Below are 54655 nucleotides of genomic sequence, written 5' to 3'. Positions count from 1 at the left end.
CTGACGACGAGGACGCCCTGGATGACCTGGAAGTCATGCTGTTCGATGGCCGACAGCAGCAGGCTGCCGAGTCCCGGAAGCGTGAAGACGCTCTCGACGACCACCGCGCCGAGAAGCGTCGTCGACAGTTCGATGCCGAGCACCGCGACGACGGGCACCGCGCCGTTGCGCACCCCATGCCGGAGCAGAGCCTCACCCATGCCGGAACCACCGGCGCGGGCGGTGCGCAGATAGTCGCTGCCGAGCACGTCGAGCGTCGCCGAGCGCACGTATCGGCTCAGGGAGGCGCTCATGACGATCACGATGGTGAGGATGGGCAGCGCGAGCGAGCGCAGTGCATCCGTCGGATCTTCCCAGTCCTTGCGGGGGAATCCGCCGGACGGCAGAGCACCGAGGCCGAGCGCGAACACCCAGACGAGCACCACGCCGACCCAGAACACGGGGACCGCGACACCGAGCTGTGCGAAGCCCGAGAGGGCGATGCCGTACCAGCGGTCGGATTTCACGGCGGCGGTGATGCCGATGACGAGGGAGACGAGCAGCGCGATCGTGAAGGCGATGAGGGTGAGCGGAAGCGTCACGGCGAGACGGTCGGCGATGTCGGGCCCGACGGGGCGCGAGCTCAGGAACGATTCACCCAGATCGAAGCGGAGCACCTGGCCCGCCCACGTCGTGAACTGCTGCAGCAGCGGCTGGTCGGAGCCGACCTGAGCGCGCGCGGCATCGATCTGCTCCGGGGTGGCGTTCACCGAGAGCAGGGCGTTGGCCGGGTCGCCGGGAAGCAGGCGCAGCAGAACGAAGATCGCGACCATCGCGACGACGAGCGATACCGCGAGGAACGCGAGGCGGCGCAAGAGGTAGGCGAGCATGGCTTCTCAGGATGACGTGGGGGATGCCGACGCGCGGCATCCCCCACGCACGTCAGGACTTGACGATGTCGTAGGCGAAGAACTGCGAGTTCAGGCCGTTGACCGGGTACCCGCTGAGATCGCTGGAGGCGACCACGATCTGCGGGTACAGGTACAACCATACGCTCGCGGCATCCGCGGCGATCTTCTCGTTGACCTGCTTCAGCAGGGCCGTCTGCTCGTCGGTCGTTGCGGCCTGCTCGGCCTGGGCGACCCACTGCTGCACGTCGGTGTCGTTGTAGCCCCAGTAGAAGTCGGGGTTGCCGTACCAGACCACGTCGCGGTCGTTCACGTGCTCCTGCAGAGTGGCCTCGAAGTCCTGCTCCTTGAACACCTTCGTGTACCACTCGTCGGCGCTGATCGTGTTGATCTCGACAGTGATGCCCACCTCGGCGAGCTGCGACTGCAGGAACTCCGCCACGGCGGGGTGCGGGTCGTAGCTCGGGGTGTCGAGCGTGAACGTGAAGCCGTCGGCGTAGCCGGCCTGCGCGAGCAGATCCTTCGACAGCTCGACGTCGTAGGGGTTCACGGAGGTGAGGTCCTCGTACCAGGGGTCGGTCGGCGGCACCATCGACCCGATCAGCGTGCCGTAGTCGCCCCAGATCGACTCGAGGAGCTTCTTCGTGTCGATCGCGGAGTAGACCGCCTTGCGCACGAGCGTGTTGTCGAAGGGGGCGACGCGGTCGTTGAAGGCGAGCAGCTCCTTCGTGGTCGAGGTGCCCTCGCTCACGACGTAGTCGTCGGAGTCGAACTGCGTGAGCGAGTCGGGGTTCTGCACACTGGTGATGACGTCGATCTCACCCGTGAGGAGTGCGTTGTTCTCCGCCGTCGCGTCGGTGAAGTACGTGTAGACGACCTCGCCGTTCTTGGCAGGCTCGCCCCAGTAGTCGTCCCAGCGCTGGAGGGTGAGGGTCGAGCCCTTCTTCCACTCGTCCAGCGTGTACGGGCCGGTGCCGTCTTCGGACGACGTGATGTCGCCGGCCTCGTCGTTCACGATCCAGACGTAGCTGAGGTTGTACAGGAACGAGATCGAGCGCTCCGACAGCGTGAACACGACCGTCTTGTCATCGGGGGTGGCGATGTCGGCGATGGTCGTGAAGCTCGACTTGCGGGCGGACACGGAGTCTTCGGCGGTGACGGCCTCGATGCTCGACTTCACGTCGGCGGAGGTGAGCGGGTCGCCCGAGTGGAAGGTCACGTCGTCGCGCAGCGTGATCGTGTAGGTCAGGCCGTCGTCGGACACCTGGGCGTCTTCGGCGAGGAGCGGTTCGACCTCGCCGTCGTCCGTGAGCCGGTACAGGCCCTCGTAGACGTTGCCGGTCAGCGCCTCGGTCACACCCTGGCCGCCGCCCTGCGTGTTGCTGAGGTTGGTGGGCTCGTACAGCGACCCGATGAGCATCGTGGCGTCTTCGCTCGCGGTGGCGTCGTTGCTCGTGCCCGACGCGCAGCCGGCCACGAGGGCGAGCGTGGCGACGGCGCCGAGCGCGCCGAGGATGCGGGTTCTTCTCATGAGTACTCCAGGGTGAGCGAGTGCGGCGTCACGCCGCGTAGATGTCGAAGCCGTCGCGGAACACGACGTTCTTCTCGCCTGCTCGGATAGGCAGGGGGAAGCGGTTGGATGCCGGCGGCAGCGGGCAGTTGTACTGGGCGCTGAATCCGCACGGCGGCACGAAGGCGCGGTTGAAGTCGAGGACGACGGAGCCCTCGTCGTCGCGCAGCTGCACGAACAGGAAGCGACCGGATCCGTAGGTCTCCGAGCCGTTCGTCTCGTCGCCGAACACGAGCAACAGCGTGCCGCCGTCGTCGAACGCGGCGAGGGTGTACTCCTGGCCGTCGAGCTCGAGGCGGATGTCGCCAGGGACGACCAGATCACGGGTGCCGCCGTTGTCGCGGATGTGCTCGAACGACACGCGTCGATCACCGGAGACCGGGGTGAAGTGTCCCTCGAGCACCCACGCCGGGTCGTAATCGTAGGTGTCGATGCGGTCGAAGGCGCGGATGGCGGGGGCGTCCGCATCCCAGACGCGCAGCCCGTGCTCCGCCTGACCCGTTTCGATGTTCGTGCGCTCGATCGGCGTCACGGTCACTGTGTCGGCCGCGGCGCGCTGTTCGGCATCGACATCGGGGCGCTCACCGGTCCAGCGGGTCTCGATCAGGGCGAGGTTGCCGGTCGGCGACGTGACGGCGGCGCGGCGCTCGGTCTGCCAGTGAATGTGTTCTTCTCGTTCAGACATCGCTCTCAATTCTCTTGCATGCAGAAGGGGGCGGGGTCGGGTTCGTCACCCGGGGTCACACAGGGCGGTGCTCAGTCGCTCGCGCCGTCGAGCATCGCCCTCGACGCGCGTGTCTGCGCGCGCAGAGCTGCGGCCAGAGCGGAGACGGCGGGCAGGCGCAGCGACTCGGGACGAGCGACCAGGTAGTAGGGGAGCTTCTCGGCGAACACCGAGGGCAGCAGTCGCACGAGGTCGTGGTGGCGGTCTGCCGCGAAACAGGGGAGGAGGCCGATGCCGGCGCCTGCTCGCGTGGCCTCGACATGCACGAAGACGTTGGTGGAGGTCAGGCCGTCCTGCATGCGCGGCACGAGTCGGCGAGGCAGGTCGAGGGCATCGACCTGCAGCATCGAATCGACGAAGTACACCAGCTGGTGCTGCTCCAACTCGGCAGCGGTGCTCGGCGTTCCGACCCGATCGAGGTAGTCGCGGGACGCGTACATTCCCAGCGTGTAGGTGCCGAGCTTCACGGCGTGCGCACGACGCGTCTGCGGCACCCCCACCACGACCTCGAGATCGAGACCGGCGCGATGCTCGGCGGCGCGCCGGGTCGCCGCGACGATCTCGACCGTGAGTCGCGGATGGTCCCTGCGCAGCGCGGCGACCGCGGGGGCCGCGATGTAGGCGCTGAATCCGTCTGTCGCCGACATGCGGACGACGCCGGAGATCGGATCCGGCGGTTCGGTGCCGCCGTCGAGCTGCGACAGCGCCGCTTCGATCCGGCCTCCCGTCTCTGCGGCGGACCGGCCGAGGTCGGTCAACTCCCACCCCGTCGCCGACTGTGCGACCACGCGTCCGCCGAGCACGTCCTCGAGGGCGGCGATACGGCGGGCGACGGTCGTGTGATCGAGTCCCAGATGCGCGGCGGCACTCGTGTAGCGTCCGGTGCGCGCGACCGCGAGGAGCACGAGAAGGTCGTCGGCGCGAGGCCGCTTGACAGCATCCATTCTGCAATTATGCACAGTCGATGTGCAGCACTGGGCGTTGTTGCAGAGACCGCCGTGCTCGACACTGGGACGCGGGTGTCACCGGCGACACCCGAAGGAGACAGACATGACATCCTCAGTGAGCGCGGCCCCCACCGCCCCCTCCGCCCCGAACTCGAAGCTGAAGCGGGTCGTCGCGGCCTCCATGGCCGGCACGGTCGTGGAGTGGTACGAGTTCTTCCTCTACGCCACCGCGGCCAGCCTGGTGTTCGGCACCTACTTCTTCCCCGCAACCGGTTCTCCCCTCGACGGGATCATCGCGGCCTTCGTCACCTACGCGATCGGATTCATCGCGCGTCCGCTCGGCGGCATCGTCTTCGGGCAGATCGGCGACCGGTTCGGCCGCAAGCCCACCCTGCAGGCGACGATCATCATCGTCGGCGCAGCGACGTTCCTGATGGGGTGCCTCCCCGGGTTCCAGAGCATCGGCTACTGGGCGCCCGCCCTGCTGGTGGCGCTGCGCTTCCTCCAGGGCTTCGCCGTGGGCGGGGAGTGGGGCGGCGCCGTGCTGCTGGTCGCCGAGCAGAGCCCCGACCGCTCGCGTTCATTCTGGTCGAGCTGGCCGCAGGCCGCCGTGCCCGTGGGCAACCTGCTCGCCACCCTCGTGCTGCTCGTGAGCTCATGGGTGATGAGCTCGGCCGCCTTCCTCGAATGGGGCTGGCGCATCGCCTTCTGGCTGTCGGCGGTGATCGTGCTGGTCGGCTTCTACATCCGTCGTCACGTCGAAGAGGCGCCGATCTTCCTCGAGGCCAAGGCGCAGGTCGAGGCGGAGAAGGCCACGTCGTACGGTGTCGTCGAGGTGCTGCGCCGCTATCCGAAGGGCATCCTGCAGGCGATGGGCATCCGCTTCGCCGAGAACATCGTCTACTACATCGTCGTCAGCTTCACGATCGTCTACCTGAAGACGGTGCACGAATACGACACGAGTCAGTTGCTGCTCGCGTTGCTCATCGCGCACGTCGTGCACTTCGCGATCATCCCGCAGCTGGGGCGTCTCGCCGACCGGTGGGGGCGTAAGCCCGTCTACCTCACCGGCGCGATCCTCAGCGCGACCTGGGCGTTCTTCGCCTTCCCGATGTTCGACACCCTCAACCCGGTCCTCATCGTGCTGGCCGTGACCATCGGGCTCTGCTTCCACGCCTTCATGTACGCCCCGCAGCCGGCGGTGATGGCGGAACTGTTCCCCACGCGGATGCGGTACTCGGGCGTCTCCCTCGGCTCCCAGGTCACCGCGATCCTCGCCGGCTCGCTCGCCCCAATCCTCGCGATCCAGTGGCTGCGCGACTTCGGATCCTGGTTGCCGATCGCGATCTACATCGTCATCGCCTGCGTCGTGACCGCCATCGCCGTGGTGTCGTTGCGCGAGACGAAGGGCATCTCGCTGCAGGCCATCGATGACGCCGATGCCGCCCGTGCGGCCGCGGCCTGACATGCGAAGGAGTACGACATGACCGATCTGCACGGACGCAGGGCGCTCGTCACGGGCGGGGCGAGCGGGATCGGGGCGGCCTGCGCCCGTGAGCTCGCTTCGGCGGGCGCCCGGGTCACGGTCGCCGATGTCGACCGTGCGTCCGCGGAGGCGCTCGCGGCGGAGATCGGCGGAGAGGCGTGGCACGTTGACCTCTCCGACCTCGGGGCGCTGGCCGATGCCCGCATCGACGTCGACATCCTCGTCAACAATGCGGGAGTGCAGCACGTGAGTCCGATCGAGGACTTCGCGCCGGAGCGGTTCTCCTTCATCCTGCGGCTCATGCTCGAGGCGCCGTTCCTGCTCATCCGGGCCGCCCTCCCCGGAATGTACGACCGGGGCTTCGGACGGGTGATCAACGTGTCGAGCGTGCACGGCTTGCGCGCCTCCGCCTACAAAGCGGCGTACGTCGCAGCGAAGCACGGCTTGGAGGGGCTGTCGAAGGTGACGGCACTGGAGGGCGGGCCCCGAGGTGTGACGAGCAACTGCATCGACCCGGGCTACGTGCGCACGCCCCTCGTCGAGAAGCAGATCGCCGATCAGGCCCGCGTGCACGGGATCCCCGAGGAAGAGGTCCTCGCGACCGTGATGCTCACCGAGTCCGCCATCAAGAGGCTCGTCGAGCCGAGCGAGGTCGCCTCGCTCGCGCTGTGGCTCGCCGGTGACTCCGCGGGGATGGTCACCGGGGCCAGCTACACGATCGACGGCGGCTGGTCGGCCCGCTGAGGGCGTGCTTCAGCCGTTGAGGCGCTCGGTGAGATGCACGGTCACCTCGTCGCCGTCGCCCTTTCCGATGCGGGTGCGGATGGGGGCGGCGACCGGGAGCTTGTGGGTGCCGTCGCCGAGCGCCATGAAGGCGCCGCGGAAGGGCTCGCCGTCGATGGTGCCCGCGACCTTGACGAGTCCTCGTGTGCCGAAGATGGTCGCGGAGTCGTCCAGCTGCACGCAGGTCCAGGTGTCGCCTTCGCGAACCTTTCCGAGGGTGGCCGTGAATGTGATGTCGAGGGGGCTGCTCATGTGCCTCTCCTTTCGGTCAGACGAACGATCCGACGATCGCTCCGATGATGACGAGCTTGAGGATCCAGTCGAGCAGGTGCACGCCCGCTGCCGGCAGCGCGGTGTTCTCGTGCACGACGCCGCCCATGAGCAGGACGAGAGGGAGTGTGCACAGCGCCAGTCCGAGGAGCGACCCGTAACCGGCGCCGTGCCAGCCGGCTGCGATCATCAGCCCGGCCACGAGGCAGGAGACGATGAGGCTGCGCAGGACCACCGATGCCATCTGTGCGGCGGCGGGGAGGCCGGGTCGAGGAGTGCTCGTCCGAGAGATGAGCGCCGAGACCGGGGGCACGGCGTAGAGCAGAGCGCTCGCGATGAACGATGCCACCGTGGCGAGGACGATTGCCGGAACGATCATGTCGGCCTCCTTTAGTACTTGTTGGTACTCAAAGTATGCCCGACAGGGGAAACTGTCAAGTACTAAACTGAACGACATGACCGCGATGACTCGAACGCCTGGACGTCCGGCCGGTCGCACGGGCGAAGCGCTGCTCGATACCGCCCGTGATGTCTTCCTCGAGTTCGGATACGCGGGGGCATCGATGGACGAGGTCGCCAAGCGCGCCCGCATCTCGAAGGCGTCCCTCTATCGGGAGCATGCGTCGAAGTCGGCGCTGTATGCCGCCGTCGTCCGGCATTGGGCGCTCGCCGGCCGTGATGCCATGAGACCGGCTCTCGAAGCGGTGAGGGCGCATCCCGACCTGAGGGAGGGGCTCGTCGCACTCGGCGAGACGATGCGGGCCGGGATGCTGAGCGCGCCGGTGGTGGCGATGCGTCGACTGGTCATCGCCGAAGCGGCCGCGCATCCGGAGGTCGCGAGGGACTACCTGGCGCAGAGCTGGGACGCGAATATCCGCAATCTCGCAGACGCGATGATCGATCTCTCCGACGCGCACGGCCTGACCGTCGATGACGCCGACGCACTCGCGAGCGAGTTCACTTGGCTGGTCGTGGGCGCACCTTTGAACGCCGGCCTCTTGGGTGTGGAGACAGGTGAGCCACCGGTGGCCAGAGCCGTCGATCTGTTCTTGGCGGGCTACCTCCCTCGCGAGGACCGCGGGTAAGCGCATTCGCCCGAATGGATGCAACGGGTTGCAACCTCGCCCGGTATACCATTTGGCCATACGCCCAGCAGCGTCAGTCCCCAGCTGACCGTGGGCGGGGCGGCTCAGCCGTCATGCGGAGGGAGAGTGGATCTCTTTTCGATCCCGAGGGGGGATGGGGTGGGAGCTCGGTCCCCAGCCGGCACCCACCCCCACACTCGGCCCTCCGCCTCTCTCAGCCCGTCGGCGCAGCCCCGCTCGTTCCGTCGGCTCTGTTCCGTCGGCTCTGTTACGTCGGCCTCGATTCCGTCGGCTCCGTGGAATGGGTTCAGTACAGTCGGCTGACGATCCAGAAGCCGATGACCGCGATCACGATGACGACCGGCACCCAGGTGCCGCCGCGCTTGAGGCGTCGGCCCTGCGGCGCGACGCCGGGAGGCGGGGTGAGCAGCCCGGCCGGGGGAGCGAACGGCAATGAGGGAGTCGGCGCCGGAGCCGAGGCGAGCGATCCGGTCTCGGCCACGAGCCGCTCATCGCGCCACCGCGTCCATTGATCGAACTTCGTCAGCAGGGCTCCGACGGTGCCGAAGAGCCAGGCCCAGGTGGCGGGATCGAGGGTCGAGACCTTCCGTTGCGTGTAGAGGAACAGCCAGTCGTCGACGATCTCCACGTCGAGCTCGGCGGCGTTGTCGATGAACCTCGCCATGATGTCTGGCGTGAAGAGATAGAGGGCATCGCGTTCGTACCCCTCAGGGCAGTAGAGCGTGAAGTGCCGATCGAAGTCGCCCTCGAGGGACAGGCGCTGGCTTCGCTGGAACGATGCCGGCAGGTTCGAGCCGAAGCCGTTGTTGCCCGTGGCGTCGAGCACGATGTTCGGCAGCGGCACGTCGAGCTTCACGGCCACGTATCCCCACCGGTAGGTCGTGGAGTTCTTTCCCGACTGCACCGTGTACTGGTAGTTGCCGAACTCGACGAAGCGCGGGCGGGTGCCGCGGATCAGATCGGTGGACTGCCGTGCGCGGCCGAGATGGAAGATCATGCCGGGCAGGGGTGGGTCGGCGACCTTCGGCTCGTAGGTCATTCCGTTCGCCTGGGCGAAGCTGTGCAGTCGATATCGCCGGGCCTGCGCGTTGCGCACGCCCAACCAGATCATCACTCCCACCGCTGCGAGGAGGAGCACGATCAGCACGAGGGGGATCGCCGCGGCGGCGGGCGAGTCGCCGAAGGACGCCAGACTCAGGGTGACGCCGACGAGGAGCGGGAGCATCACGACCGCGAAGATCGCTGCCGCGACGATGCCGATGACCGTGGACGCGGTCACGCCGCCCGTCGGTCGCGAACGGAGTTCGGCGGCGAAGGCGCGCACCGCAGCGGGATCCACCGCATCGGTGAGCGGGCGCGCGTCGAAGGGCGGCTGCGGGGAGGTCACCGGTTCACCGCATCGGCGTCCCACGTGAGGGCGGCCCCCTCGGGAAGAGGGAGCGCCTCCAGCTGCTCGTCCGCGCAGAGCGCCTCGATCAGGGCAGACGAGCCGGCCACGATCGTCGAGTCGTAGTCGACCTCGCTCGCCATCACCCAGGCACGATCCTCGGGCCAGAGGATGCTCGGGCTCTGGGCCGATGGCGGGAATCCGTGCTCCTCGGCGGGGACATCGCGCCACGGCACGTGCAGCACCCACTCCGGGTCGGCGAATGCGCGCGGCGGAGCGGAGAACAGCACGTGGTCGCGCCCCGGCAGATCGAGCCGAGGCCCCTCCGAGATCTCCCGCGAGAGGATGCCCTCTTGCCAGGTGGGCCGACGGAAGACGTTGTTGAACGGGTCGTGCGCGCTGCGCTCGAGCATCGCCTGATGGTTCGGATCGTCGGTGAAGGTCAGGAAGGAGCGGGAGGGTGTGACACCGAAGAAGCCCAGCAGCCCCCCTCGCCCCTCCCAGAGCGCGGCGAAGCCCGCATCCGGGGTCTGAGTGTGGTCCACGAGGTGAGCGGCGATGGTCGCCAGAAGGGTCGGATCGAGCTCACCCTCCATCGGGGCGGTGAACTCGCGACCGTCCGGGGCGATCCGCGTGCGCCAGTCGCCGTCGGGCGGGGTGCGCACGATCCGCTGCCATTGCGCGAGCGGATGCAGGACCGTGCCGAACGCCGCGGCGGTCTGCGCCCAGGAGACGGGCTCGTCGACGAACTCGGCCATGAGCGCGCGCTGCTCGGGCTCTGGCATGCGCACCAGCTCGTCAGCCGTCGGGATCGTCCGGCCGGGCAGCGACCGGGCGATCGCCGGATGGAAGATGCGTGCGTACGCAGGGAAACCACGGGGCACCACCCCGTGCATGGTCTCGTAGTCTGCGTCGAGCCGCTCGCGCAGCCACGCTCCCGCCGAGGGATCGGACATCCACTCCATGCCCCCACGCTACCCGGCACATCGCGGCGCGCAGGGTCGGCGGACACCGGGCGTGCAGAGAGCGGCTCTAGGCTGACGGCGTGGAGACCGGGAGAAGGACCGTCGCGCCGCGATCCTCCGTCGCGCTGCGGCCCGCTCCCGCGTGGGAGCTCTCCCGCATTCTGATCGGCATCGCGGTCGTCGGGATCCTCGTATACGCCTATGTCCTGCGCATCGCCGTCGGAGACGTGAATCCGTTCGACTACTTCGGGTACTTCACGAATCAGACCAGTCTGATCGCGGCAAGCGTCCTGATCGGCACCGGATTCCTCGGTGTGAGCGGCCGACGGGCTCCGTCCTGGCTCACCCTGCTGCGCGGCCTCGTGACCGCGTACCTGATCGTCGTCGGCGTGATCTACAACGTGCTCGTCCCGGGCACCGGCTCGGCGCCGCCCTGGGTGAGCGTCGTCCTGCACGTCGTCTTCCCCGTGGTCGTCGTGCTCGACTGGCTGCTGGTCGGCGATCGCCCGCGCCTGCCGTGGCGCCTGCTGTGGTTGCTGTTGCCGTACCCCGTGATGTGGCTGATCGTGGTGCTCCTGCGTGGCGTGACGGACGGGTGGGTTCCGTACGGTTTCCTGCTCCCGGAGCGGGGCCCGCTGTCGCTGCTGCTCCACATCGTCGTCCTGCTCGCCGCCGTTCTGCTCGCCGGAGTCCTGGTCTGGTCCGCCAGCCGATTCCGCGGCGTGTGGAGCGCCGGTCGTCGCATCGACCGCACCTGATCCGACCCGGTGCTGTGCTGTCCCGGGCCGGGCACTACGGTAGGAACCGCGTCACGCGAGCCGATGGTGGTTGGGGGAGAGTCCGAATGCTGAATCAGGCCGAAGCGGTGTCCGGCGAGAGGGTCTTCCGCAGGCACCCGCTCCGCTCGGCCGTCGGGGCGATCATGCTCTCGGTGGTGCTCTCTGCGGCGACGCTCTTCCTTCTCCCGAGGTTCCTGCCCGCCACCATGAAGATCTCGACCCGCGGCGTCGTGGTTCTCGTGGTCGCGATCGCGCTGACCATCGCCGTGTTCGCCGGCTTCTTCTGGTTCCGCAACATCCGGATCGTGGTGCGCCCCCATGAGGTCGAGATCGGCAAGGCGGGCAGTCGTGAGACGTTCGCGCGGGCGACGACCGCCTTCCGCGCGAAGATCACCGAGCACCGCACGAACGGACTCCCCAGCGGCACCACGCGTGCGTTGATCGTTCACAGCGGCGACCGGGAGATCACGATCGAGCTCCCCGGCTATTCGAGGCCGATGTTCAACGAGCTGATGGCGACGCTCAATCCGATCGCGCAGCCGGTGTTCGACGATCCCGTCGCCGCCGCGCGCGCCGGGGCCCAGCTGCCGACGCAGTTCGCGATCGACGGCGGGGGCGAGCGGCGCCTGGCGACGCGGATCACCATCGCCGCTGTCGTGTTCCTCGTCGTCGCGATCGCTGTCGGGCTGCTCGTGGCGGTGCCCGGTTTCGTCGAGAGCGAGCTCTCGGCCCTCATCCTGCTCGCCCCGTTCGCGGCACTCGCCGCCATCGGGTTCGGGATCGGGGCGGTGCAGCGACGACGCCTGGTGCGGTCGATTCCCGCCCACGTCTCCGTCGATGGTCAGGGCATCCGCATCGACGGCGTCGACACCCCCTACTCGCAGCTCACCCGCATCTGGCTGACTCCGCCCGCGTACCCGGTCAAGCGCCTCCGCCTCGAGCGTGCCGGCGGCAAGGCCACGACGCACCTGCTCGCTTCCTCGCGCGTGGGCATCACGCCCGACTACGGCGATCTCCTCCTGGCGGTACGTGCCAGGACGGCGCATCTGCCCGGCCTGCTCTCCCTGGATCTCGAGTGACGGCGCCGGAGCAGGGGCCGGTGCCGGTGCCGGCGAGATTCGCCCCCGAGTATCCGATCCGCACGGAGCGTCTGCTCCTGCGCCCGATCGCCCCCGCCGATGCCGTCGCGATGCACGTGTACAAGTCGGATCCGGATGCCGTGCGATACGTGCCGTATCCACCGCTGGAGCTGGCCGACGTCGAACAGCGCATCGCCACCACCTGGTCGAACACGCGGTTCACGAAGGAGGGCGACGCTGTCTCCCTCGCCGTCGAGGAGCGTGCGTCCGGAGCCCTGGTCGGCGACGTGGTGCTGTTCTGGCGCAGCGAGAACGACCGATCCGGCGAGGTCGGATACATCTTCGACCCGCGGGCCACAGGCCGGGGCTACGCGACCGAGGCGGTCGATGCGCTCCTCGCCCTCGGTTTCGACGGCCTGGGCCTGCATCGCATCGTCGCGCGGCTCGATGAGCGCAACACGTCATCCGCACGCGTCGCCGAAAGGCTCGGCTTCCGACGCGAAGCGCGGTTCGTGGAGAGCGAGTGGTTCAAGGACGAGTGGACGACCCTGCTCGTCTACGCCCTCCTCGGCGACGAATGGCGCGAACGCCGTGGGCGGAGGTAGCGGGCGGAGATGACCGGGACGGCGTGCGATCACTGATCGCACGCCGTCCCGAAGCCCTCCCGCTACTGCTTGAGCATCGCGACGGCGAGCTTGTGCGAGTCGTCGATCAGATGGGAGTGGTCGTCGTCTCCGAGATCGATGCGCACCCACTCGAGCGTGCCGGTGAAGCCGTTGCCTGCTGCCGGGTAGTCGGGGGACACGGGGGAGGCCAGGTCGCAGCCGACGTCGACGGTCTCGTCGAAGGTGAACTGGAACGGGATCGTCTTGTGCACGCGCCCCTCGCCGATCTTGGCCTCGCCGGCGTAGAGGGTGACGGTGCCGCCCTTGGCGAGCCCGCCGCCGTCATAGGCGAAGTGCGCCCGCAGCTCCTGCTCACCGGCAGGGATCGGATCGTCGGAGCGGATGATGTCGACGTCGATGCCGAGCAGGTTGTAGGCGAACGCGAGGCGGCCGTCCTTCGTGTAGAACGACCATCCGCCGTAGGCGCCGCCCTGCGCGATGAGCACGCCGTCGACTCCGGATTCGGGCACCGCGACGCGGGCGGTCACGGTCCACGACTTGTTCTTGATGTTGATGGTGGTGTTCTCGCTGAGGCGCTTCATGCCCGGGTAGAACTTCTGGGTGTCGCTCATCGAGAGCACCGGCCGACCGGCGAGGTCGGGGTTGAACCGCTCGGCAGTGCGGATGTCGAGGGGAAGCACGTTGAAGCGCGCTGCCTGGATGAGGAAGAGCTGCTGCAGGTGGGCGAGCCGCTCCGGTTCCTGGTCGGCGAGGTCGTGGGACTGGGTCCAGTCCTCGTCGACGTTGTAGAGCTCCCATCGGTCGTCATCGAGTCCGTGGTCCGATCCGAGCCACGGATCCTTGTGCTTCGCGACCGCCGTCCACCCCTTGTGATAGATCGCGCGGTTGCCGACCATCTCGAAGTACTGCGTGATGTGGCGCTCCTCGGCCTCCGCGTCCGCGAATGTGTAGTTCATCGGCGTCCCCTCGTAGGGGCGCTGCGTCACACCGTTCACGCTCGTCGGTTCGGGGATGCCCGCGGCTTCGAGCACCGTCGGGGCGACATCGATCACGTGCGAGAACTGGTTGCGGATGCCGCCCTTCTCCACGCCTCCATTCGGCCAGCTGACGATCGTGCCGTTGCGGGTGCCGCCCCAGTGGCTGGCGACCTGCTTGGTCCACTGATACGGGGTGTCCATGGCGTGGGCCCAGCCCACCGCGTAGTGGTTGTACGAGCTCGGGGTGCCGATGTCGTCGATGTGGTCGGCCACATACTGCTCGGTCTCGACATCGTTCATGTGGTTGATCGTGAAGCCCTCGTTGGTCGTGCCGTGCATCGACCCCTCGGCGCTCGCGCCGTTGTCGCCGATGATCACGTAGACGAGGGTGTCGTCGAGGATGCCGAGCTCTTCATAGGCGTCGAGCAGGCGACCGACGTGATGGTCGGCGTAGGCGAGGAAGCCGGCGTACACCTCCATCTGTCGGGCCAGGGCGGGCTTGATCAGGTCGCTCATCTCGTCCCATGCGGGGATGCCGGGGCTGCGGTCGGTGAGCACGGCGTCGGCCGGGATGACACCGAGCTCGAGCTGGCGGGCGAAGGTCTCCTTGCGGATCTCGTCCCATCCCTGATCGAACTGCCCCTTGTACTTGTCGGCCCACTCGGCGGGCACATGGTGCGGGGCGTGCGTCGCGCCCGGGGCGAAGTAGGTGAACGACGGCACATCGGGGGCCAGCATCTTCTGCTCGCGCGTCCAGCCGATCGCCTTGTCGGTCATGTCGCCCATGAAGTGATAGCCCTGCTCGGGTGTGCCCCACGGCTCGACGGGCGTGGTGTTCTCGTAGATCGCCGGATACCACTGGTTGGTCTCGCCGCCGATGAAGCCGTAGAAGTACTCGAAGCCGTTGCCCGGGGTGGGCCAGCCGTCGAACGGTCCGATCGCGCTCGCCTGCCACACCGGCACCTCGTGGCACTTGCCGAACTGGGCGGTGTTGTAGCCGTTGAGCTTGAGGGTCTCGGCCAGCGGCGCGCAGCTGTTGGGGCGCAGGGAGTTGTAGCCGGGGGCGGATGTCGCGATCTCGGTGATGCCGCCCATGCCGACGGTGTGGTGATTGCGTCCGCTGAGCAGAGCGGCACGGGTCGGCGAGCACAGGGCCGTGGTGTGGAAGCGGGTGTACTTGAGCCCTGCGGCGGCCACACGCTCGAAGTTCGGGGTGTGGATCGGACCGCCGAAGGCACTGGACGCGCCGAAGCCGACGTCGTCGATGAGCACCACGAGGACGTTCGGGGCATCTTTCGGCGGGCGCACGGGCGTGATCGGCGGGAAGGACGTGTCCGGGTCGGTCGCGTCGTAGGTGACCGTGCCCGTGTAGGCCAGATCAGGGATCGGAAGACTGGAACGCTGGGGTTCGGACATACTGACTCCTACGGCTCTCGGCGAGCAGAGCAGCCCGCTTCGCGCTCAGCCTAGGCAGGCGGGTCCAGGGTGTCACCACCCGCGACGGGTGACTTTGCGGGTGAGTTTCGGCGGGCATAATCAAGGGTGTGACTGCGACTGCAACCCTTCCCTCCCTCGACGGCCGCCGATTCCGGATGGTGTCGTCCACGACCTCTGCGGTCGACCCGGAATCTCCGAGCATCTTCGAGTACTTCGAACGTGACGGCGCCATCTGGGGCGGGTACGAGGGCGACACGGTCACCTTCGGCAAGTTCGTCGGCACCCGCACGGGTGACACGATCTGGGTGTCGTTCGTGCACGTGCTCAAGGCCGACGGTACGGTCGTCACCGGCGATGGTGAGAGCGAGCTGGAGCTGACCGACGACGGTGGCATCCGTCTCGTGGAGCACTACGAGATGCACGGACTCCCGCAGCTCAGCGTGTGCGAGGAGATCTCCGCCTGAGGCCTGCGCCTGAGTGACGGCGCCTCAGCGCGGAGGGAGGGCGTCGCGACCGGGAGAGGCGGGCGTCCACCGCGTCATCCCGAGCGGGATCTCGGTGTCGCGCTTCGGCAGGTCCGCCGGCAGCAGGTAGGGGCGGCGGATCACCTCGTCGAGCACGACGACGCTCACGACCGTGCGCACCTCGGGCAGCTGGGCGATCACGCCGGTGGAGAACTCGTGCACGCCGCTGACGTCGACGGCGCGGATGAGCAGCATGGCGTCGTGCTCGCCGGTGGTGATGGCGCACCACTCGACGTCGGGCATCTCCAGCACGCGTTCGCGGAACGACGCCCAGGCCTGCGGCATCACCGTGACGAACACGAGCGCGCCGATGGAGAGCCCCGCCTTCGCCTGATCGACGCGGGCGCTGAAGCCCGTGATGACCCCGTCGTGCACGAGCGACTCGACCCGCGTGTACGCATTCGCGCGGGAGATCCCGACCTTGTCGGCGAGTGCCGCGATCGAGACACGACCGTTATCACGCAGGACTTCGAGGATTCTGTACGCCGTCTCGTCCAAAGGGGCAGCACTTCGTCCAGAATGCTTCGGATCTTCCGCATTCTTGCTGGACATATTGTTCCTCACATCCGAGGTTCTGGACAGAGCGTGTCGAGGTGACCCGCTCTTGCTGGACACATCGTCGCATATGATGCGAATCTGATCCACGGTCGTCCACATCGGTGGCGACTCACCCGAATGTACTCCTCGCCTCTGGAGGCCCTCATGTCGTCACGCCGTATCACGCCGGTCATCGCGCTCGGAGCCGTCGCGCTCCTCGCGCTCGCAGGTTGCTCGGGAGGGAACTCGGCGACGGGCGGCGGACAGTCCGGCTCCGACTCCCTCGTCATCGACACCGCGTTCTCGATCGAGACCACCGACCCGGGTCACACCTACGACCCGACCGGCAACATGATCGCGAAGGCCCTGTACGAGACCCTCGTCGACTTCGAGGGCTCCGACGTCTCGACCCCGGTGCCGGGCCTGGCATCCTGGGAGCAGAACGACGAGGCGACCGAGTTCACCTTCACGCTCGAGGGCGACCGCGTCTTCTCCGACGGATCGCCGATCGAGGCGAAGGACGTCGTGTTCTCGCTGCAGCGCATCCAGGGCATGGAAGACGCCAAGCCGAACTTCCTCCTCGGCGGCCTCACGATCACCGAGATCGACGACAAGACGATCCGGTTCACGTCCGAGACCCCGCTGCTGCAGCTGCCCGCGATCCTCGCGAACCCGGCACTCGGCATCGTCAACTCCGACGTCGTGATCGAGAACGGCGGTGCGATCGACGGCACCGACTCGGCACAGAAGTTCCTCGACGGCGCGTCCGCCGGCTCCGGCCCCTTCGTGCTCGACACCCTCGACCTCAGCTCGCAGGTCGTGCTGACGAAGAACGACGAGTACAACGGTGACGAGGCCTCCGACTACACGCGCGTGGTCGTCCGCAACGTCTCGGAGAGCGCCACCCAGCTCGCCAACCTCAAGGGCGGCGACTCGATGGTCGCGATGGACCTGAACGGCGACCAGGTCGCCGGCCTCGGCGACGACATCACGGTCGACTCCGTTCCGTCCGGCCAGACGATCTTCCTGCTGCTGAACCAGTCCTCGGCCGTCGCCGGTGACCTGGCGAACGTGAAGATCGCCGAGGCGATCCGCTACGCGCTCGACTACGACGCCCTGCTGGAGCTGGCCGGCGCCGGCTCCGTGCAGGCGACCGGCGTCATCCCTCCCGGATTCGAGGGTGCTCTCGACAGCGGCGTGGAGCAGGACCTCGACAAGGCGAAGGCCGCGCTCGCAGAGGCCGGCTACACGGGTCAGACCCTGAAGCTGCAGTTCCCGAACGACTACCCGGTCGGCGGCGTGGAGTTCACCCCGCTCGCCGAGCGCGTGCAGGCACAGCTCAAAGACGCCGGCATCACGGTCGACCTCGCACCCGCGCCCTTCGCGACCGAGCTCGACGCCTACGTCAACGGCACCGAGGGCTTCGGTCTGTGGTTCTGGGGTCCGGACTACGCGGACTCCGCGAACTTCCTGCCTTTCGCCCCGGGCCTGAAGGTCGGCCTCCGCGCCGGCTGGGCCGCCGAGGCCAACCCGGGGATCGCCGGTATCGCGGCCGGTGCTGCCGCCGCGACCGACCCCGACCAGCGCACCGCCGCCTTCACCGACTTCGCCGAGGCGATGCAGGCCGAGGGTCCGTTCGTCCCGCTGATCGTGCCCGGTCGCAACATCTCCTCCGCGGACAGCGTGAAGGGTGCGGTGTACAACTCCGTCTGGGAGATGGACATCGCCGAGATCACGCCGGCCGGCTGAACGGACATCCCATGACGACAGTGGCGGTGCAGAGGCAGGCGCAACGGCGCCGGTCGCCTCTGATCGGATACCTGCTGCGGCGGGCCGGCACCTCCCTGCTCCTGTTGGTGGGCGTGACGATCGTCACGTTCGCGCTCACCAACCTGGTGCCGGGAGACCCGGTCTCGGCCGCGCTCGGTGAGGGTGCGTCGCAGAACCCCGCGACGCGTGATGCGTTCATCAAGGAGCATGGTCTCGACCAGCCGCTGTTCGTGCAGTACTTCATCTATATGGGGAACCTCCTGCGCGGAGACCTCGGCACGTCGCTGGTGACCGGACGCCCGGTCACCAGCGACCTCGCCACCGCGGTGCCGGCGACCATCGAGATCGCGATCGGGGCGATCATCGTCAGCCTGGCGGTCAGCATCGTGCTCGGCACGCTCGCCGCCTACCGCCGTGGACTCGTCACCGACCAGGTCATCCGGGTCGTGACTCTGGTGGGCCTCAGCGTGCCGACCTTCTGGCTGGCGCTCGTGAGCTTCTACGTCTTCTTCCTCGAGCTGCGCATCGCACCGGGCTCCGGTCGCATCTCGCCGTCGATCACCCCGCCGCCGCGCGTGACCGGGCTCTACACGGTCGACTATCTCCTGAACGGAGACGCCGTCGGCTTCTTCGACGCCCTCGCGCACCTGGCTCTTCCCGTCATGGTGCTCTCGCTCGTGACCATCGGCCTGCTGACCCGCTTCATCCGCACCTCGGTGCTCGAGGTGCTCGGCAGCGACTATGTGCGCGCCGCACGCGCCAAGGGCCTCCCGGCCATGCGCGTGATCCTCGACTACGTGCTGCGTGGCGCCTCGCTGCCGATCCTCACGGTGGTGGGCGTGGCGTTCGGGGCACTGCTGTCGGGCACGGTGCTCGTCGAGTCGGTGTTCGCCTGGCCGGGGCTCGGCACCTACGCCTACAACTCGGCCGCCAACCTCGACCTGCCCGGCATCATGGGCGTCGGCCTCGTGGTCGGCATCATCTACCTCCTCATCAACTTCATCGTCGACATCCTCTACGGCGTGCTCGACCCGAGAGTGAGGATCGCATGAGCCGCATCGCCGCCGCGTCCCCCGCCGGGCGCTTCCGCTTCCGCTGGCCCCGTGCCTGGCGCACGCCGCTGGGCATCATCGGCACCGTGATCGCCGGAGCGTGGATCATCGTGGCCTTCACGGCGCAGTGGTGGGTCCCGTATCCGCCGAACGCGCAGGTGCTGCCGCGTCTGCAGCCGCCGGGCATCGACACGTTCCTGGGCACCGACGGCAACGGACGCGACATCTTCTCGCGTCTGATGACCGGAGCCACCGTGAGTCTCCCGCTGGCACTCATGCTCGTGATCGCCGCCATGATCATCGGCACGCTCATCGGTGCGCTCGCCGGATACTTCGGTGGCTGGGTCGACGAGACGCTGATGCGCATCACCGACCTGTTCATGGCCTTCCCGACCGTGATCCTCGCCATGGTGGTCGCCGCCTCGCTCGGACCGTCGCTGTTCAACGCGGTGATCGCCGCCATCGTGGTGTCGTGGCCGCAGTACTCCCGCGTCACGCGCAGCATCGTGCTGGGGCTCCGGGGTCAGAACTACGTGATCGCGGGCCGCCTGCTCGGGCACTCGCCGGCACGCACGCTGTTCGTCGACATCCTCCCGAACATCGCCGGCCCCGTCCTGGTGCTCGCGACGCTCGACATCGGTGCGGCGATCCTGCTCCTCTCCGGCCTCTCCTTCCTCGGTCTCGGCGCGCAGCCGCCGACCGCGGAGTGGGGTTCGATGATCTCGGGTGCGATGCAGAACTTCGACGCCTGGTGGCTCGGGGTCTTCCCCGGGCTCGCGATCCTGACCGTGGTGCTGGCGTTCAACTTCCTCGGAGACGCGATGCGCGACGTGCTCGACCCCACGGCCGAGATCACGCACGAGAAGGCCGCCGATCACAAGGCTTCCGCGACGGGGGTGGCCGCATGAGCGCGCAGAGCGCTGCCGTGCAGCAGACATCGACGCTCAGCATCCGCGACCTGACGATCGACATCGGACGCCCGCTCGTGAAGGGTGTCTCGCTCGAACTCGAGGCCGGTCGCATCCACGGTCTCGCCGGGGAATCGGGCTCGGGCAAGACGCTCACCTCGCTCGCCGTGCTGGGGCTGCTCCCGCGGCAGGCGCGGACCGGCGGGTCGATCCTGCTCGGCGGTGAAGAGCTGGTGGGACTGCGCCGTCGCGCCCTCAACCGGGTGCGCGGCAAGCGGATCGCCATGGTCTTCCAGGATCCGTCGGCCTCTCTGCACCCGCAGCTGCCGGTCGGACGCCAGCTCACCGACCACATGCGCGTGCACCTCGGACTCAAGGGCGCCGCCGCACGGGCGCGGGCGGTCGAGCTGCTCGAGACCGTGCAGGTGCCGAACCCCGCCGAGGCACTGAAGCGCTATCCGCACCAGTTCTCCGGCGGCCAGCGTCAGCGCATCGCGATCGCATGCGCCCTGGCCTGCGACCCCGAGGTGCTGCTGGCGGACGAGCCCACCACGGCTCTCGACGTCACGGTGCAGGCCGGCATCCTGAAGCTGCTGCGCGACCTGGCGGTCGAACGCAACCTGGCCGTGCTGCTCGTGACGCACGACCTGGGCGTGATGAGCGCGATCGCCGACCGGGTCGCCGTCATGAAGGACGGCCGGATCGTGGAGCTCGCCGATCGCGAGACGCTGTTCCGCGATCCCCAGCACGAGTACACGCGCATGCTGCTCGCGGCCCTGCCGGGGTCGCGCATCGACGAGGCACCGGAAGGGCAGGCCGCAGATGAGTGAGGTCTCCGTCCTCGATGCGCAGGACGTGGTCGTGCGCTACCCGGGCAACCCGCCGGTGATCGCCGTGAACGGCGTGTCGATCAGCGTCGCCGCCGGGGAGACCGTGGCCCTGGTGGGCGAGTCCGGCAGTGGCAAGTCCAGTCTCGCCCGTGCCGTCGTCGGCATCGAGAAGACCGCCGCAGGGACCGTGCTGTTCCGCGATGCTCCGGTGTCGCCGCTCGGCATCCGCCGTCGCTCGATCGCCCTCACCGGCATCCAGATGGTGTTCCAGGATCCGGCGACTTCGCTGAATCCGCGGCGCCGGGTCGGCGACCAGATCGCCGACGGCATCGCCACCGCCCGCGCCCGTGGCGCCGAAGGATCGACCGTGGACGAGTGGCTCGAGCGCGTCGGTCTGCCGACCTCCGTGAGCACACGCTTCCCGCATCAGTTCTCGGGCGGGCAGAAACAGCGCATCGCGATCGCCAGGGCCTTGGCCGCTCGTCCTTCGCTCCTGGTGGCGGATGAGCCGATCTCAGCGCTCGATGCGTCCACGCAGACGAGCGTCGCCGGCCTGATGCGTGACCTGGTGGCGGAGTCGGGAGCGGGCATGCTGTTCATCTCGCACGACCTCGCCGTGGTCCGCCGCATCGCCGACCGCACGTTCGTGATGTTCGGCGGACGCGTGCTCGAGTCGGGTCCGACCGATCAGCTCTGGACCGCACCGCGGCATCCCTATACGCAGGCGCTGCTCGCGGCGATCCCCGAGCCCGACGGAGCGGGCCGCATCCCCGCCGCACCGTCGGTCGACGACCGCACGGTGTGGGCGGAGATCCCGCCGGTCATGTACTGAGAACTCTCCGCGCTCACTCGTGCTCCGCTCCCGGGTGTGCTCCAAGCGCCCGCGGGTCGCGAGAGGACCGCGCGGGCCGAGGCTGCAGCCCTCGGCCCGCACGGCTCTGCGGCGTCAGAGCGGTGCGACGATGTCCTGCTTCACGTCCCACTCGGTGACTTCCTGAACGCTCTCGATCTTCTGGCCCTCGACCTCAGTGGAGGCGTTGGCCGCGAGCACCACATAGTCGCTCGTGACCTCGAAGAGCATCGTGACGGTCGATCCCTGCGACTCGGTCGTGCCGCTGAGCAGGTACACGTCCTGGCCCAGGCGCGAGCCCGTGCCGGTGACCGCGTATTCGCCGGAGAGCGTGTCGGCCACGCCCATCGGGTCGGAGGCGTCGACGGCCTTCGCGGCGGTGCTGAGCGTGCTGATCTCCTGGTCGGTCGAGTTCTCGTCGGCGACCTGCCACTCGCCGGTGGTGGATTTCACCCAGGCGTCGTCGCCGATCACGATGACCGAGCCGAAGCTGGTGCTGGTCTCGACGGCCTTGTCGGCCGGGTTGTAGCGGGTGGTCGACTCCATGCCCAGAGTCGTCATCGTCGCCGAGAATCCGGCGGTGTCGGTCATCGCCGCCGTCACGCACTCCGCCAGCGTGGAGCCGTCGACGGTCGCGCCCTCCTTCAGCTCGGGGCAGTCCGTCTTCGGCGCTTCCGCCTCCTGCGATGCCCCGGAGTCGGGCTTCTTCTCGGCTGTCGTGTCCGATCCGCCCCCTGAACATCCCGTGAGCAGCACGGCGGCGGCGAGAATGACGCCGACCCCCCATTTGTTGACGCGCATCGCGTCCCCCCTCAGGTCGAGATGCCCGATGACCGTCATCGGGCACTCGTCCCAGCATGCCAAACGTCGCAGAGGTTCTCGCGAGCCGCAGTCGTGGTGTCGGGCGTCATTCGCGGCGGACGCGTGATTCCGCTAGACTGTCGAGGTTGTCTGCCTTGCGGCGTCCATTCGGGATTCCAGAGGCGGGCACGTGCACACACCCTCCTGCTCCCGGGAAAGTCCCGAGAGCCGTTCTAGTCCGAAGGAGGTGGGTAAGTGACGCACCAGTACGAACTCATGGTCATTCTGACCCCCGAGATCGACGAGCGCCAGGTCGCCCCGACGCTCGACAAGTTCCTGAAGGTCATCACCAACGATGGTGGCTCTATCGAGAACGTCGACATCTGGGGAAAGCGCCGTCTCGCATACGAGATCCAGAAGAAGACCGAGGGCATCTACGCCGTCGTCAACTTCACCGCGACCAGCGCCGCCACGCAGGAGCTCGACCGTCAGCTGAAGCTGAACGAGCAGATCATGCGCACCAAGGTGCTCCGCGCTGAAGAGGCTCAGGCGATGATCGCCTCCGAGGCCAAGCGCTCCGAAGAGAAGGCTGCCCGCAAGGCCGCCAAGGCTGCGAAGGCCTAAGTCTCATGGCCGGCGAAACCGTCATCACCGTGGTGGGAAACCTCACGGCCGACCCCGAGCTGCGCTACACGCAGAACGGGCTGCCGGTGGCGAACTTCACCATCGCATCGACGCCTCGGAACTTCGACCGTGCCGCGAATGAGTGGAAGGACGGCGATGCGCTGTTCCTCCGTGCATCCGTCTGGCGCGAGTTCGCCGAGCACGTGGCGGGTTCGTTGACGAAGGGCATGCGCGTCATCGCGCAGGGCCGTCTGCGTCAGCGCTCCTACCAGGACCGCGAGGGCAACCAGCGCACCGCGATCGAGCTGGAGGTCGACGAGATCGGCCCCTCGCTCCGGTACGCGACCGCGCAGGTCACCCGTGCGGCCTCGACCGGCGGTGCCGGCGGTGCCGGTGGCGGTGGACAGTCCCGTCCCGCGCAGCAGCAGGTGTCGGAGGAGCCGTGGTCCACGCCCGGTTCGTCGACCAGCGCGGATGCCTGGAGCACTCCCGGCAGCTTCGGCGACGACACCCCGTTCTGAACAACTTCTGGATCCGGCCTGCACGGCCGGCATCCGCTCATCACTAAGGAAAAACTATGGCTGGAAAGTCGAGCGGCGACCGCCGCAAGCCGCGGAAGGGTGGCAAGCCCACCGCTCCCGCGAAGTCCATCCGGGTCGGTGTCATCGATTACAAGGATGTCGCCACCCTTCGCAAGTTCGTCTCGGAGCGCGGCAAGATCCGTGCCCGTCGTATCACCGGTGTCTCGGTGCAGGAGCAGCGTCTGATCGCCACGGCGATCAAGAACGCGCGCGAAATGGCGCTCCTGCCCTACGCTGGCGCCGGCCGGTAAGGGGTATCGAGATGGCAAAGCTGATTCTCACGAACGAGGTCGCCGGGCTCGGTAGCGCCGGTGACGTGGTCGAGGTCAAGAACGGGTACGCCCGCAACTTCCTCATCCCGCAGGGCTTCGCTACGGCGTGGACCCGCGGTGGCGAAAAGCAGGTCGCATCGATCCAGGCCGCGCGTCAGGCACGCGCGATCCACGATCGTGACGACGCTGTCGCACTGAAGAACGCTCTCGAGGGCACGAAGGTGCGCCTCACGGTCAAGGCCGGCAAGGAGGGTCGTCTCTTCGGCTCCGTCAAGACCGACCACGTCGCGGATGCTGTCGCAGCCGCCGGCCTGGGCTCGATCGACAAGCGCAAGGTGCACATCCCGTCGCCCATCAAGGTGACCGGTGAGCACGAGGCGACCGTGCGTCTGCACGACGACGTCACCGCAGTGATCACGCTGCAGGTCGTCGCCGCCAAGTAAAGGCACGTCGAGAACGCCCCCTGTCCTTCGGGACAGGGGGCGTTCTGCATTCCGAGGGTGATCGGCGCCGCCTCACCCGCTCCGACCGTGCACCGGTCGGGCGTTCGCCGGGGGTTCGCCGACCTCATCGACGGTGTGGCCGCTGCACGCCGTCGCGGTCACGCCGGCCCTCTCGACACGCGACACGGTGAACCACCGCATGGCGTCGCGCAGTCGGCACCATCCGACCAGATACCACTGGCCGTTCGTGGAGGCGAACAGCACGGGTTCGACATCACGGGTGGTGGTGCTCCCGTCTCCTGCGGTGTAACGGATGCGTACCACCCGCTGCTCCGCCATGCCCTCCTCCAGTGCCGATCTGATCGCACGTGAGGGGGTGGGTGACGCGTCGACCCAGACGCGGTGGGCGAGTTCGTCGGCTCGCGCACGGGTGCGGGGATCGAGCACGTCGAGGATCTTCCGCACGCCGGCCGCGGCCAGATCCGCATAGGGCGCATCGGGTGAGGCAGCCACGGCCGCCAGCAGTGCCACGGCCTGCGCGGGGGAGAGGCTGACGGGTGGCAGGGATGCACCTGCCGCCAATCCGTAGCCGCCGCCCGGGCCCGGGCGCGACCATAGCGGGGCACCGCTGCGCTCGAGCGCGGTCAGGTCGCGCTTGATGGTGCGCACGGAGACCTCGAACTCGCGGGCCAGGCGTTCGGCCGACGTCCCCCGCGACCCGCTGCGGCGCAGCATCTCGGAGAGGGCATGCAGACGCTCTGCGCGCTTCATCGTTCGATCCGTGAGGAATTCATGACATGAATAGTGACACACACCTGTCCACAGTGCGGAGCAGCATGGGGGTATGACACACACGATGAGCACTCCGACCATCCTTCTCATCGCGGGCCATTGGCTGGGTGCCTGGGCGTGGGACGAGGTCCTCGAAAGCCTCGGCGCCGACAGGTCTCGCGCCGTCGCGATGACGCTGCCGGGTCTCGACGCGACCGACCCCGCGCGGGCGGCGAAGACGCTCGATGACCAGGCCGACGCGATTCTCGACGAGGTCGGCCGGCTCGGCGTCTCGGAGCAACAGCCCGCGATCATCGTCGCGCACAGCGGGGCGAACGCCCCTGTGAGCCTCGTGCTCGACCGACACCCCGCCCTGATCGCACGCGTGGTGTGGGTCGACTCCGGCCCGGTGGCCGCCGGGAGCGTGTTCGCGCCCGACCTTCCGGACGACGTGGAGGAGCTTCCGCTTCCGCCCTTCGAGGTGCTGGGACAGCAGGCGAGCCTCGAAGGCCTGAGTGCAGAGGTGCTCGAGCGTTTTCGCGAGCGAGCCGTTCCCGAGCCCGGGCCCGTGCTGCGTCAGCGCGTCGAGCTCACGAACGACGAGCGACGCGCGATCCCGACCACCCTGATCTGCTGTTCCATCCCGAGTGCACAGCTGCTCGAACTCGCGCGCACCGGTCATCCCATGTTCGCCGAGGTCGCGATGCTCGACAACCTCGACGTCGTCGACCTGCCCACGGGGCACTGGCCGATGTGGAGCCGTCCCGGTGACCTCGCCGAGCTGATCCAGGCGGCCGTGTCGCGCGGCCGCTGAACCCACCCCTGAGCCAGCGCCCCGATCCCGTACCCCGGCACGGATGCCTGGAGAAAGCGCGGAAGTCGGGAGAATCGGGTGGGTCCGCAGGGGATCCGCCCGATTCTCCCGACATGTGCCGCACGTCGCCGTGCTCGGGGCTACGGCTTCTCGGACGTGACCTCGAAGATGTCCGTCGACGTCTCGGCCGAAGCGGCACGACGCTCCTCGCGCCGGGCTCGTCGCGCGGCGCGCTTGGCGATCCGGCGTTCCCGACTGCGCTCCACGAGCGTGTAGAGAACCGGGACCAGAACCAGAGTCAGCAGCGTCGACGACACCAGGCCGCCGATCACGACGATCGCTAGCGGCTTCGAGATGAACACTCCGCCGCCGGTCAGCCCGAGAGACATCGGGACGAGCGCGAACACGGTCGCGGCCGCCGTCATCAGGATCGGTCGCAGGCGCAGGCGGGTTCCATGCTCCACCGCCTCGTCGAGACTCGCTCCCGCACCACGAAGGCGGTTCACGAGATCCATGAGCACGATGGCGTTCGTCACCACGATGCCGATGAGCATCAGGAGTCCGATCAGGGCGGGAAGACCCATCGGGGTTCCGGTGAGGAGCAGGCCGAGGATCGCGCCGGTCGCTGCGAACGGGATCGAGATGAGCAGCACGAGGGGTCCGCGGAAGTTGCGGAAGGTCGCCACCATCACCAGCAGCACGAGAACGATGGCGGCCAGCATCGCCAGTCCGAGCTGGCTGAAGGCCTCATCCTGTTGTGCGGACGCGCCGCCCTGCAGGAAGGTGACTCCCGCCGGCAGATCGGTGTCGGCGATCGCCTTGTCGATCGCCCGACCGGCAGCCGCGAGCCCGCCCTTCTCCGGGGTCACGGTCAGCGTGACCTGACGCTCGCCCTCGGCGCGCGTGATGGTCGGCGCCGTGAGCTCTTCCTCGACGGTCGCGATCGCGGCGAGCGGGATCGCCGTGCCGGTGACCTCGGCGGCCGCCTTCTGCTCGGCCTCGGCGGCATCGGCCTCGGCCTGCTGGGCCGCGGCGTCGCTGCGGCTCTGGCGCAGGGCCTTGATCTGCTCGTCCGCCGCCGCGACGCCGGACTGGGCCCCCTCGATCGCACCCTGCAGCGCCGCGAGCTGCTCGGCGCGTTCGGCCTGCGCTTTGAGCACGGCCTCCTCATCCGGGCTCAGCGGGTCTTCGGGCACGATCGGTGCCGCCGAAAGCTCGGCGAGCTGCCTGTTCAGGGCCCCGATCTGGCCGGCGAGCTCGGCGCGCTGCTTCGTGGCGGTGTTGATCTGCGAGTTCAGTTCGTTCTCGGCCTTGGTCTTCGCCTCTGCGGCCTTCGCCTCCGCCTTGGCCTGGAGCGCATCCGCTGCCGCCTTCTGCGCCTCGGCGGTCTGCCGGGGCGTGACCGGGAGCATGATCTCACCGATCTTGTCGGCGGTGCGCGCCGCACCAGGGGTGCGCACGACGATGTCGCGCTCGCGGCCCTCGTACATGAGCGTGCCGACCGTGGTGCCGGAGAGTGCCTCCTGCACGGCCTTCGCGATCGTGGCGCGGTCGAAGCCGAGGCGCGCGGCCAACGGTTCGTCGACCTTCACCCGCAGCACCGGCTGCTCGCCTGCGAGCTCGCTCTTCACGGAGCGCACGCCGTCGGCGTCGGCGAGCTGCTTCTCGAGCAGGTCGCTCGCCGCGCGCAATGCTGCCGGATCGTTGCCCTGGATCTGCAGGTCGATGCCGTCACCGGCACCTGCCAGCGAGGCGTCCTGCGACGCGAGGTCGATCTCACCGCTGTCGGGAAGCCCGTCGAGCGCCTTCTGCACCTCCGATTCGACCTCGGCGACGTCGGAGCCGTCCTTCAGACGGAGGTCGTACGTGATCGACGCCGGGGTGCCGGGAGTGGGGACCGGGATCGAGGTGGTGATGTCGGCGATGCCCGGAACCTTCCCGAGAGTCTTCTCCACCGGCTCGGCCGCGGCGACCAGGTCGGCGGTGGCTTCCTTCGGGGGCGTCTGGACGACCTGCAGGGTGGCCTGGCCGGAGGAACCGAGGAAGTCGGTCTGGATGAACGGCGTCATCCCCAGCGTGGCGACGAGCAGCAGCGCGGAGGCGACGAGGGTGATCACGGGGTGACGACGGGTCGCGTTCAACGCCGGCATGAACGTGCGCTGCAGCCGGTCGGGGGCGGTGTGGATCTCGTCGAGCTCGGACGGGACGTCGCTCTCGGCAGACGGCGACGGCGAGACGGCCGCCGCGGCAGGAGCCGCGACCTCTGCCGCCACCGCGGTGGCTGCGGCGGCAGGAGCCGCGTCGGTCGTCATGCCCTCGGCCGCGGGCTGAGTCGTGTCTGCGTCGGCGGCGCGCTGCTTCGGAGCCTTGTTGAGGAACCAGGATGCGAGCACCGGCACGATCGTGAGCGAGACGACGAGCGAGGCGAGAAGCGCGATCGAGACGGTCACCGCGAACGGTCGGAACAGCTGGCCGGCGATGCCCGAGACGAATGCGATCGGCAGGAAGACCGCCACCGTGGTGAGTGTCGAGGCGGTGATGGCCCCGGCGACCTGACGCACAGAGGCGACGATGCCGTCGATCGTGAGCGGGCCGTCACCACGGCGTCTGGAGATGTTCTCGATCACCACGATGGAGTCGTCGACGACACGTCCGATGGCGATGGTGAGGGCGCCGAGGGTGAGGATGTTGAGGGTGTTGCCGCTCCACCACAGGCCCACCAGGGTGATCAGCAGCGACAGCGGGATCGACACGGCCGCGATGACCGTCGAGCGCCACGAGCGCAGGAACGCGAGGATCACGAGCACCGCGAAGAGCAGACCGAGCCCGCCCTCGACGGAGAGGTCGTGGATCGACTGCTCGATGTAGGGGGCCTGGTCGAAGATCGTGACGAACTCGGCGTCGAGGATCGGCGCGAGCCGGTCGAGCTCGGCGTTCACGCCGTGGGAGATGTCGACGACGTTGGCACCCTGTGCCGGCATCACCTGCAGCGTGAGCGACGGCTTGCCGTTGACGCGCGAGATGGTCTCCGCCGGCACGGTCTCGACCGTGACGTCGGCGAACTCCGCGACCGTGACGGCCCCCTCGCTCGTGGGCACCGGGAGCGCCTGGATGCCTTCCGGCGTCGCGAGACGCGACCCCACCGTGATCGAGAGGGGGCCTTCGGTGGAATCCGCCTGTCCAGCCGGGAGGGCGGCGCCATGCGCTTCGAGGATCGGTCCGAGCGTCGAGGGCTCGACCTTCAGGCGGGTGACGTCGGCAGGGCGGAGGTCGATCGTGATGCGCTGCGTCTCCTGGCCGGCGAGCGTGACGTCGCGCACACCCGGCACGCCCTTCAGCGCCGGGACGACGGTCTGCTGGAGCGCATCGCCGAACGCCTCCTGGTCGCCGCTGGTGCCGGCGCTCAGTGCCATGGCCGGCAGATCGCCCGCACCGCCGGACGCGACGCTGACCTCCGTGTCCGAGGGGAAGCTCGGCTTCAGCGACTCGGCCGCGCTGCGGATGGTGCGCAGCGTCTCCTCGTCGTCTTCGCCGAAGGTCCACTCGACGAGCACCTGCGCGTTGCCGCTCGATGTCGTCGAGGTCACGCTCGTCACACCGGGAACCGCTCGCACCGCCTGTTCGAGCGGCTCGGTCACGCTGCTCGCCATCTCCTCGGGTGCCAGGCCCTGCGACTGTGCGGAGATGAACGCCATCGGAGCCTGCAGCGAGGGCATCAGCTCCTGCTTGAGGGAACCCATCGATATCAGGCCGAGGACGACGACGGCGAGCGTCGCGAGAGAGAGGATCAGGCGGTTCTTGAGACTGCTGCGTGTGAGGAACGACATGGAGCGATGAGGTGCTTTCGGCTGGGTCGCTGCGGCAGGCCGAGAAGCACGCGCGCGACGCGGAAGCCGCCTGTGGTCACCCGACCCTCGTCACTTGAGCCGGATCCTGTGGCTCCGGCTCAGCGCGACGAGAGGCGACTGAGCTTCGGCGACACGATCGACAGTTCGAGCCTGCCGGGTCGAGGGTGCCGGGGCATCCTCCCGCGGGGTGATCCTCGTCCCCCCGCGGGTGGACTCGGCGTGCCCGGCCCGACATGCGTCCCGGGCGCCCCGGCGTGCGCACGCCGAGGCGCGGCAGTGGTCCCGCGACGCGAGGTGATTTTGGATCCAGAATGCAGAGTTGGCCGGGATGATCCGATACTCTCGCTCCCATGGTGCAATCAGGGAACGCCGCGTCGCCCAAGGAACGGGCCGAGGCTCTGCAGAAGCTCGCGCAGCGACATGGAGCCGGATACCGGTCCGTCGGAGCGATGGCCTACGACATCATCCGCGATGCGATCCTCGACGGCACCCTGCCTCCGGGGATGAAGCTGCGGCAGGAGACCCTGGCGGAGTCCATCGGCATCTCGCGACTGCCGATCCGCTCCGCCCTGATCCAGTTGGAGGCCGACGGCCTCGTGGTCTTCCATGCCCGCCGCGGCGCGATGGTGCGGGCACTCTCGGTGCAGGAGGCGACCGAGGTCTACCACCTGCGCACGCTGCTCGAGAAGGACGCGCTGCGCCTGGCGATGGAGGAGATCACCCCGGAGCGGGTCAGCCGGCTGCGGGAGCTCGCGAAGACGGCGGACGACATCTCGGAGGGCGGCGAGTTCGTCGAGGCCCGCACCGAGTTCTACGCGACGCTCTACGACGCCGAGGCCCGGCCGGTGATGTGGGAGATGATCGAGCAGCTGCGGCTCAAGCTCGGACGCTACGTGCTCGGCTGGCGTCTGGTCTCTCCCGGCGCACATGACCACTCCCACGGTGAGCTGATCGACGTCGTGGCAGCTGGAGATGTGGACGAGGCTCTGCGCGTGCTCGAGTCGCACCTGAACCACGTGCGCGACGGGGTCATCGCACTGCTCGACGCGGCGGCGACCGAGGCTGCCGGCGACGGAGCCTGACGCCTGGGGCGAATGCATGACTCCTACACGGATGCATGACTCGGCACACCAGTCCGTTCATCCATCCGGGCAGCAGTCATGCAGGTGTGCGACTGGGTGACCGTGCTCTCAGGTGACCGTGCTCTCAGGTGACCGTGCTCTCAGGTGACGGTGTCTCAGGTGACGGTGCCGCGACGTGCGAAGCGAGGTTCACGCCAGATCTCGCTGTGCAGCACGTCTTCCAGCGCGTCGATCGCATCCCACACGTCGGTGTAGGAGGTGTAGAGCGGTGTGAACCCGAAGCGGATGAGGTCGGGCGCGCGGAAGTCGCCGATCACTCCGCGCTCGATCAGCGCCTGCATCACCGCATAGCCGTCTTCGTGTCGGAGGGAGACCTGGCTGCCACGGCGGGCGGACTCGCGAGGCGTGACCGGCTCGATGCCCCAGCGCGGTGTGAGGCGGGTGTCGACGAGTGACATGAAGAGCTCGGTCAGCCGCAGACTCTTCTCGCGGAGGAGCTCCAGGTCGACGTCGTCCCAGATGTCGAGGCTCGCCTCGAGTCCGGCCACCGAGAGCAGCTGCGGGGTGCCGACGCGGAACCGCTCGATGCCCGGGGCCGGGGTGTAGTCCACGGTGAAGTCGAACGGCCGCGCGTGGCCGTGCCAGCCGGTGAGGGCGGGGTGGGCAGCATCGTGATGCCGAGCGGCCGCCCAGATGAACGAGGGCGAACCGGGGCCGCCGTTGAGGTACTTGTAGGTGCAGCCGACGGCGAAGTCGGCGTCGGCGGCGTTCAGGTCGATCGGCACGGCACCGACGCTGTGGCACAGATCCCAGACCACGAGGGCGCCGGCGGCGTGGACCTTGCGCGTGACCTCGGCGATGTCGTGCATGCGTCCCGTGCGGTAGTCGACCTGGGTGAGCACGACGACGGCGACGTGATCGTCGAGCACGTCGTCGAGCGTGGGGCCGTCGTCGGAGATCAGCCGGCGCTCCAGGGGCGTTCCGCTGCCGAGTAGCTCCTGCACCGCTTCGAGCATGTAGAGGTCGGTGGGGAAGTTGCCCCGCTCTGCGACGATCACGCGTCGTCCCGGTCGGAGTCTGACCGCAGCGACCACGGCTTGGAACAGGCTCGCCGACGTGGAGTCGCCGAGCACAACCTCTCCGGCATCCGCTCCGACGAGCGGCGCGATGCGATCGCCGATCGTGCGCGGCTTGGCGAACCACCCAGCATCGTTCCAGCTGCGGATGAGGCCGGTGCCCCACTCCTCGGTGATCACGCGCTGCAGGTGCGCCGCGGTGTGGCGGGGCAGCGCTCCGAGCGAGTTGCCGTCGAGGTAGATCACACCGTCGGGCAGCACGAAGCGCTCGCGCATCGAGGCGAGCGGATCGGCATCGTCGAGGGCCGTGCAGGTCGCGCGGTCGATGGCGGGGCGGGTGGAGGTGGTGCTCATGCGGCGGGTCCGTTCGAGGTCATGCGGGTCAGCGCCCGAGGAATCGCAGGGCGTTGTCGCGGCGGATGGCGCTCTTCTGCGCCTCGTCGAGGAAGTCGGCCCGGTCGATGACGCCGCCGACGGGTCGCTCGCCCAGGGGGTAGGGGTAGTCGCTGCCCACCATCACCTGGGAGGCGCCGAGGGTCTCGACCAGCACGCGCAGGGCCACGGGGTCGAACACGACGCTGTCGACGCTGAAACGGTCCAGGTAGGCCGAGGGCGGCCGCTCGCTGACGCCGATGAGGTCGGGGCGTTGCCGCCAGGCGTTCTCGAACCGGCCCAGCCAGAAGGCGAACGAACCACCGCCGTGCGCGAACGCCAGGCGGAGGGTGGGCGGGACGCGATCGAAGACCCCCCCCAGGATCATCGCGATGATCGACAGGTGCGTCTCTGCGGGCATGCCGGTGAGCCACCGGGCCATCCAGCGGTCGAGACGAGGGGAGCCCGGCATGTCCCACGGATGCACGAAGACCGGGATGCCGCTGTCGGCGCAGTGCTGCAGGAAGGTCACCGTGCCCTCGTCGTCGAGGTCGCGGTCGCCCACGTGGTTGCCGATCTCGACACCGGCGTGGCCCGAGGCGATCGCGCGGTCGGCCTCCGCGCACGCGGCATCCGGATCCTGCAGGGGGACCTGTGCGAACGGGATCAGCCGGCCGGGGGCCGGAGCGCAGATCTCCAGAGCGAGGTCGTTGAAGATGCGCGCGACCTTGACGGCCTCGTCACCCGACTTGTCGTAGGAGAAGAACAGCGGCGTGGGGGAGACGACCTGCATCTCGACGCCGTCGGCATCCATGTCGGCCAGGCGCACGGACGCGTCCCAGCAGTCGTCGCCGACGCGCCGGAACTCGGTCTCGCCGAGCATGATCATCGCCTCGCGCTCGGAGTCCACCCGCAGGGTCGGCCAGAGACCCGGCCCGACCTGTGTCGACAGGTCGGGCCAGGAACTCGGCACGAAGTGCGTGTGGACGTCGATCGTGCCCAAGGGGCTTCAGCCCTTGCCGGGGTGGACGGCGCCGCACTCGGGGCAGGTGCGCCCCTCTTCGCTCTCGTAGAAGTCGCGGAACACCGGCGGCAGGTCCTCGACGATGTCGCGCACCTGCAGTTCGACCTCGTGCACCTTGGCGTTGCAGTTCGGGCAGAACCAGGCGAACTTCTCGAGCGTGCCCTCTTCGCGGATGCGCTCGATCACGATGCCGATGGAGCCCTCTTCGGGGCGCTGCGGGGAGTGGAAGACGTTACCGGGGAGCAGCCACATCTCGCCCTCGCGGATGTCGATGCGCTGCAGGCCGTCGGGGGTCTGGATGTTCACGTGCATGTTGCCGCGGTACTGGTAGAACCACTCCTCGTACGGGTCGAAGTGGAAGTCGGTGCGCTGGTTCGGGCCGCCGACGACCTGCACGATGAAGTCGCCCATGGGCGTCCAGGCGGCCTTGTTGTTGACCGGCGGCTTCAGGAGATGCTCGTTCTCCTTGATCCAGGCCGGGAAATCGATCACGGGTGGGATGACGGGTGTGGTGGTGCTCATTTCTCCTCCTCGAGAGTGGCAGCGGTGGTGTGGTCAGCGGTGTTGTGTTCGATCGTTGTGTCGGGGCGGCGCGCGATCGCCTGGATCTCGATGCGCAGGTGCGGATGCGGCAGGGCATGCACGGCGACCGTCGTGCGGGCGGGTCCCTGCTCGTCGAAGTACTCGGCCCAGACCGCGTTGTAGGGAGCGAAGTCGTTCATGTCGACCAGGAAGCTCGTCGCCTGCACCAGGTCGTCGAGGGTGCAGCCGGCGGCGGCCAGCACCTCGCGGATGTTCTCGATGACCGCGCGGGTCTGCACCGCGACATCGAGCCGGGTCGCGCCGAACTCGTCGACCTCCGCTCCGGCGATGGAGTTGTCGGGGCGTCGGCTGGACGTGCCCGAGACGAAGACCAGGTCGCCGGAGACCTTGGCATGCGGGAAGCGACCTCGGGGCGTCGCCTTGCCCTCGACGAGGATGCCGCGTGATGTTGTCATCGTGATCCCTTCTCGAGGCTGTCGGATCCGTCGTGGGTGTGGATGGAGACGCGTCCGAGGCCGGTGATCGTCGCCTCGACCGTGCCCTGGTCGGGCAGCGGGACGGCGGCGGTCGCGGCACCGGCGAGGAGGACCATGCCGGCGCGGAGCGTGAAGCCGTGACGGGAGGCGAGGCGTGCGGCTGCGGCGATGGCACGGGCGGGGTCGCCGAGGATAGCCGCCGTCGAGCCCGTCGCGCTGACCCTGCCGTCGACCTCGAGCCGTACGGCCCGGTTGTCGAGAGCGCCGGCTCGGTCGAACGGGGTCCAGGGGCCGATCACGTACGCGGCGGCTGACGTGTTGTCGGCCACGACGTCGGAGAGGCGGAAGCGGAAGTCCCGGTACCGCGAGTCGATGATCTCCAGCGCGGGGGCGACCGCGGCGACGACCTCGCTCAACGGGCGGTCGGTGTCGGAGCCGTCGATGTCGGCCGACAGAAGGTACGCGACCTCCGGCTCGATGCGCGGGTGGATGGCGGACCGCGGGTCGAACAGCGCGCCGTCGTCGAGGCTCATCGCATCGGTGAGACTGCCGATGATGACGTCATGCACGCCCATCTGCTGCGCCTTGGCCTGGCTCGTGAACCCGAGCTTGAGGCCGGTGAGGCGCTCGCCGCGGGCGAGCCGACGGGCGATCAACGCATGCTGCGTGGCGTAGGCGGTGTCGAGATCGACCTCTGCGGATGTGGAGAGCTGGCTGATCGCGGTCGCGGTGCGCTGCGCGGTGTCGAGCGCGGCGGCGAACACCGCGTCCGCGGTCATGCGGTCACCCCCGAACGGGCGGCGACCAGGTCGAGCGCGACGTCGACGATCATGTCCTCCTGGCCGCCCACCATGCGACGGCGCCCCAGCTCCACGAGGATGTCGCGGGCGTCGAGGCCATGCTTCTCGGCCGCGCGCTCGGCGTGCAGCAGGAAGCTCGAGTACACACCCGCGTAGCCGAGAGTAAGGGTCTCGCGGTCGACGCGGACGGGGCGGCGCTGCAGCGGACGCACCAGTTCCTCCGCCGCATCCTGCAGTGCGAACAGATCGCAGTCGTGCTCCCAGCCGAGCAGGTCGGCAACCGCGATGAACGCCTCGATCGGACAGTTGCCCGCTCCGGCACCCTGCCCTGCGAGCGAGGCGTCGACCCGGTACACACCGTGCTCGACGGCCGTGACGCTGTTGGCCACGCTCAGCGAGAGGTTCTCGTGTGCGTGGATGCCGATCTGCGTGCCGGGGTCGAGCACCTCGCGGTAGGCGTCGACGCGGTCGGCGACGTCGCGCATCGTGAGGCGCCCGCCCGAGTCGGTGACGTACACGCAGTGCGCGCCGGCCGCTTCCATGATCTGTGCCTGCTCCGCGAGACCGCGCGGGTCGTTGAGGTGGCTCATCATCAGGAAGCCCGAGACGTCCATGTCGTGCTCGCGCGCCCAGGTGATGTGCTGGATGGCGACGTCGGCCTCGGTGCAGTGCGTCGCGACCCGCACGCTCGCGACGCCGAGGTCGCGGGCCCGGGCGAGGTCGTCGATCGTGCCGATGCCGGGAAGGATCAGGGTGGTCAGGACCGCACGGTCGAGCACCTCGGCCGCCGCCTCGATCCACTGCCAGTCGGTGTGCGCTCCCTGTCCGTATGCCACGCTCGAACCGCCGAGGCCGTCGCCGTGCGCGACCTCGATGGCATCAACGCCCGCCGCTTCGAGAGCACGGGCGATGCCGCGCACCTGGTCGGTCGTGTAGCCGTGGCCGATGGCGTGCATGCCGTCGCGGAGCGTGACGTCCTGCACGTAGACGCGGGGAGATGAGGAGGTCATGCGGGAACCCCTGTCCGTTCGGCGACGAGTCGTTCGGCCGTGCGCAGGGCGGCCGAGGTCATGATGTCGAGATTGCCCGCGTACTCCGGAAGATAGTGGCCGGCGCCGGCGACTTCCAGCAGCACGGTCACGCGCGTGCCCCGGAACGGTCGGTCGAGTGCAGGCACGTAGGCCTCGTCGACGGCGTCGAACTGCACCTGCTGCTTGAGCCGGTAGCCCCCGACGTAGGCCTGCACCGCGGCGACCATGTCGGCGACCGAGGCGCTGACGGCATCCCGATCCAAGGCTTCAGGGTCGCCCTCGACCAGGCAGAACACCGTGTCCCTCATGATGAGCGGCGGGTCGGCGGGGTTGAGCACGATGATGGCCTTGCCGTGATCGGCGCCGCCGATCACCTCCAGCGCACGGGCCGTGGTCTCGGTGAACTCGTCGATGTTCGCTCTGGTGCCGGGACCGGCCGACTTCGAGGCGATCGAGGCGACGATCTCGGCGTAGGCCACCGGGGCGACGCGCGACACGGCGGCCACCATCGGCACCGTGGCCTGGCCGCCGCACGTGACCATGTTGACGTTGGTCGCACCGAGGTGCGCGTCGAGGTTCACGACCGGCACGACGTACGGCCCGATCGCCGCGGGGGTCAGATCGACCATGACCCGTCCGGCGTTGCGCACGAGGGCGTCGTTGCGGGCGTGGGCGCCGGCCGATGTCGCGTCGAACACGAGCTCGACGTCGGCGAACTCGGGCATCGCGATCAGGCCGTCCACGCCCTCGTGGGTGGTGGCGACTCCGAGCCGGCGCGCACGGGCGAGGCCGTCGGAGTGCTCGTCGATGCCGGCCATCGCGACCACATGCAGCGTGGTCGAGAGCCGCTTCACCTTGATGAGCAGGTCGGTGCCGATGTTGCCCGATCCGATGATGGCGATGCCGACGGTCATGCCGCTGCCCCTTCCGATGACGTGCGCGATGCTGTTCCGGATGCGGCGCCGAAGAAGTCGGCACGCACCTCGCCGAGACCGTCGAGTCGGGCGCGGTACACCCCGGCGGTCGCGTCGACCATGGGGCCGAGGGCTCCGGAGAGGATCACCTCGCCGGCGCGCAGCGGCTGCCCGCGGCGGGCGACCTCGCGAGCCAGCCAGGCGACCGCGATCACGGGGCTGCCGAGGCATGCGGCACCCGACCCGGTCGAGACCGGGCGGCCCTCACGGTCGAGCGTCATGCCGAGCGCGGTCAGGTCGAACCCGTCCAGGCGCCGAGGCGTGGTGCCGAGCACGACCGCCCCGCTGGAGGCGTTGTCGGCGATCGTGTCGGTGATGCGGATGTCCCACCCGGCCACGCGGGAGTCGACGACCTCGATCGCGGGCAGCACGAACTCCGTGGCACGGATCACGTCGGCGACATGGGTGGTGGGGGAGTCGAGGTCGCTGCCGAGCACGAAGGCGACCTCGGCTTCGGCCCGCGGCTGCAGGAAGCGGGCGAGGTCGATCGGCTCGCGGTCGGCGAACATCATGTCGTCGAGCAGCACCCCGTAGTCGGGGCTGTCGACGCCGAGCTGCGTCTGCACGGCGGGGGAGGTGAGGCCGATCTTGCGGCCGACGACCCGTCGACCCTCGTCGAGGCGGCGGGCGATGCCGAGAGACTGCACGGCGTACGCGGCATCCTGATCCGTCTCGCCGAGCAGGTCGCGCACCGGGGCGCACGGGTGCCCCGATTCGGCCGCGCGTCGCAGCCGCTCGTCGGCCGCACGCACACCGTCGGACTCGGGGAGGCCGGTCACAGCTGCACGCACACGTTCGTCGGCTCGGTGTAGAACTCGAGCGAGTGGTGCCCGCCCTCGCGGCCGATGCCCGAGAGCCCGACGCCGCCGAAGGGGCTGCGCAGGTCGCGCAGATACCAGGTGTTCACCCACGACATGCCCGTGCGCATCTGCTGCGCCACGCGGTGTCCGCGGGTCAGGTCGGTGGTCCAGGTGACCGCGGCGAGGCCGTAGTCGGTGTCGTTCGCCAATCGGATCGCCTCCTCTTCGGTGTCGAAGGGGATGAGGGCGGCGACGGGACCGAACACCTCTTCGCGCACGGTGCGGTTGCTGTTGTCGAGGCCGGTCCACAGCGTCGGCTCGATCCACGATCCGCCGTCGAGTCCGTCGCCGAGCGTGGGGATGCCGCCGCCCGCGAGCACCGTCGCCCCCTCCGCGACGGCGAGGTCGAAGTACGAGCGCACCTTCTCACGGTGCGCCTGCGAGATGAGAGGACCGGTGGTCGTGGCCGGGTCCTCCGGGCGGCCCAGACGCAGACGGGCGGCGTGCTCGGCGAGGCCCGCGGCCACCTCATCGAAGACCGCGCGCTGCACGTAGATGCGCTCGGTGCACAGGCACACCTGGCCGGTGTTGAGGTACGTGGAGCGGGCGAGCCCGGCGACGGCGGCATCGAGGTCGGCGTCGGCGAACACGAGCGCGGCGTTCTTGCCGCCGAGCTCGAACGAGACCGGGCGCACCCGCGGCGCGACCGCCCGCATGATCGCGGATCCGGTGGACGATTCGCCGGTGAACGTGACCCCGTCGATGCCCGGATGCGTGGTGAGGGCCTCGCCCGCGGAATCGGCGCCGAAACCGTGCACGACGTTCACGACCCCCGCGGGCACCCCCGCCTCGGCGAGGATCTCGGCCAGCAGCGTCGCCGACGACGGCGTCTCCTCCGAGGGCTTGATCACCACGGTGTTGCCGGTGGCGAGGGCGGGAGCGAGCTTCCACGTGAGCAGCAGCAGCGGCAGGTTCCACGGCACGATCACGGCGACGACCCCGAGCGGCTTGCGCACGGCGTAGTTCAGGGCGCGCCGGCCGTCGGGCAGCTCGGTGAGGAACGAGTCGAGGCCTGCCGTCGAGACCGTGTCGGCGAAGGAGCGGAAGTTCGCGGCGGCACGGGCCACGTCGAGGTCGCGGGCGAGTGCCTCGGGCTTGCCGGTGTCGCCGACCTCGGCCGCGACGAGCTCATCGGCGCGGCGGTCGATCGCGTCGGCCACACCGCGCAGCAGACGGGCGCGCTCCGCGACCGTCATCCGTCCCCAGGGTCCGTCGAACGCGGCGCGCGCGGCGGCCACGGCGCGGTCGACCTGCTCGGTGCCGGCTTCGTGCACCTCGGCGATGATCGAGCCGTCGACCGGGCTGACCTTCGCGAAGGTGGCGATGCCCTCCACGCGCTCGCCGGCGATCATGTTTTGGATCGCGCGGGGCGCTCGCTCCTGCTCGGAGGCACGGAGGGGAGGCGTCATCGTCTCGGAAGGCATGGGCTCAGGCTAGGAACGTTCGAGGGATGCCGACAAATACTCTCTTGATGCACTGCCATGCCCGTACGGCTATAGTCCGGATCATGGTCACCGATCGACTGCTCGACGGGCGGGTCAAGATCCGCCACCTCGTCCTCGTCACCGCCATCGCCGACGAAGGCACCCTGGTGCGCGCCGCCGAGTCGCTGCACATCACCCAGCCGGTCGTCACCCGCGGCCTCCGCGAGGTCGAAGAGGTGCTGGGTGTGCCGCTGTTCGAACGGTTGCCGCGCGGCGTGCGGCCGACGCAATACGGGCACTCGTTCATCGAGCGCGCCCGCTCGGTGCTCGCCGAGCTGCGCGCCGCGGGGGAGGAGGTGCGGCTGCTGCAGTCGGGGCAGCTCGGCACGGTGACCGTCGGCACGCACCTCGCAGGTTCCAACCTGCTGCTGCCGCGGGCCATCGCGGCGCTGAAGGCCGAGCATCCACGGCTGACCGTGGTGGTGCGCGAGGGCACCCCGGACACCCTGCAGCAGCTGCTGCTCGCGGGCGACCTCGACCTGACCGTCGGGCGGCTCTCGCCGACGGTGCCGGTGCGGCTCGAGCAGGAGCGACTGCACCTGGAGCCGATCCGTCTGGTCGCGCGGGCCGGGCATCCGGTGCTCGGCGGTGTCAAGGCGAACTCCCTCGCCGAGCTGATCGCGTATCCCTGGATCTTCCCCGTGGCCCAGACGGCGCTCCGGGCCGAGCTCGAAGCGGTCTTCTTCCACGAGGGGCTGCCGTTGCCGCCCGATCGCGTCGAGTGCACCTCCATGCTGACACTGCGCACCCTGCTGATCTCGACCGACGTGATCGCGGCGCTGCCGATGTTCATCGCCGTCGACGACCGTGAGCTGCGGATCCTGCCCACGCCGTTGAGCTCCATCCGCCGCTCGGTCGGCGTGACGGTGCCGAAGGATCGGGCGCCGTCGCCGGCGGCATCCGCGCTGCTGGCCCATCTGCGCGAAGAGGGCGCCCGCTTGGCGGAGCTCGAGCGGGACTACGCGGAGACGGAGCCGCGCTTCGCCGGCTGATATGCCCGAACGGTCATAGCTCTGACCCGTATGGATATTGGACAGCATCGCTTCACCGGGACGAACCTGATGAGAACGACACCACGTCGTGACGATCTCACCCGATTCAGCCAATGGAGGCGACATGGCCGGCTCTCCCTACGTGCCCGATGCGAAGAAGTACCGCCCGGAGGATTTCCAGCGCGTCGAGGGTGAACCGGCCGATCCCGATCCCTCCAGCTGGGGCATGCAGCCCGACGGTACCTTCCTGCCGCCGGCGCACACGCCGTCCGTCCCGCGCGACGTCTTCATCGACTGGCCGGGCCAGCTCGACTACCGCGACCCCGAGACGTATGCGCTCAACGCCAAGGCCGAGGCGTTCTACCCGATCGTGGTGAACACCAGTCACTCGTGGCAGTGCATCTACGACTGGGACGGCCGTCGCCTCATGCTCCACTACGGCGGCGGCAACCACTGGAAGCTCTACGACATCACCGACCCTCGCGACCTGACGATCGTCGACGAGGAGCAGTGGGGCTGGGACGATCCCCGCCCGCAGTTCGGCGCCACCACGGTGCAGTGGAACCAGAAGCTCGGAAAGCACATCGCGATCCAGGCGAGCGAGACTCCGCGGTACTTCCTCAAGGGGCGCGTCGCCAACAAGTGGATCGACGACACCGTCGAGGGCCAGCTGAAGGAGTGGGAGGGCCTGCGCGGCTTCCGCACGTGGGAGATGAACGGCCCGAGCCCCCGCGACTGGACCCTCCTCACCGAGGTCTCGACCGATCCGAACCACGGGCCGGACGAGATCCAGGAGGGCAACGGCGTGCTCGACCTTCCGGTCTACTACGGCGACAAGTACCTGTTCGTGGCGACCGCGCCCGACAACACCTTCACCAACCAGCCGTACAAGACCACGCTGTGGACCGCCGGACACGCGGCCTACGACGTGTCGGACCCGGCGAAGCCCGAACTGCTCTCGAACTGGTGGGTGCCCGGCTCCCGTGCCGGGGAGGAGGCGGATTCCGAGTACCTCGCGGACAACGAGCGCTGGAACAATAAGACCTCGTGGTTCGGCTCGCGCATGGGCATCTTCCTGCCGCGCTCGGTCGAGTCCGGATGGAAGTACGGCTACGCCGCCCAGGGCGGTCAGGGCTTCTTCGTGCTCGACGTGTCCGATCCCGCGAACATCCACCACGTCGGCTGGTGCCACCTGCCGGTCAGCGTCGCCGGCACCGAGGGCGACAACGTCGACACCACCCAGGTGGAGGAGACGGGCTACGTCTACGTCTCGGGCTACCCGATGAACACCGACTGCTACGAGCCGGCCAAGGAGATCTACCAGATCGACGTGAGCGACCCGACGAACCCGCGGGTCGTGCGCACGCTGCCCCGCCCGACGCCGCCGGCAGACGCCGCGTTCACCGACTGGGCGCAGCGCCGCGGGTCGTTCGGACCCAAGCGCTCGGGCTACTTCACCAACACGGGCACGCCGCACGGCGGTGTCATCCCCTACGCGTTCTACGCCGCGGGGTTGCAGATCTTCGACGTGCGCGACCCGGAGAACCCCGAGGTCGGCGCGTACTTCGTCCCCCCGATCGGACTCAAGGACGACGATGACCTCGCCGCCCCCGTGCACGGCATCTTCGTGGAGTGGGATCGCAACGTGATCTGGCTCTTCGCCAACCACGGCATCTACGCGGTGTCGACCCCGCTGCTGGGTGAACCCGTGGTCGGTCTCCCCGCCACCGAAGGCTGAACACTTCCCGGAAACTCCGGTGTCCGTCCTCCACATAAGGGGCTGAGTGGACGGACACCGGCTCCCGCCCCCTGACGATCCCTCCCGAAAGTGATCCATGACTCAGACAGTTAGGCCGTGGCCGGCCCTGTGGGCGCTGTGCATCGGCTTCTTCATGATCCTCGTCGACACGACGATCGTGGCGATCGCCAACCCGGTCATCCTCGCGGCGTTCGACGCCGACCTGACCACGGTCATCTGGGTCACCAGTGCCTACCTGCTCGCCTACGCCGTCCCCCTGCTGGTGACCGGTCGCCTGGGGGATCGCTTCGGTCCCAAGCGGGTCTATCTCGTGGGGCTCGTGCTGTTCACCCTCGCCTCGCTCGCGTGCGGTCTGGCCGGCAGCATCGAGATGCTCATCGCGGCTCGCGCCGTGCAGGGCTTCGGTGCCGCGCTGATGACGCCGCAGACCATGGCGATCATCGCGCGGGTGTTCCCGCCGCGCGGTCGGGGTCAGGCGATGGGCGCGTGGGGCGCTGTCGGAGGGCTCGCGACGCTCGTCGGCCCGATCCTCGGCGGCGTGCTCACCGACACCGTCGGCTGGGAGTGGATCTTCTTCGTGAACGTGCCCGTCGGCATCGTCGCCTTCGTCGTCGCCTGGCGCCTGGTGCCCGATCTCGAAGGACACCCGCACCGCTTCGACGTGGTGGGGGTCGCGCTGTCCGGGCTCGGTCTGTTCCTGCTGGTGTTCGGCATCCAGGAGGGCGAGGTCTACGACTGGGGGGTGATGTTCGGTCCGGTCACCGTTTGGGGCGTCATCGTCACAGGCGTCGTGCTCCTGGTGCTCTTCGTCGTGTGGCAGCGCGTCAATCGCGCAGAGCCCCTGATGCCCCTCAGCCTCTTCCGTGACCGCAACTTCTCGGTCGCGAACGCCACGATCTTCCTCGTCGGTGTCGGCATCACGGCCATGCCCGTCCCCCTCGCCTTCTACTTCCAGGTCGCCCGCGGGCTCGACCCGACGCTTGCGGCGCTGATGCTCGCACCGATGGCGGTCGTCTCGGGTGTGCTCGGGCCGTTCGTCGGCAAGCTGAGCGACCGGATCGGTCCGCGCTGGGTCACCTTCGCCGCCTTCGTCATCTCGGCGGTGGCCATGGCCTGGTATGCGGCGACGATGACGATCGACGCCCCGTTCTGGCTCCTGCTTCTGCCCTCGGCGCTGCTGGGTGTCGGCGTATCGGGGATGTTCGGTCCGCTCGCGTCGACGGCCACCCGCAATCTCCCGCACACGCAAGCAGGAGCGGGATCCGGCGTCTACTCCACCACCAGGCAGATGGGGTCCGTGATCGGATCGGCGCTGCTGGCGGTGCTGATGAACGTGACGCTCGCCGCGCACATCACCGGTTTCGTGCCAGGGGCGATCCACCCGGGGAGCGAGCTGTCGGCGAAGGACGGGAGCGGACTGGCCGCGGCCATGTCGCAGTCGCTGCTGCTCTCGGCCATCGCCTTCGCGGTGTGCGCGGTCGTCGTGGTGTTCTTCGAGAAGCCGCGAGCCTGGGGAGCCCCGGCCACCCCGCAGACGGCGGGTTCTGTCGTGAGAGAGGGACGATGATGGCGGCGATCGCAGTGGATCCAACATCCAGAACGAATCCGACCATGAGCACGAAGGACGAGAGGACTCCGATGACGGTCAGCTCCGGAGGCGGTCGACTGGTCGTCGACGCCCTGAAGAAGGACTATGAGCTCGACGGCGCCGCCGTCCCCGTGGTCAAGGACGTCACGTTCACGATCGAGCCCGGGACGTTCTACTCGCTCCTCGGCCCGTCGGGATGCGGCAAGACCACCACCCTGCGCTGTGTCGCCGGCCTCGAACGGAGCAACGGCGGCGTCATCTCGCTCGACGGCAACGTGCTGTCGACCGGCACCGCGCACGTGTCGCCCGACAAGCGCGACATCGGCATGGTGTTCCAGAACTACGCGATCTGGCCGCACATGACGGTGTTCGCCAACGCGATCTTCCCGCTGCAGGTCGCGGGTTCGAAGCTTCCGAAGCAGGAGGCGCGCAAGCGGGCGATGGAGGCGCTGGAGCTCGTGCAGCTCGATCATCTCGCGCAGCGCCCGGCCACCGCGCTCTCAGGCGGTCAGCAGCAGCGCCTGGCCCTCGCTCGTGCGTTGGCCCACCGACCGCGTCTGCTGCTGCTCGACGAGCCGCTGTCGAACCTCGACGCCAAGCTGCGCGACACCATGCGCAACGAGCTGCGGAGCCTGCAGCGCACCCTCGGCATCAGTGCCCTCTACGTCACGCACGATCAGTCCGAGGCGCTGTCGATGTCGGATCGGGTGGCCGTGATGAACGGCGGACGCATCGTGCAGGAGGCGTCACCCCGCGAGCTCTACGACCAGCCGGCCGACCGATTCGTGGCGAACTTCGTCGGTCGCGCGAACATGATCCCCGCCGTGGTGATCGATCGTGACGGCGCCGGCGACGCGGTGGTCGAGGCGCTCGGCACCCGGCTGCAGACGCCGGTGCCCGACGGGGTCTCGATCGGCGACGAGGTCACCCTGACATTCCGGCCCGAGACCGTGCGCTGGCATGAGACCGACATCGATCGCCCGAACGTCCTTCCCGTGCGCATCGTGCGGGTGGAGTTCCTCGGCGAGATCGTCGAGTACGAGGCCGAAGTGCTCACCGATGGCGAGCCCGTCGCCACGATCGTCGGACGCGGAGCGCCACTCGCGACACCCCCCGAGGGCGGCAGGGTCTTCCTCGAACTGGTCTCGCACGCCTGCCGCGTGCTGGGCGCCTGATCCACCCCGCACCACACCCGCAATCACACACCTGATGTCAGAGAGGACATTCAGATCATGAAGAGAACACTGGGAGCTGTCGCCATCACGGCGGTCTTCGCGCTCGCCTTGACCGGATGCAACACGTCGACCGATGCCGGCGGCGGTGACAGCGCGCTCGAGGGCGACGCCGCGTCGGCCACCTGCGACGCCGTGGAAGTCGGAGCGATCACCCGCTGCGAGAACTTCTACGACGACTACTGGCCCGAGATCGACAAGCAGCTCGACGCCCTCTACGAAGAGGCGAAGAAGGCCGACGGCGGCACGCTGGTCATCTGGGACTGGTACGAGCTGTCGCCTGACGTGATCGAGCAGTTCAACAAGCGCTTCCCCGACATCAAGGTCGAGACCAGGGGGCTGACGTACAACCTGTCGTCGGCAATCATCTCGGCGAAGGCGACCGGTTCGCGCAACACCGATGTGGTGTCCGGCTCGATCACCTCGATGGCCGCGATGTACGACGAGGGCTTCTGGGAGAAGGTCGACTGGGAGAGCTTCGGCGTTCCGAAGGAGTTCCTGACCATCGGCGCCCCCGAGTTCATGCCCGACAGCATCAACGGCACGCTCATCCAGTACAACACCGACAAGGTGACCGCGGTGCCCGAGACGCTCGACGGGCTGCTCGCCCCCGAATACAAGGACAAGGTGTCGGTCGCCGGCTACAACGCGGTGGTCTTCGCCGGATACGGCATGGCCGAGGGCGAGGACAAGATGGTCTCGCTGATCGACGAGCTCCTGTCATCGGGCAACCTGAAGCTGCTGGAAGACCAGGGTGCTCCGCTGTCGAGTGGTGACGTGCCGATCGCGCTCAACCAGACGCTGTTCAACCCGAACCCGGCGCTGCAGGTCTCACCGTTCGAGCACGCGGGAGTCTGGGCGCAGTTCTCCGGCGTCAACTCCGACGCCAAGAACAAGCCGGGGGCCGCGCTGTGGACCCTGTGGAACGCATTCGACCCCGACTGGATCAGCCTCCGCATGACGGACGAGCGCTTCGCCAGCACACAGGTGCCGTTCGCCGGTCTGCCCGCCGCGACCTTCGCCGAGGCCACCGGACTCATGAAGACGAACTCCGACGCGCTGCTGCTCGGCCTCGAGAACGGCGCCGAGACCGAGACGCAGGCCACTCGTGACGACTGGCAGGCCATGATCAACGCTGCCGACAAGGCGCTGAACGGATAACGATGTTCAAGGCAGGACGGACCACGGGGCGAAAGCGTCCCACCACGATGACGATCGCGATGATCGTCTCGGGCGCGGTCATCTTCATCCTTCTCGCGGTACCGCTGATCGTCCAGGTGATCACCGCATTCCGTGGTCCGTTCCTGCCCTTCGGCGTCTCGTCGGCCCAGTGGGGTGTCGAGAACTTCGTCACCCTGTGGCAGCTGCGCGAAGACTTCTGGGGCGTGCTCGGCGCGACCGGCGCCTTCGTCGGCGGCTCCACGCTGCTCACGCTCCTGATGGCTTTCGGCCTCGCCTGGGTCACGGTGCGCACGGATGCCCCGTGGCGTCGCCTGATCTCGGTGCTGGTGATCGTGCCGTACATCATTCCGCCGATCGTGAAGGCCCAGGCCTACCTGCTGATGCTGTCGCCCGAGTCGGGTGTGCTCAACCAGCTGCTGCGGCTGCTGCCGTTCGCGAGCGACGTGCCGATCGATCCCTATGCGTTCCCGACGATGATCTTCATCCAGGCGCTCACGAACGTCACGTTCCCGTACCTGATGATCGTGCCGATCCTGACGAACATGGACGGCTCGCTGGAGGAGTCGGCGCGGGTCTCGGGGGCCTCCTGGCCGCAGACGCTTCGTCGAGTGACGCTGCCGATGCTGTGGCCGGGGCTCCTCGGGGTGACGGTGCTGACCTTCATCCTCGGCCTCGGCAGTCTCGAGGTGCCACTGCTGTTCGGCCAGGAGTCGGGACGCGACATCTTCGCCCTCAAGCTCTGGACGCTCATCAGCTCCAACGCGGGCGAACTGCCCCAGTACGGTCTGGCCGCCGCGTGGGGGCTGGTGTTCCTCGTGATCACGACCGTCGCGTTCGCGATCTATCTGCGGGCCACGCGCAACGCCGAGCGCAGAGCCTCGGTGTCGGGCAAGGGCTTCCGGCCGTCGACCATGCGGATGGGGCCGTGGAAGATCCCGGTCATGCTGCTGGTCGCCGTGTTCATCCTGCTCACCGGCATCCTCCCTCTGCTCGCTCTGCTGTGGGCGGCGATCACGCCCTATCCGGTGGCGTTCTCGATCGACGCGATGCTCGGCAGCACCGACTTCGGCGCCTTCGGCACGGTGCTCGCCGACCCCGAGTTCTGGGTGTCGCTCGGACGCACGGTCATCATCGCGGGCGGCAGCGCCACGATCGCGGTGGTCTTCGCCACGGTGCTCGCCTACGGCATCGCCCGCAGCAAGAAGACCGGGTGGGTGAAGGCCATGGACCTGTTCGCCTCCTCATCGGTCGCGATCCCCGCGACCATCGCCGGCTTCGCGATGTTCCTCACCTTCATGGTGATCAACCCGTACATCCCGATCGCGGGCACGCTGCTCGCGCTCGTGATCGCGTACTCCTACCGGGTGTCGATCGCCTACCGCTCGTCGTACAGCGCGACGCTGCAGATCCGACCCGAGCTGGAGGAGGCGGCGCTCACCAGCGGAGCGAGTCGGTTCGAGGGATTCCGACGCATCATCGCGCCGCTGCTGATGCCGACCGTGATGGCGGTGTGGATCCAGATGTTCATCCTCGGCACCAACGAGTTCACGCTCCCGGCGTTCCTGGCGACCCCGTCGTCGCGGCCGCTGTCGATGTACATCTACGCGATGATCAACCCGCGCTCAGCGCAGCTCTATGCGCCGGACCAGGGTGCCGCGATGGCGCTGATCTTCACGCTGATGGTGTTCGCGATCGGCTACGGCCTGCAGTGGGCGCTCTCTCGCCGAGCGATCGGTCGCACACGCAAGGCGGTCTCCGCGGGTCTCCCCGACCTCGCCGCGACCCCTCCTGCTCCCGCTCCCGCCGATTCCGCGACGGTGACCCTGGCCGTGCAGCGTCACAAGCGCTGACCCCATCCGCCGAGTGCACGGCTTCCTGTCGAGTGCACGGCTTCCCGGCGTGAAGAAGCCGTGCACTCGACGAGATCCCGTGCTCTCGACGGATAACGTGCGTTCGACGGGTAACGTGCTCTTTGTCGTGTGGGGGAGAGGAGAGGGAGCGATGCGTGTGCGTGCGCCATCGGCCAAGGCCGGGATCGTCGTCGGAGCCCTGCTCATCCTCCCGATGCTCGGGGTCGTCCTCGCCGTGATGGATCTGTTCGCCGGATATGTCTGGTCGCTGCTGGCGGTCATCGTGCTGGTGGTGTTCACCGCGCGGGTGTTCCGTGGTCCCGGAGAGAGCATGGCGCCGCGGCCGTGGTGGCGGATGACGACGACGGCTCTCTCCAGCGCGGTCCTCTCCGTGCTCTTCGCGGTTCAGGCCGTCGTCGGTCTCTTCCGAGCGGGGACCGCCCCGTTCCCGGCCGCTGTCGTTCTGGGCGCGCTGCTGACGCTTGCGGTGGCCGGGGCATATGCGCTCTCCGCGACCCGCCTCGCCCGCGTCGAGCGGCCGCACAAGGGATAGCCCGCCCTCGCCCTCTCGCTCCCACCCTCTCGCTCCCGCCGAGTGCACGGCTTCCTGTCGAGTGCACGGCTTCTTGGCGTGAACACGCCGTGCGCTCGGCGAGATCCCGTGCATTCGACGCTACCCGCGAACCTCTCCCTTGACTTTTGGATCCAGTATCCATTCAATAGGAACAGCAGGAGAAGAAAGGGTGAGGAGGCCGCATGCACATCGGGTACGCCGCGATGCTCGAGCAGATCGAGCCCACCGCCGTGATCGAGAACTGCGTCCTCGCCGAGGCGCACGGGTTCCGCGGGATCATGGCCACCGATCACTTCCAGCCCTGGCTTCCCCGCCACCGCAACGCCGCCCATGTGTGGACCATGCTCGGCGCGATCGGCGCGCACACCACCGGCGACCTCGGCCCCGGCGTCACGACCCCCGGCTTCCGCACGCATCCCGCCGTGGTCGCGCAGGCCGCAGCGACGCTGGCGACCCTCTACCCCGACCGGGCCTGGCTCGGCGTCGGATCGGGAGAGGCGCTGAACGAGCACATCGTCGGCGAATACTGGCCCGAACCCGCCGAGCGCATCGACCGCATGTTCGAGGCCGTCGACCTGATCCGCAAGCTCTTCACCGCCTCGATCGCCGGTCGCGACACCCGCCACCGTGGCGAGCACTTCCGCATGGAGTCGACCCGGCTCTGGACGATGCCGCCCACCGCCCCGCCCGTCTACGTCGCCACCGCGGGCCCCGCCACCGCACGTCGAGCCGGCCGGAACGCCGACGGCCTGATCACGACCTCGGCCGAAGTCGAGCGCCTCGCCCCGCTGCTCGCCCGATTCGCCGAGGGGGCACGGGAGGCGGGGCACGACCCCGAGGCCCTCCCGAAGGTGCTCCAGCTGCGGCTCTCGTGGGCGCCGACCGACGAGCAGGCCCTCGCGAACGCACTGACCGAGTGGCCGGTCGCCGGACTCCGGATGCGCCGGGGCGACGTGCGCTCGCCGTACGATTTCGAGCAGCTCGTGCGCGGGGTGACGGCCGACGACATGCGGGCTTCGATGCTCATCTCCGCCGACCCCGAGGTGCACCGCGCGCAGATCCAGCGCTACGTCGACCTCGGCTTCACGCGCATCTACCTGCACAACGTCGGGCCCGACCAGCGGGAGTTCGTCGAGGTCTTCGGCCGCGACGTGCTGCCGAAGGTGCACGCATGAGCGCCCCCGCGATCACCGTCTTCGCCCTCGCCGGCATCGGCGAAGTGCACCCCGGTGATGACCTCGCGGCCCTGATCCTCGCGACCGGCGTCGAACTCGCCCACGGCGACATCCTCGTCGTCACCTCGAAGATCGTCTCCAAAGCCGAAGGCCGCTACGTACAGGCCGCCGACCGTGAAGAGGCGATCACCGCCGAGACCGTGCGCCTCGTGGCCTCGCGCACCTTCGACGGGCACACCATGCGCATCGTCGAGAACCGCTTGGGCATGGTCGCCGCGGCCGCCGGCGTCGACGCCAGCAACACCCCGGACGGCTGGGTGCTGCTGCTTCCCGAAGATCCGGATCGGTCGGCGCGTGCGCTCGCCGCCGGACTGCGGGCGGCCACGGGCGCCGAGGTCGGGGTGATCCTCAGCGACACCCTCGGTCGCCCCTGGCGAGAAGGTCAGACCGACGCCGCGATCGGCGGCGGGGGCGTGCACATGATCGCCGACCTCCGTGGCACGACCGACCAGGCGGGAAAGGTCCTGAACGTCACGACCCCGTGTGTCGCGGACGAGCTCGCCGCGGCCGCAGATCTGGTCAAGGGCAAGGCGAGCGGCAACCCGGTCGCCGTGGTGCGCGGCCGCTCCGATCTCGTCGGACCCCTCGCCCTGCCCGGGGCCGCGAGCATCGTGCGCGGCGCGGAGCGCGACCTCTTCTGGCTGGGCACCGCCGAAGCACTCGACCAGGGATACCGCGACGGTTACGCCGCTGCGCTCGCGGACCTCGGCACCCAGGAACAGCACCTACACGCACAGCAGGAACCCGACACGAAGGATGCGACATGACACTGACCCTCGGATACAAGGCCAGCGCAGAGCAGTTCGACCCGCGGGAGCTGGTCGAGATCTCGGTCGCGGCCGAGGCGCACGGCATGCAATCCGTGTTCGCGAGCGACCACTTCCAGCCCTGGCGCCACACCGGCGGCCATGCTCCGTTCTCGCTCACCTGGATGGCGGCGGTGGGCGAGCGCACGTCGAGCATCCGCATCGGCACCTCGGTGCTGACCCCGACCTTCCGTTACAACCCTGCCGTGCTCGCGCAGGCGTTCGCGAGCCTGGGCTGCTTGTACCAGGACCGCATCATCCTCGGCGTCGGCTCGGGCGAGGCGCTGAACGAGATCGCGACCGGATTCCGCGGCGCCGGGGAGCAGGAGTGGCCCGAGTTCAAGGAGCGCTATGCGCGGCTGCGCGAATCCGTGCGCCTGATGCGGGCGCTGTGGTCGGGCGACCGGGTGAACTTCGACGGCGAGTACTACTCCACGCACGACGCCTCGATCTACGACCGCCCCGAGGGTGGCATCCCGATCTACATCGCCGCGGGCGGACCGATGGTCGCGCGCTACGCCGGTCGCGCGGGTGACGGCTTCATCTGCACCTCGGGCAAGGGCCAGGAGCTCTACGTCGACCAGCTGCTCCCGGCCGTGAGAGAGGGGCTCGAGCAGTCCGAGCGCTCGTTCGACGACTACGACCGGATGATCGAGATCAAGCTGTCGTACGAGGAGACCCGGGAGGCGGCGTTGGAGAACACCCGCTTCTGGTCGCCGCTGTCGCTCTCGAAGGAGCAGAAGCACGACATCACCGACCCCGTCGAGATGGAGAAGGCCGCCGATGCGCTGCCGCTCGAGACCATCGCCAAGCGCTGGATCGTCGGGAACGACCCGGATGCCGTGGCCGCCGAGATCCAGCAGTACATCGATTGGGGCTTCAACCACCTCGTCTTCCATGCGCCGGGCCACGACCAGCGCCGGTTCCTGCAGCTCTTCGAGCGCGACATCGCCCCCCGGTTGCGCGAGACCGCTGCCGAACTGCGCGGGTGAGGCGACGGAGATGATCCGCGGTTCGGGAATCGGGGTGCCGCTGCCGGGAGTGCCCGCTCGTGAGTGGATCGTGGTGATCCCGGTGAAGCGCGCGGAGATCGGCAAGTCGCGGTTGCGCATCCCCGGCGTCGATCGCGAGCCCCTCGCCCGCGCGATCGCCCTCGACACGGTCGAGGCGGCCACCGCATGCGAGCGCGTCGCCGAGGTCATCGTCGTCACGAGCGACGAGGTCACGGGGACCGCTCTGCGTGTGCTGCCGCGGGTGCGACTGGTGCGCGACCGCAGCGAAGGGCTGACCGCGGCGATCGGGCTCGGCGTGAGCGCGGCCCCCGACCTGCGTCCTCGTGCCGTGATGCTCGGGGACCTGCCGGCCCTGCGCCCCGATGAGCTGGCCAGGGCGCTCGCGTTCGCCTCTTCGCACTCCCGGGCGTTCGTGCCGGACGCCGAGGGCACCGGCACCGTGCTCGCCACGGCGCGGGCGGGTTTCGACCTCACTCCGTGTTTCGGGGCGGACTCGGCCTCCGCACATCGCGCGGCCGGCTTCGTCGAGGTCGGGTTTCCCGTCTTGAGTGGTCTGCGACGCGACCTCGATCATGCGGAGCACCTGCGGGCCGCCCGCCGTGCCGGACTGGGCCCGCGCACCGCGGCGCTGGTCGATCGACCGCTGGTGCTCGCCTCATGACCGGCGGCGTCGCCGACACCTCCGATGGCCCGCGCATCGTCGTCCTCGCCGGTGGCGTCGGCGGATCGAAGTTCGTGGTCGGGGTGCGGGAGGCCGCACGGCGACGATGGCCGGATGCCGCGGGAGGAACCCGAGCAGACATCACCGTGATCGTCAACACCGGCGATGACCTGTGGATCAGCGGCCTGCGGCTGCAGCCCGATGTCGACTCGATGATCTACGCGCTCGCCGGTGTCAACGACACCGCACGCGGATGGGGGAGGGCGGGAGAGAGCGAGCGCGTCGCCACCGAGTTGCAGGCATGGGGAGCCGGCTGGCCGTGGTTCACGTTGGGTGACCTCGACCTCGGTGCCCACATCGCCCGCACGGGCTGGCTCCGGGACGGCGCCTCCGTGACCGAGGTCGTCGATCGCCTCGCCTCCCGATGGCCGCTCGGCATCCGACTGCTGCCCATGACCGATACCGAAGTCGACACCCACGTGTTCACCGCCCGGGGTCGGATGCACTTCCAGGAGTGGTGGACCCGGCATCGTGCGACCCTCCCGGCGCAGCGGTTCGATGCGCCGGGGATCGCGCAGTCCGTGCCCGCACCCGGAGTGGTCGACGCGCTGTCTGCAGCGGACGTCATCCTGTTCGCCCCGTCGAATCCCGTGGTCTCGCTCGGGCCGATCCTCTCGGTCCCCGGCATCGCCGACGCCGTACGTGCCGCCCCCGGAGCCGTGGTCGGGGTGTCGCCGATCATCGCCGGTGCGCCCGTGCGCGGTATGGCCGACGCCTGTCTCGCCGCCATCGGTCTCGCCGCCACCGCCGACGCGGTCGGACACCACTACGGGGCACGCGCAGCCGGCGGACTGTTGGATGCGTGGCTCATCGCCGAGGAGGATGCTTCTCTCGCAGGCGGGCTCGAGGCGGCCGGACTGCGCGCGCCGGTGCATCCGCTGTGGATGCGCGATCTCGACACTGCGACGGCTCTCGCCGCCGAGGCTCTCCAATCGGCTGAGCTCGACGCGCACCAAACGTCATAGTCACAGGTCTCGAAAGACTGGCCGAAAGTTCCCAGTCTTTCGGCGTAATGACCGGGCCCCCACCGCCGTCTCTCCACTGTGAGGGTTGTCCGGCCGAAAGGGGGTCGGGCTGTGCGAGGGGTGAGGGAATCGTGAGTGGTCGAAGTCGAGTGGACCGGCTCTTCGAAGAGTTGGAGGTCGAGTGCGGCGCGAGTATGCAGTGCATCACGGAACGGGCGTCCGCCCTGCTGGGGCTGGACATCGAGGTCGACGTGTTGAACGAGGAGGAGTGGCGGGCCGTTCCGCGGTTCCTGCTCGTCGACGGTGACCGTGCGAGGATTCCGGTCCGCCGCTCCGATCCGCAGTGGTACCGACTGCACGTGGTGATCCACGAGCTCTCGCACCTGCTGTGCGGGCACACGCGATGCGAGAGTCTGCCCATGACCTTCGACCAGCTGCGGAAGCCCGCGCAGGTATGCGCGCTCGTCGGGGTGGGAGGGGGTGCCGGCTCCGTGGCGCTCGACGACTGCCAGGAGCAGGTGGCGCTGGAGGCCGAGGCGGAAGCGCTCGCGCACCGCTTGGGCTCGTTCGTCCTCGCTCCGCAGTTCGCATCCGCCGAGCTCGTCTGAATCCCGATCGTCCGAACCGGTCAGCGCGTGAGGGCGGGAGCCGCATCGAACACGATCAGCGGACGATCGCTGCCCGGCCGGAGGAGCACCTCGGCGTCGACCTGCCAGACGCGCGCGATGAGCTCCCGCGTCAGCACCTCCTGTGGGGAACCCGCCGCCTGCACGTGACCGTCGGCGATCACGACGACGCGATCGGCGAATGCCGCCGCGTGATTGAGATCGTGCAGAGCAGCGAGCACGGTCATGCCGTCGCGCGCGAGGGACGCGAGGAGGGCGAGTGCGTCCAGCTGCGCGCGGATGTCGAGGTGGTTCGTCGGCTCATCGCACAACAGCAGCGCCGCTCGCTGAGCGAGGGCCCTCGCGAGGTTCACCCGTTGGCGTTCGCCGCCGGACAGGGTCGCGGCATCGCGCTCCGCGAACTCGAGCGCCCCCGCGCGGACGAGAGCCGCATCGGTGGCGACGGCATCCGTCTGCGCCCCCTCGAACGACAGCCACCCGCGGTGGGGAAGCAGTCCGAGCCCGACGATGTCGCGCCCGGTCATCCCCTCGGCGGTCGACCACTCCTGCTCGACCAGGGCGACGCGCTGTGCGCGCTCCCGCCGCCGCATCGAGGGCAGCGATGCGCCGTCGAGCGCGAGGGTCTCGACCTCGCCCCGCAGGGTTCCGGCGATCAGCCGCAGCAGCGTGCTCTTGCCCGAGCCGTTGGGGCCGAGGAGAGCGGTCACCGAACCTCCGGGGGCGGTGATGTGCATGTCGTCGC

Annotated in this window: 54 protein-coding genes (2 of these 54 cut by a window edge); 31 read left to right on the top strand and 23 right to left on the bottom strand. The window is 68.8% G+C overall.

Annotation, left to right across the window (positions count from 1 at the left end; all coding sequences use genetic code 11):
- The 4 genes from MicroSTF_RS12020 to MicroSTF_RS12005 all read right to left on the bottom strand — a co-directional run.
- On the bottom strand, positions 1-869 hold the 5' portion of the coding sequence (locus MicroSTF_RS12020; protein WP_322955872.1) for an ABC transporter permease. Its footprint begins 94 nt before the window's first position; only the first 869 of its 963 coding nucleotides appear in the window; the start codon lies at positions 867-869; the stop codon falls past the left edge of the window.
- 52 nt (positions 870-921) lie between these two features.
- Positions 922-2418, bottom strand: a complete 1497-nt coding sequence (locus MicroSTF_RS12015; RefSeq protein ID WP_322955870.1) for an ABC transporter substrate-binding protein — start codon at positions 2416-2418, stop codon at positions 922-924.
- A 28-nt stretch (positions 2419-2446) separates the two neighbouring features.
- Entirely contained in the window at positions 2447-3142 is a 696-nt protein-coding gene (locus MicroSTF_RS12010; protein WP_322955868.1) for a DUF1684 domain-containing protein, read from the bottom strand.
- Between the two features lie 71 nt (positions 3143-3213).
- Positions 3214-4125 carry a LysR family transcriptional regulator gene (locus MicroSTF_RS12005; protein ID WP_029260792.1) on the bottom strand — a complete coding sequence of 304 codons (912 nt, stop codon included), beginning with the start codon at positions 4123-4125 and terminating at the stop codon, positions 3214-3216.
- A 106-nt stretch (positions 4126-4231) separates the two neighbouring features.
- Between MicroSTF_RS12005 and MicroSTF_RS12000 the strand changes: the two genes are divergently transcribed.
- Together MicroSTF_RS12000 and MicroSTF_RS11995 are read left to right on the top strand one after the other, a co-directional pair.
- Positions 4232-5593 (top strand): MFS transporter, encoded by a 1362-nt coding sequence (locus tag MicroSTF_RS12000; RefSeq protein WP_036271975.1) that lies wholly within the window; start codon positions 4232-4234, stop codon positions 5591-5593.
- Positions 5594-5611: 18 nt separating this feature from the next.
- Positions 5612-6358: a 3-hydroxybutyrate dehydrogenase gene (locus MicroSTF_RS11995; protein ID WP_029260791.1), complete on the top strand. Its 747-nt coding sequence runs from the start codon at positions 5612-5614 to the stop codon at positions 6356-6358.
- A 9-nt stretch (positions 6359-6367) separates the two neighbouring features.
- On the opposite strand, the gene MicroSTF_RS11990 is transcribed toward MicroSTF_RS11995, so the two are convergent.
- A complete protein-coding gene (locus MicroSTF_RS11990) occupies positions 6368-6649 on the bottom strand; it encodes a DUF1905 domain-containing protein (RefSeq protein WP_021201433.1) in 282 nt (93 codons plus the stop codon).
- Between the two features lie 16 nt (positions 6650-6665).
- The gene (locus MicroSTF_RS11985; protein WP_029260790.1) at positions 6666-7046 is read right to left on the bottom strand and encodes a DUF1761 domain-containing protein; all 381 of its coding nucleotides are present in this window, start codon (positions 7044-7046) and stop codon (positions 6666-6668) included.
- Between the two features lie 76 nt (positions 7047-7122).
- Here MicroSTF_RS11985 and MicroSTF_RS11980 point away from each other — a divergent pair, with 76 nt between their 5' ends.
- Positions 7123-7752 (top strand): TetR/AcrR family transcriptional regulator, encoded by a 630-nt coding sequence (locus MicroSTF_RS11980; protein ID WP_021201435.1) that lies wholly within the window; start codon positions 7123-7125, stop codon positions 7750-7752.
- 307 nt (positions 7753-8059) lie between these two features.
- Here the strand turns inward: MicroSTF_RS11980 and MicroSTF_RS11975 are convergent, their stop codons facing one another.
- Positions 8060-9160 carry a hypothetical protein gene (locus MicroSTF_RS11975; protein WP_029260789.1) on the bottom strand — a complete coding sequence of 367 codons (1101 nt, stop codon included), beginning with the start codon at positions 9158-9160 and terminating at the stop codon, positions 8060-8062.
- A complete protein-coding gene (locus MicroSTF_RS11970; protein ID WP_322955862.1) occupies positions 9157-10125 on the bottom strand; it encodes a hypothetical protein in 969 nt (322 codons plus the stop codon). The genes MicroSTF_RS11975 and MicroSTF_RS11970 overlap by 4 nt, the downstream gene beginning before the upstream one ends.
- Before the next feature lie 80 nt (positions 10126-10205).
- On the opposite strand from MicroSTF_RS11970, the gene MicroSTF_RS11965 reads away from it, so the two are divergent.
- The 3 genes from MicroSTF_RS11965 (at position 10206) to MicroSTF_RS11955 (ending at position 12588) form a co-directional block, all read left to right on the top strand.
- Positions 10206-10883, top strand: a complete 678-nt coding sequence (locus tag MicroSTF_RS11965) for a Pr6Pr family membrane protein (protein WP_322955860.1) — start codon at positions 10206-10208, stop codon at positions 10881-10883.
- Between the two features lie 86 nt (positions 10884-10969).
- Positions 10970-11983, top strand: coding sequence for a hypothetical protein (locus tag MicroSTF_RS11960; protein ID WP_322955858.1), 1014 nt, complete (start codon positions 10970-10972; stop codon positions 11981-11983).
- Positions 11980-12588: a GNAT family N-acetyltransferase gene (locus MicroSTF_RS11955; protein ID WP_231494505.1), complete on the top strand. Its 609-nt coding sequence runs from the start codon at positions 11980-11982 to the stop codon at positions 12586-12588. The genes MicroSTF_RS11960 and MicroSTF_RS11955 overlap by 4 nt, the downstream gene beginning before the upstream one ends.
- A gap of 62 nt (positions 12589-12650) precedes the next feature.
- On the opposite strand, the gene MicroSTF_RS11950 is transcribed toward MicroSTF_RS11955, so the two are convergent.
- Positions 12651-15002 carry an arylsulfatase gene (locus tag MicroSTF_RS11950; protein ID WP_315068792.1) on the bottom strand — a complete coding sequence of 784 codons (2352 nt, stop codon included), beginning with the start codon at positions 15000-15002 and terminating at the stop codon, positions 12651-12653.
- A 128-nt stretch (positions 15003-15130) separates the two neighbouring features.
- On the opposite strand from MicroSTF_RS11950, the gene MicroSTF_RS11945 reads away from it, so the two are divergent.
- Complete coding sequence (locus MicroSTF_RS11945) at positions 15131-15487, top strand: hypothetical protein (protein ID WP_231479929.1); 357 nt, start codon at positions 15131-15133, stop codon at positions 15485-15487.
- Between the two features lie 24 nt (positions 15488-15511).
- Here MicroSTF_RS11945 and MicroSTF_RS11940 read toward each other — a convergent pair whose 3' ends face one another.
- Positions 15512-16045 carry an Lrp/AsnC family transcriptional regulator gene (locus tag MicroSTF_RS11940; protein WP_021201443.1) on the bottom strand — a complete coding sequence of 178 codons (534 nt, stop codon included), beginning with the start codon at positions 16043-16045 and terminating at the stop codon, positions 15512-15514.
- A 204-nt stretch (positions 16046-16249) separates the two neighbouring features.
- Between MicroSTF_RS11940 and MicroSTF_RS11935 the strand changes: the two genes are divergently transcribed.
- Genes MicroSTF_RS11935 through MicroSTF_RS11915 form a run of 5 tightly spaced genes read left to right on the top strand, consistent with a single transcriptional unit; the run spans position 16250 to position 21476 of the window.
- A complete protein-coding gene (locus tag MicroSTF_RS11935) occupies positions 16250-17833 on the top strand; it encodes an ABC transporter substrate-binding protein (RefSeq protein ID WP_322955853.1) in 1584 nt (527 codons plus the stop codon).
- Positions 17834-17844: 11 nt separating this feature from the next.
- Positions 17845-18906, top strand: coding sequence for an ABC transporter permease (locus tag MicroSTF_RS11930; RefSeq protein WP_029260780.1), 1062 nt, complete (start codon positions 17845-17847; stop codon positions 18904-18906).
- Positions 18903-19814 (top strand): ABC transporter permease, encoded by a 912-nt coding sequence (locus MicroSTF_RS11925; protein WP_021201446.1) that lies wholly within the window; start codon positions 18903-18905, stop codon positions 19812-19814. Before MicroSTF_RS11930 ends, MicroSTF_RS11925 begins: the two co-directional genes overlap by 4 nt.
- Positions 19811-20644 (top strand): ABC transporter ATP-binding protein, encoded by an 834-nt coding sequence (locus tag MicroSTF_RS11920; RefSeq protein ID WP_021201447.1) that lies wholly within the window; start codon positions 19811-19813, stop codon positions 20642-20644. Before MicroSTF_RS11925 ends, MicroSTF_RS11920 begins: the two co-directional genes overlap by 4 nt.
- The gene (locus MicroSTF_RS11915; RefSeq protein WP_322955850.1) at positions 20637-21476 is read left to right on the top strand and encodes an ABC transporter ATP-binding protein; all 840 of its coding nucleotides are present in this window, start codon (positions 20637-20639) and stop codon (positions 21474-21476) included. The genes MicroSTF_RS11920 and MicroSTF_RS11915 overlap by 8 nt, the downstream gene beginning before the upstream one ends.
- Before the next feature lie 114 nt (positions 21477-21590).
- On the opposite strand, the gene MicroSTF_RS11910 is transcribed toward MicroSTF_RS11915, so the two are convergent.
- Positions 21591-22334 (bottom strand): hypothetical protein, encoded by a 744-nt coding sequence (locus tag MicroSTF_RS11910; protein ID WP_322955848.1) that lies wholly within the window; start codon positions 22332-22334, stop codon positions 21591-21593.
- A 216-nt stretch (positions 22335-22550) separates the two neighbouring features.
- On the opposite strand from MicroSTF_RS11910, the gene rpsF reads away from it, so the two are divergent.
- The 4 genes from rpsF to rplI are packed head-to-tail and all read left to right on the top strand — an operon-like array spanning position 22551 to position 24215.
- Positions 22551-22919: a 30S ribosomal protein S6 gene (gene rpsF, locus MicroSTF_RS11905; RefSeq protein WP_021201450.1), complete on the top strand. Its 369-nt coding sequence runs from the start codon at positions 22551-22553 to the stop codon at positions 22917-22919.
- 5 nt (positions 22920-22924) lie between these two features.
- On the top strand, positions 22925-23440 hold the full coding sequence (locus MicroSTF_RS11900; protein ID WP_021201451.1) for a single-stranded DNA-binding protein: 516 nt from the start codon (positions 22925-22927) through the stop codon (positions 23438-23440).
- A 56-nt stretch (positions 23441-23496) separates the two neighbouring features.
- Positions 23497-23751, top strand: coding sequence for a 30S ribosomal protein S18 (gene rpsR / locus MicroSTF_RS11895; RefSeq protein ID WP_017829850.1), 255 nt, complete (start codon positions 23497-23499; stop codon positions 23749-23751).
- An 11-nt stretch (positions 23752-23762) separates the two neighbouring features.
- Positions 23763-24215 (top strand): 50S ribosomal protein L9, encoded by a 453-nt coding sequence (gene rplI / locus MicroSTF_RS11890; protein WP_021201452.1) that lies wholly within the window; start codon positions 23763-23765, stop codon positions 24213-24215.
- 72 nt (positions 24216-24287) lie between these two features.
- On the opposite strand, the gene MicroSTF_RS11885 is transcribed toward rplI, so the two are convergent.
- The gene (locus tag MicroSTF_RS11885) at positions 24288-24986 is read right to left on the bottom strand and encodes a helix-turn-helix transcriptional regulator (RefSeq protein WP_322955831.1); all 699 of its coding nucleotides are present in this window, start codon (positions 24984-24986) and stop codon (positions 24288-24290) included.
- Positions 24987-25059: 73 nt separating this feature from the next.
- On the opposite strand from MicroSTF_RS11885, the gene MicroSTF_RS11880 reads away from it, so the two are divergent.
- On the top strand, positions 25060-25800 hold the full coding sequence (locus MicroSTF_RS11880; protein WP_322955829.1) for an alpha/beta fold hydrolase: 741 nt from the start codon (positions 25060-25062) through the stop codon (positions 25798-25800).
- A gap of 140 nt (positions 25801-25940) precedes the next feature.
- Here the strand turns inward: MicroSTF_RS11880 and MicroSTF_RS11875 are convergent, their stop codons facing one another.
- Positions 25941-29627: an efflux RND transporter permease subunit gene (locus MicroSTF_RS11875; protein ID WP_322955827.1), complete on the bottom strand. Its 3687-nt coding sequence runs from the start codon at positions 29625-29627 to the stop codon at positions 25941-25943.
- Between the two features lie 371 nt (positions 29628-29998).
- On the opposite strand from MicroSTF_RS11875, the gene MicroSTF_RS11870 reads away from it, so the two are divergent.
- Complete coding sequence (locus MicroSTF_RS11870; protein WP_021201456.1) at positions 29999-30730, top strand: GntR family transcriptional regulator; 732 nt, start codon at positions 29999-30001, stop codon at positions 30728-30730.
- A gap of 155 nt (positions 30731-30885) precedes the next feature.
- Here the strand turns inward: MicroSTF_RS11870 and kynU are convergent, their stop codons facing one another.
- Genes kynU through MicroSTF_RS11825 form a run of 9 tightly spaced genes read right to left on the bottom strand, consistent with a single transcriptional unit; the run spans position 30886 to position 39310 of the window.
- Positions 30886-32160 carry a kynureninase gene (gene kynU, locus MicroSTF_RS11865; protein WP_322955826.1) on the bottom strand — a complete coding sequence of 425 codons (1275 nt, stop codon included), beginning with the start codon at positions 32158-32160 and terminating at the stop codon, positions 30886-30888.
- A gap of 28 nt (positions 32161-32188) precedes the next feature.
- Positions 32189-33181, bottom strand: a complete 993-nt coding sequence (locus tag MicroSTF_RS11860) for an amidohydrolase family protein (RefSeq protein ID WP_322955823.1) — start codon at positions 33179-33181, stop codon at positions 32189-32191.
- Positions 33182-33187: 6 nt separating this feature from the next.
- Positions 33188-33724, bottom strand: a complete 537-nt coding sequence (locus MicroSTF_RS11855) for a 3-hydroxyanthranilate 3,4-dioxygenase (RefSeq protein ID WP_029268062.1) — start codon at positions 33722-33724, stop codon at positions 33188-33190.
- Positions 33721-34200: a RidA family protein gene (locus MicroSTF_RS11850; protein WP_322955819.1), complete on the bottom strand. Its 480-nt coding sequence runs from the start codon at positions 34198-34200 to the stop codon at positions 33721-33723. The genes MicroSTF_RS11855 and MicroSTF_RS11850 overlap by 4 nt, the downstream gene beginning before the upstream one ends.
- Positions 34197-35000 carry a 2-keto-4-pentenoate hydratase gene (locus MicroSTF_RS11845; RefSeq protein ID WP_322955817.1) on the bottom strand — a complete coding sequence of 268 codons (804 nt, stop codon included), beginning with the start codon at positions 34998-35000 and terminating at the stop codon, positions 34197-34199. Before MicroSTF_RS11845 ends, MicroSTF_RS11850 begins: the two co-directional genes overlap by 4 nt.
- Positions 34997-36031, bottom strand: coding sequence for a 4-hydroxy-2-oxovalerate aldolase (gene dmpG / locus MicroSTF_RS11840; protein WP_297557314.1), 1035 nt, complete (start codon positions 36029-36031; stop codon positions 34997-34999). The genes MicroSTF_RS11845 and dmpG overlap by 4 nt, the downstream gene beginning before the upstream one ends.
- The gene (locus tag MicroSTF_RS11835) at positions 36028-36966 is read right to left on the bottom strand and encodes an acetaldehyde dehydrogenase (acetylating) (protein WP_029260767.1); all 939 of its coding nucleotides are present in this window, start codon (positions 36964-36966) and stop codon (positions 36028-36030) included. Before MicroSTF_RS11835 ends, dmpG begins: the two co-directional genes overlap by 4 nt.
- Positions 36963-37805 carry a 2-keto-4-pentenoate hydratase gene (locus MicroSTF_RS11830; protein WP_297557318.1) on the bottom strand — a complete coding sequence of 281 codons (843 nt, stop codon included), beginning with the start codon at positions 37803-37805 and terminating at the stop codon, positions 36963-36965. The genes MicroSTF_RS11835 and MicroSTF_RS11830 overlap by 4 nt, the downstream gene beginning before the upstream one ends.
- A complete protein-coding gene (locus MicroSTF_RS11825; RefSeq protein WP_322955807.1) occupies positions 37802-39310 on the bottom strand; it encodes a 2-hydroxymuconic semialdehyde dehydrogenase in 1509 nt (502 codons plus the stop codon). Before MicroSTF_RS11825 ends, MicroSTF_RS11830 begins: the two co-directional genes overlap by 4 nt.
- An 83-nt stretch (positions 39311-39393) precedes the next feature.
- Here MicroSTF_RS11825 and MicroSTF_RS11820 point away from each other — a divergent pair, with 83 nt between their 5' ends.
- The 13 genes from MicroSTF_RS11820 to MicroSTF_RS11760 all read left to right on the top strand — a co-directional run bounded on the left by MicroSTF_RS11820 (position 39394) and on the right by MicroSTF_RS11760 (position 53895).
- Complete coding sequence (locus MicroSTF_RS11820) at positions 39394-40362, top strand: LysR substrate-binding domain-containing protein (protein WP_029260764.1); 969 nt, start codon at positions 39394-39396, stop codon at positions 40360-40362.
- A gap of 124 nt (positions 40363-40486) precedes the next feature.
- Positions 40487-42100 (top strand): LVIVD repeat-containing protein, encoded by a 1614-nt coding sequence (locus MicroSTF_RS11815; RefSeq protein WP_051671248.1) that lies wholly within the window; start codon positions 40487-40489, stop codon positions 42098-42100.
- 97 nt (positions 42101-42197) lie between these two features.
- Entirely contained in the window at positions 42198-43688 is a 1491-nt protein-coding gene (locus MicroSTF_RS11810; RefSeq protein ID WP_029260762.1) for a DHA2 family efflux MFS transporter permease subunit, read from the top strand.
- Positions 43689-43732: 44 nt separating this feature from the next.
- A complete protein-coding gene (locus tag MicroSTF_RS11805; protein ID WP_051671247.1) occupies positions 43733-44884 on the top strand; it encodes an ABC transporter ATP-binding protein in 1152 nt (383 codons plus the stop codon).
- A gap of 57 nt (positions 44885-44941) precedes the next feature.
- Positions 44942-46102: an ABC transporter substrate-binding protein gene (locus tag MicroSTF_RS11800; protein WP_322955803.1), complete on the top strand. Its 1161-nt coding sequence runs from the start codon at positions 44942-44944 to the stop codon at positions 46100-46102.
- 47 nt (positions 46103-46149) lie between these two features.
- Positions 46150-47973 carry an iron ABC transporter permease gene (locus MicroSTF_RS11795; RefSeq protein ID WP_322955801.1) on the top strand — a complete coding sequence of 608 codons (1824 nt, stop codon included), beginning with the start codon at positions 46150-46152 and terminating at the stop codon, positions 47971-47973.
- Between the two features lie 151 nt (positions 47974-48124).
- Positions 48125-48526: a hypothetical protein gene (locus MicroSTF_RS11790; protein ID WP_322955799.1), complete on the top strand. Its 402-nt coding sequence runs from the start codon at positions 48125-48127 to the stop codon at positions 48524-48526.
- A 203-nt stretch (positions 48527-48729) separates the two neighbouring features.
- Positions 48730-49722, top strand: a complete 993-nt coding sequence (locus MicroSTF_RS11785) for a TIGR03557 family F420-dependent LLM class oxidoreductase (RefSeq protein ID WP_322955797.1) — start codon at positions 48730-48732, stop codon at positions 49720-49722.
- Positions 49719-50549 (top strand): coenzyme F420-0:L-glutamate ligase, encoded by an 831-nt coding sequence (gene cofE / locus MicroSTF_RS11780; protein ID WP_322955795.1) that lies wholly within the window; start codon positions 49719-49721, stop codon positions 50547-50549. Before MicroSTF_RS11785 ends, cofE begins: the two co-directional genes overlap by 4 nt.
- Positions 50546-51580: a glucose-6-phosphate dehydrogenase (coenzyme-F420) gene (gene fgd, locus MicroSTF_RS11775; protein WP_322955794.1), complete on the top strand. Its 1035-nt coding sequence runs from the start codon at positions 50546-50548 to the stop codon at positions 51578-51580. Before cofE ends, fgd begins: the two co-directional genes overlap by 4 nt.
- Positions 51581-51590: 10 nt before the next feature.
- Entirely contained in the window at positions 51591-52262 is a 672-nt protein-coding gene (cofC, locus tag MicroSTF_RS11770; RefSeq protein ID WP_322955792.1) for a 2-phospho-L-lactate guanylyltransferase, read from the top strand.
- Positions 52259-53287 carry a 2-phospho-L-lactate transferase gene (gene cofD / locus MicroSTF_RS11765; protein ID WP_322955790.1) on the top strand — a complete coding sequence of 343 codons (1029 nt, stop codon included), beginning with the start codon at positions 52259-52261 and terminating at the stop codon, positions 53285-53287. Before cofC ends, cofD begins: the two co-directional genes overlap by 4 nt.
- A gap of 194 nt (positions 53288-53481) precedes the next feature.
- Positions 53482-53895 (top strand): hypothetical protein, encoded by a 414-nt coding sequence (locus MicroSTF_RS11760; RefSeq protein WP_136025495.1) that lies wholly within the window; start codon positions 53482-53484, stop codon positions 53893-53895.
- A gap of 20 nt (positions 53896-53915) precedes the next feature.
- Here the strand turns inward: MicroSTF_RS11760 and MicroSTF_RS11755 are convergent, their stop codons facing one another.
- Positions 53916-54655: the 3' portion of an ABC transporter ATP-binding protein gene (locus MicroSTF_RS11755; protein WP_322955787.1), read on the bottom strand. It continues 70 nt past the right edge of the window; only the last 740 of its 810 coding nucleotides appear in the window; its start codon lies off the right edge, out of view; the stop codon is at positions 53916-53918.

It is taken from the genome of Microbacterium sp. STF-2 (assembly GCF_034650155.1).
In the GTDB taxonomy this organism is placed as follows: domain Bacteria; phylum Actinomycetota; class Actinomycetes; order Actinomycetales; family Microbacteriaceae; genus Microbacterium; species Microbacterium maritypicum_A.
The sequence above is the reverse complement of the archived record's forward strand: the minus strand, read 5'-3'. Positions and strand labels throughout refer to the sequence as shown.

What these genes read in the sequence shown, in the direction of transcription:
- MicroSTF_RS12015 (WP_322955870.1), bottom strand. Translation starts at nt 2,418, where the DNA reads ATGAGAAGAACCCGCATCCTCGGCGCGCTCGGCGCCGTCGCCACGCTC.
- MicroSTF_RS12010 (WP_322955868.1), bottom strand. Translation starts at nt 3,142, where the DNA reads ATGTCTGAACGAGAAGAACACATTCACTGGCAGACCGAGCGCCGCGCC.
- MicroSTF_RS12005 (WP_029260792.1), bottom strand. Translation starts at nt 4,125, where the DNA reads ATGGATGCTGTCAAGCGGCCTCGCGCCGACGACCTTCTCGTGCTCCTC.
- MicroSTF_RS12000 (WP_036271975.1), top strand. Translation starts at nt 4,232, where the DNA reads ATGACATCCTCAGTGAGCGCGGCCCCCACCGCCCCCTCCGCCCCGAAC.
- MicroSTF_RS11995 (WP_029260791.1), top strand. Translation starts at nt 5,612, where the DNA reads ATGACCGATCTGCACGGACGCAGGGCGCTCGTCACGGGCGGGGCGAGC.
- MicroSTF_RS11990 (WP_021201433.1), bottom strand. Translation starts at nt 6,649, where the DNA reads ATGAGCAGCCCCCTCGACATCACATTCACGGCCACCCTCGGAAAGGTT.
- MicroSTF_RS11985 (WP_029260790.1), bottom strand. Translation starts at nt 7,046, where the DNA reads ATGATCGTTCCGGCAATCGTCCTCGCCACGGTGGCATCGTTCATCGCG.
- MicroSTF_RS11980 (WP_021201435.1), top strand. Translation starts at nt 7,123, where the DNA reads ATGACCGCGATGACTCGAACGCCTGGACGTCCGGCCGGTCGCACGGGC.
- MicroSTF_RS11970 (WP_322955862.1), bottom strand. Translation starts at nt 10,125, where the DNA reads ATGGAGTGGATGTCCGATCCCTCGGCGGGAGCGTGGCTGCGCGAGCGG.
- MicroSTF_RS11960 (WP_322955858.1), top strand. Translation starts at nt 10,970, where the DNA reads ATGCTGAATCAGGCCGAAGCGGTGTCCGGCGAGAGGGTCTTCCGCAGG.
- MicroSTF_RS11950 (WP_315068792.1), bottom strand. Translation starts at nt 15,002, where the DNA reads ATGTCCGAACCCCAGCGTTCCAGTCTTCCGATCCCTGATCTGGCCTAC.
- MicroSTF_RS11935 (WP_322955853.1), top strand. Translation starts at nt 16,250, where the DNA reads ATGTCGTCACGCCGTATCACGCCGGTCATCGCGCTCGGAGCCGTCGCG.
- MicroSTF_RS11930 (WP_029260780.1), top strand. Translation starts at nt 17,845, where the DNA reads ATGACGACAGTGGCGGTGCAGAGGCAGGCGCAACGGCGCCGGTCGCCT.
- MicroSTF_RS11925 (WP_021201446.1), top strand. Translation starts at nt 18,903, where the DNA reads ATGAGCCGCATCGCCGCCGCGTCCCCCGCCGGGCGCTTCCGCTTCCGC.
- MicroSTF_RS11920 (WP_021201447.1), top strand. Translation starts at nt 19,811, where the DNA reads ATGAGCGCGCAGAGCGCTGCCGTGCAGCAGACATCGACGCTCAGCATC.
- MicroSTF_RS11915 (WP_322955850.1), top strand. Translation starts at nt 20,637, where the DNA reads ATGAGTGAGGTCTCCGTCCTCGATGCGCAGGACGTGGTCGTGCGCTAC.
- MicroSTF_RS11910 (WP_322955848.1), bottom strand. Translation starts at nt 22,334, where the DNA reads ATGACGGTCATCGGGCATCTCGACCTGAGGGGGGACGCGATGCGCGTC.
- MicroSTF_RS11900 (WP_021201451.1), top strand. Translation starts at nt 22,925, where the DNA reads ATGGCCGGCGAAACCGTCATCACCGTGGTGGGAAACCTCACGGCCGAC.
- rpsR (WP_017829850.1), top strand. Translation starts at nt 23,497, where the DNA reads ATGGCTGGAAAGTCGAGCGGCGACCGCCGCAAGCCGCGGAAGGGTGGC.
- rplI (WP_021201452.1), top strand. Translation starts at nt 23,763, where the DNA reads ATGGCAAAGCTGATTCTCACGAACGAGGTCGCCGGGCTCGGTAGCGCC.
- MicroSTF_RS11885 (WP_322955831.1), bottom strand. Translation starts at nt 24,986, where the DNA reads ATGAAGCGCGCAGAGCGTCTGCATGCCCTCTCCGAGATGCTGCGCCGC.
- MicroSTF_RS11880 (WP_322955829.1), top strand. Translation starts at nt 25,060, where the DNA reads ATGACACACACGATGAGCACTCCGACCATCCTTCTCATCGCGGGCCAT.
- MicroSTF_RS11875 (WP_322955827.1), bottom strand. Translation starts at nt 29,627, where the DNA reads ATGTCGTTCCTCACACGCAGCAGTCTCAAGAACCGCCTGATCCTCTCT.
- MicroSTF_RS11870 (WP_021201456.1), top strand. Translation starts at nt 29,999, where the DNA reads ATGGTGCAATCAGGGAACGCCGCGTCGCCCAAGGAACGGGCCGAGGCT.
- kynU (WP_322955826.1), bottom strand. Translation starts at nt 32,160, where the DNA reads ATGAGCACCACCTCCACCCGCCCCGCCATCGACCGCGCGACCTGCACG.
- MicroSTF_RS11855 (WP_029268062.1), bottom strand. Translation starts at nt 33,724, where the DNA reads ATGAGCACCACCACACCCGTCATCCCACCCGTGATCGATTTCCCGGCC.
- MicroSTF_RS11850 (WP_322955819.1), bottom strand. Translation starts at nt 34,200, where the DNA reads ATGACAACATCACGCGGCATCCTCGTCGAGGGCAAGGCGACGCCCCGA.
- MicroSTF_RS11845 (WP_322955817.1), bottom strand. Translation starts at nt 35,000, where the DNA reads ATGACCGCGGACGCGGTGTTCGCCGCCGCGCTCGACACCGCGCAGCGC.
- dmpG (WP_297557314.1), bottom strand. Translation starts at nt 36,031, where the DNA reads ATGACCTCCTCATCTCCCCGCGTCTACGTGCAGGACGTCACGCTCCGC.
- MicroSTF_RS11835 (WP_029260767.1), bottom strand. Translation starts at nt 36,966, where the DNA reads ATGACCGTCGGCATCGCCATCATCGGATCGGGCAACATCGGCACCGAC.
- MicroSTF_RS11825 (WP_322955807.1), bottom strand. Translation starts at nt 39,310, where the DNA reads ATGCCTTCCGAGACGATGACGCCTCCCCTCCGTGCCTCCGAGCAGGAG.
- MicroSTF_RS11820 (WP_029260764.1), top strand. Translation starts at nt 39,394, where the DNA reads ATGGTCACCGATCGACTGCTCGACGGGCGGGTCAAGATCCGCCACCTC.
- MicroSTF_RS11815 (WP_051671248.1), top strand. Translation starts at nt 40,487, where the DNA reads ATGGCCGGCTCTCCCTACGTGCCCGATGCGAAGAAGTACCGCCCGGAG.
- MicroSTF_RS11810 (WP_029260762.1), top strand. Translation starts at nt 42,198, where the DNA reads ATGACTCAGACAGTTAGGCCGTGGCCGGCCCTGTGGGCGCTGTGCATC.
- MicroSTF_RS11805 (WP_051671247.1), top strand. Translation starts at nt 43,733, where the DNA reads ATGAGCACGAAGGACGAGAGGACTCCGATGACGGTCAGCTCCGGAGGC.
- MicroSTF_RS11800 (WP_322955803.1), top strand. Translation starts at nt 44,942, where the DNA reads ATGAAGAGAACACTGGGAGCTGTCGCCATCACGGCGGTCTTCGCGCTC.
- MicroSTF_RS11795 (WP_322955801.1), top strand. Translation starts at nt 46,150, where the DNA reads ATGACGATCGCGATGATCGTCTCGGGCGCGGTCATCTTCATCCTTCTC.
- MicroSTF_RS11790 (WP_322955799.1), top strand. Translation starts at nt 48,125, where the DNA reads ATGCGTGTGCGTGCGCCATCGGCCAAGGCCGGGATCGTCGTCGGAGCC.
- MicroSTF_RS11785 (WP_322955797.1), top strand. Translation starts at nt 48,730, where the DNA reads ATGCACATCGGGTACGCCGCGATGCTCGAGCAGATCGAGCCCACCGCC.
- cofE (WP_322955795.1), top strand. Translation starts at nt 49,719, where the DNA reads ATGAGCGCCCCCGCGATCACCGTCTTCGCCCTCGCCGGCATCGGCGAA.
- fgd (WP_322955794.1), top strand. Translation starts at nt 50,546, where the DNA reads ATGACACTGACCCTCGGATACAAGGCCAGCGCAGAGCAGTTCGACCCG.
- cofC (WP_322955792.1), top strand. Translation starts at nt 51,591, where the DNA reads ATGATCCGCGGTTCGGGAATCGGGGTGCCGCTGCCGGGAGTGCCCGCT.
- cofD (WP_322955790.1), top strand. Translation starts at nt 52,259, where the DNA reads ATGACCGGCGGCGTCGCCGACACCTCCGATGGCCCGCGCATCGTCGTC.
- MicroSTF_RS11760 (WP_136025495.1), top strand. Translation starts at nt 53,482, where the DNA reads ATGCAGTGCATCACGGAACGGGCGTCCGCCCTGCTGGGGCTGGACATC.